General features: G+C 70.1%; 54 protein-coding genes and 1 pseudogene (2 of these 55 running past the window's edge). 34 read left to right on the plus strand and 21 right to left on the minus strand.

Going from position 1 to position 54,774, the window contains the following annotated elements:
- The 5 genes in view from ACQPYZ_RS07490 to ACQPYZ_RS07510 are tightly spaced (at most 28 nt apart) and all read left to right on the plus strand, a layout consistent with a single transcriptional unit that may run on beyond the window.
- A protein-coding gene (locus ACQPYZ_RS07490; protein ID WP_433166593.1) for an extracellular solute-binding protein crosses the window boundary here: on the plus strand, positions 1-795 show its 3' portion. The gene continues 492 nt to the left of window position 1, outside the view; only the last 795 of its 1,287 coding nucleotides appear in the window; the start codon falls outside the window, past its left edge; it ends in the stop codon at positions 793-795.
- Complete coding sequence (locus tag ACQPYZ_RS07495) at positions 792-1,715, plus strand: carbohydrate ABC transporter permease (protein ID WP_433166594.1); 924 nt, start codon at positions 792-794, stop codon at positions 1,713-1,715. Before ACQPYZ_RS07490 ends, ACQPYZ_RS07495 begins: the two co-directional genes overlap by 4 nt.
- A complete protein-coding gene (locus tag ACQPYZ_RS07500; RefSeq protein WP_433166595.1) occupies positions 1,715-2,533 on the plus strand; it encodes a carbohydrate ABC transporter permease in 819 nt (272 codons plus the stop codon). Before ACQPYZ_RS07495 ends, ACQPYZ_RS07500 begins: the two co-directional genes overlap by 1 nt.
- A 28-nt stretch (positions 2,534-2,561) precedes the next feature.
- Complete coding sequence (locus ACQPYZ_RS07505) at positions 2,562-3,620, plus strand: glycoside hydrolase family 130 protein (RefSeq protein WP_433166596.1); 1,059 nt, start codon at positions 2,562-2,564, stop codon at positions 3,618-3,620.
- Positions 3,617-5,512, plus strand: a complete 1,896-nt coding sequence (locus ACQPYZ_RS07510; RefSeq protein ID WP_433166597.1) for a hypothetical protein — start codon at positions 3,617-3,619, stop codon at positions 5,510-5,512. The genes ACQPYZ_RS07505 and ACQPYZ_RS07510 overlap by 4 nt, the downstream gene beginning before the upstream one ends.
- Here the strand turns inward: ACQPYZ_RS07510 and ACQPYZ_RS07515 are convergent.
- Positions 5,496-6,512, minus strand: coding sequence for an aminoglycoside phosphotransferase (locus tag ACQPYZ_RS07515; RefSeq protein ID WP_433166598.1), 1,017 nt, complete (start codon positions 6,510-6,512; stop codon positions 5,496-5,498). The genes ACQPYZ_RS07510 and ACQPYZ_RS07515 overlap by 17 nt on opposite strands.
- Before the next feature lie 63 nt (positions 6,513-6,575).
- Between ACQPYZ_RS07515 and ACQPYZ_RS07520 the strand changes: the two genes are divergently transcribed.
- Both ACQPYZ_RS07520 and ACQPYZ_RS07525 read left to right on the plus strand, forming a co-directional pair.
- Positions 6,576-7,277, plus strand: a complete 702-nt coding sequence (locus ACQPYZ_RS07520) for a helix-turn-helix domain-containing protein (protein ID WP_433166599.1) — start codon at positions 6,576-6,578, stop codon at positions 7,275-7,277.
- 232 nt (positions 7,278-7,509) lie between these two features.
- A complete protein-coding gene (locus ACQPYZ_RS07525; protein WP_433166600.1) occupies positions 7,510-7,866 on the plus strand; it encodes a YciI family protein in 357 nt (118 codons plus the stop codon).
- A gap of 311 nt (positions 7,867-8,177) precedes the next feature.
- Here ACQPYZ_RS07525 and ACQPYZ_RS07530 read toward each other — a convergent pair whose 3' ends face one another.
- Complete coding sequence (locus ACQPYZ_RS07530; RefSeq protein ID WP_433166601.1) at positions 8,178-8,471, minus strand: Rv3235 family protein; 294 nt, start codon at positions 8,469-8,471, stop codon at positions 8,178-8,180.
- Positions 8,472-9,060: 589 nt separating this feature from the next.
- Complete coding sequence (locus ACQPYZ_RS07535; protein WP_433166602.1) at positions 9,061-10,296, minus strand: LysM peptidoglycan-binding domain-containing protein; 1,236 nt, start codon at positions 10,294-10,296, stop codon at positions 9,061-9,063.
- A 157-nt stretch (positions 10,297-10,453) separates the two neighbouring features.
- Between ACQPYZ_RS07535 and ACQPYZ_RS07540 the strand changes: the two genes are divergently transcribed.
- Positions 10,454-10,999: a hypothetical protein gene (locus tag ACQPYZ_RS07540; RefSeq protein WP_433166603.1), complete on the plus strand. Its 546-nt coding sequence runs from the start codon at positions 10,454-10,456 to the stop codon at positions 10,997-10,999.
- 33 nt (positions 11,000-11,032) lie between these two features.
- On the opposite strand, the gene ACQPYZ_RS07545 is transcribed toward ACQPYZ_RS07540, so the two are convergent.
- Positions 11,033-11,281, minus strand: coding sequence for a helix-turn-helix domain-containing protein (locus ACQPYZ_RS07545; RefSeq protein ID WP_433166604.1), 249 nt, complete (start codon positions 11,279-11,281; stop codon positions 11,033-11,035).
- A gap of 168 nt (positions 11,282-11,449) precedes the next feature.
- Between ACQPYZ_RS07545 and ACQPYZ_RS07550 the strand changes: the two genes are divergently transcribed.
- The 5 genes from ACQPYZ_RS07550 to ACQPYZ_RS07570 all read left to right on the plus strand — a co-directional run bounded on the left by ACQPYZ_RS07550 (position 11,450) and on the right by ACQPYZ_RS07570 (position 16,370).
- Positions 11,450-12,112: an SAF domain-containing protein gene (locus ACQPYZ_RS07550; RefSeq protein ID WP_433166605.1), complete on the plus strand. Its 663-nt coding sequence runs from the start codon at positions 11,450-11,452 to the stop codon at positions 12,110-12,112.
- Complete coding sequence (locus ACQPYZ_RS07555) at positions 12,112-13,377, plus strand: AAA family ATPase (RefSeq protein ID WP_433166606.1); 1,266 nt, start codon at positions 12,112-12,114, stop codon at positions 13,375-13,377. Before ACQPYZ_RS07550 ends, ACQPYZ_RS07555 begins: the two co-directional genes overlap by 1 nt.
- 212 nt (positions 13,378-13,589) lie before the next feature.
- On the plus strand, positions 13,590-14,378 hold the full coding sequence (locus tag ACQPYZ_RS07560) for a DUF4097 family beta strand repeat-containing protein (protein WP_433166607.1): 789 nt from the start codon (positions 13,590-13,592) through the stop codon (positions 14,376-14,378).
- A 79-nt stretch (positions 14,379-14,457) separates the two neighbouring features.
- Complete coding sequence (locus tag ACQPYZ_RS07565; RefSeq protein WP_433166608.1) at positions 14,458-15,129, plus strand: HAD family hydrolase; 672 nt, start codon at positions 14,458-14,460, stop codon at positions 15,127-15,129.
- 5 nt (positions 15,130-15,134) lie between these two features.
- A complete protein-coding gene (locus ACQPYZ_RS07570; protein ID WP_433166609.1) occupies positions 15,135-16,370 on the plus strand; it encodes a glycosyltransferase 87 family protein in 1,236 nt (411 codons plus the stop codon).
- Here ACQPYZ_RS07570 and ACQPYZ_RS07575 read toward each other — a convergent pair.
- Together ACQPYZ_RS07575 and ACQPYZ_RS07580 are read right to left on the minus strand one after the other, a co-directional pair.
- Entirely contained in the window at positions 16,347-17,699 is a 1,353-nt protein-coding gene (locus tag ACQPYZ_RS07575) for a hypothetical protein (protein WP_433166610.1), read from the minus strand. The two genes, ACQPYZ_RS07570 and ACQPYZ_RS07575, sit on opposite strands and share 24 nt — an antisense overlap.
- Positions 17,696-18,196, minus strand: coding sequence for a cupredoxin domain-containing protein (locus ACQPYZ_RS07580; RefSeq protein WP_433166611.1), 501 nt, complete (start codon positions 18,194-18,196; stop codon positions 17,696-17,698). Before ACQPYZ_RS07580 ends, ACQPYZ_RS07575 begins: the two co-directional genes overlap by 4 nt.
- 171 nt (positions 18,197-18,367) lie before the next feature.
- Here ACQPYZ_RS07580 and ACQPYZ_RS07585 point away from each other — a divergent pair, with 171 nt between their 5' ends.
- The 6 genes from ACQPYZ_RS07585 (at position 18,368) to ACQPYZ_RS07610 (ending at position 24,877) form a co-directional block, all read left to right on the plus strand.
- Positions 18,368-19,870: a WS/DGAT/MGAT family O-acyltransferase gene (locus ACQPYZ_RS07585; protein ID WP_433166612.1), complete on the plus strand. Its 1,503-nt coding sequence runs from the start codon at positions 18,368-18,370 to the stop codon at positions 19,868-19,870.
- Positions 19,867-20,391, plus strand: a complete 525-nt coding sequence (locus tag ACQPYZ_RS07590) for a DUF6912 family protein (RefSeq protein WP_433166613.1) — start codon at positions 19,867-19,869, stop codon at positions 20,389-20,391. Before ACQPYZ_RS07585 ends, ACQPYZ_RS07590 begins: the two co-directional genes overlap by 4 nt.
- A gap of 22 nt (positions 20,392-20,413) precedes the next feature.
- On the plus strand, positions 20,414-21,340 hold the full coding sequence (locus ACQPYZ_RS07595) for a Ku protein (protein ID WP_433166614.1): 927 nt from the start codon (positions 20,414-20,416) through the stop codon (positions 21,338-21,340).
- A gap of 19 nt (positions 21,341-21,359) precedes the next feature.
- Positions 21,360-21,857 (plus strand): VOC family protein, encoded by a 498-nt coding sequence (locus ACQPYZ_RS07600; RefSeq protein ID WP_433166615.1) that lies wholly within the window; start codon positions 21,360-21,362, stop codon positions 21,855-21,857.
- Between the two features lie 235 nt (positions 21,858-22,092).
- Positions 22,093-23,721, plus strand: coding sequence for an L-glutamate gamma-semialdehyde dehydrogenase (gene pruA / locus ACQPYZ_RS07605; RefSeq protein WP_433166616.1), 1,629 nt, complete (start codon positions 22,093-22,095; stop codon positions 23,719-23,721).
- Between the two features lie 88 nt (positions 23,722-23,809).
- A complete protein-coding gene (locus ACQPYZ_RS07610) occupies positions 23,810-24,877 on the plus strand; it encodes a hypothetical protein (protein WP_433166617.1) in 1,068 nt (355 codons plus the stop codon).
- On the opposite strand, the gene ACQPYZ_RS07615 is transcribed toward ACQPYZ_RS07610, so the two are convergent.
- A complete protein-coding gene (locus ACQPYZ_RS07615; protein ID WP_433166618.1) occupies positions 24,874-25,518 on the minus strand; it encodes a TetR/AcrR family transcriptional regulator in 645 nt (214 codons plus the stop codon). The genes ACQPYZ_RS07610 and ACQPYZ_RS07615 overlap by 4 nt on opposite strands.
- 140 nt (positions 25,519-25,658) lie before the next feature.
- On the opposite strand from ACQPYZ_RS07615, the gene ACQPYZ_RS07620 reads away from it, so the two are divergent.
- Positions 25,659-26,522, plus strand: coding sequence for an esterase/lipase family protein (locus ACQPYZ_RS07620; protein ID WP_433166619.1), 864 nt, complete (start codon positions 25,659-25,661; stop codon positions 26,520-26,522).
- A 20-nt stretch (positions 26,523-26,542) separates the two neighbouring features.
- Here ACQPYZ_RS07620 and ACQPYZ_RS07625 read toward each other — a convergent pair whose 3' ends face one another.
- From ACQPYZ_RS07625 to ACQPYZ_RS07635, 3 genes are all read right to left on the minus strand, one after another.
- Positions 26,543-26,740 carry a hypothetical protein gene (locus tag ACQPYZ_RS07625; RefSeq protein ID WP_433166621.1) on the minus strand — a complete coding sequence of 66 codons (198 nt, stop codon included), beginning with the start codon at positions 26,738-26,740 and terminating at the stop codon, positions 26,543-26,545.
- A 72-nt stretch (positions 26,741-26,812) separates the two neighbouring features.
- Positions 26,813-27,301 carry a DUF2505 domain-containing protein gene (locus ACQPYZ_RS07630; RefSeq protein WP_433166623.1) on the minus strand — a complete coding sequence of 163 codons (489 nt, stop codon included), beginning with the start codon at positions 27,299-27,301 and terminating at the stop codon, positions 26,813-26,815.
- 42 nt (positions 27,302-27,343) lie between these two features.
- Entirely contained in the window at positions 27,344-27,781 is a 438-nt protein-coding gene (locus ACQPYZ_RS07635) for a PPOX class F420-dependent oxidoreductase (RefSeq protein ID WP_433166625.1), read from the minus strand.
- A gap of 114 nt (positions 27,782-27,895) precedes the next feature.
- Here ACQPYZ_RS07635 and ACQPYZ_RS07640 point away from each other — a divergent pair, with 114 nt between their 5' ends.
- Positions 27,896-28,549, plus strand: a complete 654-nt coding sequence (locus tag ACQPYZ_RS07640; protein ID WP_433166627.1) for a TetR/AcrR family transcriptional regulator — start codon at positions 27,896-27,898, stop codon at positions 28,547-28,549.
- 124 nt (positions 28,550-28,673) lie between these two features.
- Here the strand turns inward: ACQPYZ_RS07640 and ACQPYZ_RS07645 are convergent, their stop codons facing one another.
- Genes ACQPYZ_RS07645 through ACQPYZ_RS07655 form a run of 3 tightly spaced genes read right to left on the minus strand, consistent with a single transcriptional unit; the run spans position 28,674 to position 30,928 of the window.
- Positions 28,674-29,054: a hypothetical protein gene (locus ACQPYZ_RS07645; protein ID WP_433166629.1), complete on the minus strand. Its 381-nt coding sequence runs from the start codon at positions 29,052-29,054 to the stop codon at positions 28,674-28,676.
- 10 nt (positions 29,055-29,064) lie between these two features.
- Positions 29,065-30,441, minus strand: coding sequence for a glycoside hydrolase family 76 protein (locus ACQPYZ_RS07650; protein WP_433166631.1), 1,377 nt, complete (start codon positions 30,439-30,441; stop codon positions 29,065-29,067).
- Between the two features lie 37 nt (positions 30,442-30,478).
- Positions 30,479-30,928, minus strand: a complete 450-nt coding sequence (locus tag ACQPYZ_RS07655) for a hypothetical protein (protein WP_433166633.1) — start codon at positions 30,926-30,928, stop codon at positions 30,479-30,481.
- Positions 30,929-31,009: 81 nt separating this feature from the next.
- On the opposite strand from ACQPYZ_RS07655, the gene ACQPYZ_RS07660 reads away from it, so the two are divergent.
- From ACQPYZ_RS07660 to ACQPYZ_RS07670, 3 genes are all read left to right on the plus strand, one after another.
- Positions 31,010-31,831, plus strand: coding sequence for a tryptophan 2,3-dioxygenase (locus ACQPYZ_RS07660; RefSeq protein WP_433166635.1), 822 nt, complete (start codon positions 31,010-31,012; stop codon positions 31,829-31,831).
- A gap of 73 nt (positions 31,832-31,904) precedes the next feature.
- The gene (gene murJ / locus ACQPYZ_RS07665; RefSeq protein WP_433166637.1) at positions 31,905-33,461 is read left to right on the plus strand and encodes a murein biosynthesis integral membrane protein MurJ; all 1,557 of its coding nucleotides are present in this window, start codon (positions 31,905-31,907) and stop codon (positions 33,459-33,461) included.
- Positions 33,462-33,655: 194 nt separating this feature from the next.
- A complete protein-coding gene (locus tag ACQPYZ_RS07670; RefSeq protein ID WP_433166639.1) occupies positions 33,656-34,396 on the plus strand; it encodes a hypothetical protein in 741 nt (246 codons plus the stop codon).
- Between the two features lie 105 nt (positions 34,397-34,501).
- On the opposite strand, the gene ACQPYZ_RS07675 is transcribed toward ACQPYZ_RS07670, so the two are convergent.
- From ACQPYZ_RS07675 to ACQPYZ_RS07685, 3 genes are read right to left on the minus strand one after another with little or no spacing between them, the layout of a single operon-like run.
- Positions 34,502-35,197 carry a response regulator transcription factor gene (locus tag ACQPYZ_RS07675; RefSeq protein ID WP_433166641.1) on the minus strand — a complete coding sequence of 232 codons (696 nt, stop codon included), beginning with the start codon at positions 35,195-35,197 and terminating at the stop codon, positions 34,502-34,504.
- Positions 35,194-36,795: an ATP-binding protein gene (locus tag ACQPYZ_RS07680; RefSeq protein ID WP_433166643.1), complete on the minus strand. Its 1,602-nt coding sequence runs from the start codon at positions 36,793-36,795 to the stop codon at positions 35,194-35,196. The genes ACQPYZ_RS07675 and ACQPYZ_RS07680 overlap by 4 nt, the downstream gene beginning before the upstream one ends.
- Positions 36,770-37,429, minus strand: coding sequence for a hypothetical protein (locus ACQPYZ_RS07685; protein ID WP_433166645.1), 660 nt, complete (start codon positions 37,427-37,429; stop codon positions 36,770-36,772). Before ACQPYZ_RS07685 ends, ACQPYZ_RS07680 begins: the two co-directional genes overlap by 26 nt.
- 90 nt (positions 37,430-37,519) lie before the next feature.
- On the opposite strand from ACQPYZ_RS07685, the gene ACQPYZ_RS07690 reads away from it, so the two are divergent.
- The 3 genes from ACQPYZ_RS07690 (at position 37,520) to ACQPYZ_RS07700 (ending at position 39,860) form a co-directional block, all read left to right on the plus strand.
- Positions 37,520-38,125, plus strand: a complete 606-nt coding sequence (locus ACQPYZ_RS07690) for a hypothetical protein (RefSeq protein WP_433166647.1) — start codon at positions 37,520-37,522, stop codon at positions 38,123-38,125.
- 129 nt (positions 38,126-38,254) lie between these two features.
- Complete coding sequence (locus tag ACQPYZ_RS07695) at positions 38,255-38,653, plus strand: hypothetical protein (RefSeq protein ID WP_433166649.1); 399 nt, start codon at positions 38,255-38,257, stop codon at positions 38,651-38,653.
- Between the two features lies 1 nt (position 38,654).
- Entirely contained in the window at positions 38,655-39,860 is a 1,206-nt protein-coding gene (locus tag ACQPYZ_RS07700; protein ID WP_433166651.1) for a hypothetical protein, read from the plus strand.
- 2 nt (positions 39,861-39,862) lie between these two features.
- Here ACQPYZ_RS07700 and ACQPYZ_RS07705 read toward each other — a convergent pair whose 3' ends face one another.
- The 4 genes from ACQPYZ_RS07705 to ACQPYZ_RS07720 all read right to left on the minus strand — a co-directional run bounded on the left by ACQPYZ_RS07705 (position 39,863) and on the right by ACQPYZ_RS07720 (position 43,405).
- The gene (locus ACQPYZ_RS07705) at positions 39,863-40,525 is read right to left on the minus strand and encodes a Bax inhibitor-1/YccA family protein (RefSeq protein WP_433166653.1); all 663 of its coding nucleotides are present in this window, start codon (positions 40,523-40,525) and stop codon (positions 39,863-39,865) included.
- Positions 40,526-40,633: 108 nt separating this feature from the next.
- Positions 40,634-41,488 carry a phosphotransferase family protein gene (locus tag ACQPYZ_RS07710; RefSeq protein WP_433166655.1) on the minus strand — a complete coding sequence of 285 codons (855 nt, stop codon included), beginning with the start codon at positions 41,486-41,488 and terminating at the stop codon, positions 40,634-40,636.
- A gap of 27 nt (positions 41,489-41,515) precedes the next feature.
- The gene (locus ACQPYZ_RS07715; RefSeq protein ID WP_433166657.1) at positions 41,516-42,361 is read right to left on the minus strand and encodes an endonuclease/exonuclease/phosphatase family protein; all 846 of its coding nucleotides are present in this window, start codon (positions 42,359-42,361) and stop codon (positions 41,516-41,518) included.
- A gap of 75 nt (positions 42,362-42,436) precedes the next feature.
- Complete coding sequence (locus ACQPYZ_RS07720; protein WP_433166659.1) at positions 42,437-43,405, minus strand: NmrA/HSCARG family protein; 969 nt, start codon at positions 43,403-43,405, stop codon at positions 42,437-42,439.
- Between the two features lie 81 nt (positions 43,406-43,486).
- On the opposite strand from ACQPYZ_RS07720, the gene ACQPYZ_RS07725 reads away from it, so the two are divergent.
- Both ACQPYZ_RS07725 and ACQPYZ_RS07730 read left to right on the plus strand, forming a co-directional pair.
- Positions 43,487-43,987, plus strand: coding sequence for a MarR family winged helix-turn-helix transcriptional regulator (locus ACQPYZ_RS07725; protein WP_433166661.1), 501 nt, complete (start codon positions 43,487-43,489; stop codon positions 43,985-43,987).
- A gap of 261 nt (positions 43,988-44,248) precedes the next feature.
- Positions 44,249-49,111, plus strand: coding sequence for an NAD-glutamate dehydrogenase (locus ACQPYZ_RS07730; RefSeq protein ID WP_433166663.1), 4,863 nt, complete (start codon positions 44,249-44,251; stop codon positions 49,109-49,111).
- A gap of 39 nt (positions 49,112-49,150) precedes the next feature.
- Here ACQPYZ_RS07730 and ACQPYZ_RS07735 read toward each other — a convergent pair whose 3' ends face one another.
- Positions 49,151-49,891, minus strand: a complete 741-nt coding sequence (locus ACQPYZ_RS07735; protein WP_433166665.1) for a GntR family transcriptional regulator — start codon at positions 49,889-49,891, stop codon at positions 49,151-49,153.
- Between the two features lie 161 nt (positions 49,892-50,052).
- Here ACQPYZ_RS07735 and ACQPYZ_RS07740 point away from each other — a divergent pair, with 161 nt between their 5' ends.
- The 5 genes and pseudogenes from ACQPYZ_RS07740 to iolB form a co-directional block, all read left to right on the plus strand.
- Positions 50,053-51,039, plus strand: coding sequence for a Gfo/Idh/MocA family protein (locus ACQPYZ_RS07740; protein WP_433166667.1), 987 nt, complete (start codon positions 50,053-50,055; stop codon positions 51,037-51,039).
- A gap of 29 nt (positions 51,040-51,068) precedes the next feature.
- Positions 51,069-51,953: a sugar phosphate isomerase/epimerase family protein gene (locus tag ACQPYZ_RS07745; RefSeq protein WP_433166669.1), complete on the plus strand. Its 885-nt coding sequence runs from the start codon at positions 51,069-51,071 to the stop codon at positions 51,951-51,953.
- A gap of 152 nt (positions 51,954-52,105) precedes the next feature.
- Positions 52,106-53,026: pseudogene (gene iolC, locus ACQPYZ_RS07750) on the plus strand (5-dehydro-2-deoxygluconokinase); the annotation flags it as partial.
- A 290-nt stretch (positions 53,027-53,316) separates the two neighbouring features.
- The gene (locus ACQPYZ_RS07755) at positions 53,317-54,195 is read left to right on the plus strand and encodes a Cgl0159 family (beta/alpha)8-fold protein (protein ID WP_433166671.1); all 879 of its coding nucleotides are present in this window, start codon (positions 53,317-53,319) and stop codon (positions 54,193-54,195) included.
- A 76-nt stretch (positions 54,196-54,271) separates the two neighbouring features.
- Positions 54,272-54,774: the 5' portion of a 5-deoxy-glucuronate isomerase gene (gene iolB / locus ACQPYZ_RS07760; protein ID WP_433166673.1), read on the plus strand. The gene runs 391 nt beyond the window's last position; 503 of the gene's 894 nt are visible here — the first part of the coding sequence; its start codon is at positions 54,272-54,274; its stop codon lies beyond the right edge, outside the window.

Genomic DNA, 54,774 nt, shown 5'->3' on the forward strand with positions numbered 1-54,774 from the left:
AAGGCGGGGCTGGATCCGGAGAAGCCGGCGTTGGCGACGTACGACGAGTTCCTCGCGACCTCGCGGAAGCTGGTCTCCTCGAAGGCGGCCAGGTTCGCCATCTACCCGGCGCCGAGCAACGAGTTCTTCCAGTCGTGGTTCGACTTCTATCCGTTGTATGCGGCCGAGACCGGCGGGAAGCAGCTGGTCGAGGACGGCAAGGCGACGTTCGCGTCCGACGAGGGCAAGAAGGTCGCGCAGTTCTGGCGGACGATGTACGCGGACAAGCTCGCGTCGCAGGAGAAGTACACCGGTGACGCCTTCGTGGACGGGACCGCGGCGATGGCCGTGGTGGGTCCGTGGGCGATCGCGACGTACAAGGGCAAGGTGGACTGGGGTGTCGTGCCGGTGCCGACCTCGTCGGGGAAGCCGGCGAACGAGATCCACACGTTCTCGGATGCGAAGAACGTGGCGATGTACTCGGCGTGCAAGAACCGTGGCACCGCGTGGGAGGTGCTGAAGTTCGCGACCAGCCAGGAGCAGGACGGCAAGTTCCTGGAGACGACCGGGCAGATGCCGTTGCGCAAGGACGTCGCGTCGACGTACGCCGACTACTTCACCAAGAACGCGGACTACAAGACCTTCGCCGATCAGGCCGCGCGGACGGTGGAGGTGCCGAACGTGCCGAACTCGATCACGATCTGGCAGACGTTCCGGGACGCCTACTCCAAGTCGGTGATCTTCGGCCAGGAGGACCCGGGAGCGGCCCTGGACGGCGCGGCACAGAAGGTCGATCAGCTCGCCGCAGGGTCATGAGCCGACTGGCCTCGACGGGATCGGGCCGGCGAACGGGCTTCGCCGGCCGGATCCTGGGGGAGCACCCGGCGGGGACGGCGTTCGTCACGCCGTACGTCGTGTTCCTGGTGCTCGTGTTCGCGTATCCGCTCGGGTTCGCGGTCTACATGTCGTTCCACGACTACTTCTTCACCGCGCCGGGCGCGATCGTGGAGCGGCCGTTCGTCGGGCTCGACAACTACGTGACCGTGCTGTCCGATCCCGCCGTACGACGTGCCTTCGGCAACGTGCTCGTGTTCCTGGTGATCAACGTGCCGCTGACCGTCGTGTTGTCGCTCGGTCTGGCGACGGCGTTGAACGCGGCGATCCGGTGGCGGACGTTCTTCCGGGTGTCGTACTACGTCCCGTACGTGACCGCGAGTGTTGCGGTGGTGGGGGTGTGGCTGTTCCTGTTCAACGCGAACGGTCTGGTCAACTCGGTGCTGGGTCCGTTGGCGCCGGATCCGTCGTGGCTGGTGAACTCGACGCTCGCGATGCCGACCGTGGCGATCTACGTGACCTGGAAGCAGTTGGGGTTCTTCATCCTGCTCTATCTGGCGGCGCTTCAGAACGTGTCGAAGGATCTGTACGAGGCAGCGTCGATGGACGGGGCCGGGCGGTGGAAGTCGTTCCTGAACGTGACGGTGCCGGGCGTGCGGCCGGCGACGACGCTCGTCGTCCTGCTGGCGACGGTGACCGGGGCGAACCTGTTCACCGAGCCGTACCTGCTCACCGGTGGTGGCGGTCCGGACGGGGCGTCGGCATCGCCGGTGCTGGTGATGTACCAGAAGGGCATCGAGCAGGGGAACCCGGACATCGGGTCGGCGATCGGGGTGCTGCTGGTGATCGGTGTCCTGATTCTGGCGCTGGTCGAACGGCGTTTCGTGGGGAGGGAGGACTGATGCGGTGGCGTTTCGTCGCGTTGCTCGTCGGCGCGTTCGTGTTCCTGTTTCCCTTCTACTACATGCTGATCGGCTCGTTGCAGGCCGAGCCGGATCCGTCGGTGGGCGGGGCGTTCCCGTCACCGGGGAATCTGACCGGGCAGAACTATGTCGAGATCAACACCGCGATCAACCTCGGGCGGTCGTTGATCAACTCCGGCGTCTTCACCGGCGGGGTCATTCTGGGGACGCTCGTGTTCGGCGTGCTGGCCGGTTATGCGCTGGCCCGGTTGCACTTCCGTGGCCGCGGGCTGGTGTTCAACCTGATGCTGCTGGTCCAGGTCGTGCCGTTCCAATTGTTGACAATCCCCTTGTATGTGCTGATTGTGCGCAGTTACGGGTTGGCCGACTCCTATCTCGGGATGATCCTGCCGTTCGCGATCAACTCGACGGCGGTGTTCGTGTTCCGGCAGTACTTCCTGCAGCTCCCGGCCGAGTTGTTCGACGCGGCCCGGATCGACGGCGCGGGTGAGCTGAGCATCCTGTGGCGGATCGCGGTGCCGCTGGTGAAGCCGGCCCTGCTGACGGGGGTGCTGCTGACGTTCATCGGGCCGTGGAACGAGTTCCTCTGGCCGTTCCTGATCACCAAGCAGCAGGATCTCCAGCCACTCGCGGTCTCGCTGTCGAACTACTTGACGACCGTGTCGGCCCGGGCGGCGAACCCGTTCGGTGCCGTCCTCGCCGGGGCGTGCGTGCTGGCCGCGCCCGCGGTGACGCTGTTCCTGATCTTCCAGCGCCGTTTCATCGCCACGAACCTCGAGTCCGGGGTCAAGGGCTGACTCGTACTTCTCGGAAAGGCTGTTTGCTGTGACTGTTCCTTACACCCTGACGCGTGTCGGTGTGCTGATGACGCCGGAGCCGGGCAACGAGCTGGAGGCCGAGGGCGTGCTGAACCCGGCCACCGGGCACACCCCGGACGGCACGCTGTATCTGCTGCCGCGGCTGGTCGCGGCCGGTAACGTCTCCCGCGTCGGCCTGGCCGAGGTGGAACTCAAGGACGGGGTGCCGGTCGGTGTCCGCCGCGACGGGGTCGTGCTCGCCCCCGACGAGGGCTGGGAACGCGGCCTGAACAACGCCGGCGTCGAAGACCCCCGGGTCACCTGGATCCCCGCGCTCGACACCCACGTGATGACCTATGTCGCCTACGGGCCACTCGGCCCGAAACCGGCGCTGGCGGTGTCGCGGGACCTGCGCGAGTGGCGGCGGCTGGGGCCGTTGCACTTCGAGTACCAGCCCGACCTGGACACCGACCTGAACCTGTTCCCGAACAAGGACACCGTGTTCTTCCCCGAACCGGTCACCGGCCCCGACGGCCAACCGGCCTACGCGATGCTGCACCGGCCGATGTGGGACCTGGGCTGGTTCCGCGACGGCGAAGGCGTCCACCTGCCCGCCGGGGTCACCGACGACCGGCCCGGCATCTGGGTGTCGTTCGTGCCGGTGGCCGAGGTCGACAAGGACGTGCGGAATCTGGTGCATCTGCGTCACCACCGGCTGGTGGCGATGTCGGAGCACCCGTTCGAGGAGTTGAAGATCGGCGCCGGGCCCGCGCCGCTGCGGGTGCCGGAGGGGTGGCTGGTGATCCACCACGGCGTCACCGGTGAGCAGCCGAAGGGGTTCGACCCGACCACCCAGAAGGTCAGCTACACCGCCGGTGCGCTGCTGCTGGACGCGGCCGATGTCACCAAGGTGATCGACCGCACCACCGAGCCGCTGCTCGTCCCCGAAACCGAACAGGAACGCGTCGGCACGGTCGGCAACGTCGTGTTCCCCACCGCGATCGAGGAGGTCGACGGCGTGCGATACGTCTTCTACGGCATGGCCGACGCGGCCATCGGCGTCGCCCGATTGGACAGGCTGCCATGACCGTCACCCGCCGGACCGTCCTCGGCGGAGCACTCGCTGTCGGCGCGGTCTCGACCGTCACCCTGCCCGCGTCGGCCGGCGGTCGGCTGACCAACCTCGCCCACCTCGACTACCTGCGGACGACAGTCACGCCACCGGCACAGGCAGGGCACAGCACCTACGGCTCCGGCCCGCTGGGCGTGCTCTGGACGTACGCCGACCGTCAGCCGGACGGCTCGTACAAGCGCATCGGCGGCGGCACGTACGACCCGGCCACGGACACCTACGGCCAAGGCGCGTTCAACGCGGACGACATCTCGCGGGCTTCGGTCGTCTACCTCCGGGCCGGCAGGCTGTCGGTCGCACGGGACCTCCTGCGCGGCCTGACGTATCTCCAGTCGCCGAACGGCAATGTGGTGCTGTGGATGCAGCCGGACGGCACCCTCAACCCGAGTGCCGAGCCGGTCGAGCTCCCGGATCCGTCCGACTCCGGGCCGTCGTACTGGCTCGCCCGTACGGTGTGGGCGCTGGGGGAGGGCTATGAGGCCTTCCGCCGGGTCGACCGCCGGTTCGCCGAGTTCCTGCGGGATCGGCTCGAGTTGACGCTGGCTGCGCTCGAGCGGCAGGTGCTGGTGCGCTATGGCGAGTGGAACGTCGTGGACGGCCGCCGGCTGCCCGCATGGCTGATCGTGAACGGCGCTGACGCGACCTCCGAGGCAGTGCTCGGGTTGACGGCGTACGTCCGCGCCGGCGGGTCGGCCCGGGCTCGGCGTGCGCTCGCGCAGTTCGCCGAGGGGATCGCGGCCATGAGCGCGGGGACGAGTCGGTCGTGGCCGTTCCGGGCTTTGCTGCCCTGGGCGGAGTCGATCGCGGTCTGGCACGCGTGGGGTGCGCAGATGCCGTCCGCCCTCGCCGCTGCGTCCTCGGTCCTGCGCACGCCGCTCGGACCGGCCATCGGCGACACCGCCGGCTTCACGCCGCTGCTGATGACCGCGGGCGGCCCGGACAACGGCTGGCTGCCAGCGCCGATCGACCGTACCCAGATCGCGTACGGCGTCGACGCCCGCCTGCAAGGACTCCTGGCCGTCGGACTGCCCGGCCTGAAGCAGTTGGCCGCTTTCGTCGCCGCCTGGTACTTCGGTGCCAACCGGGCCGGGGAGCCGATGTACGACGCCACGACCGGCCGCACGTACGACGGCATCTCCGGCGACGGCGTGATCAACCGCAACTCCGGCGCCGAGTCGACGATCCACGGACTGCTCTCGATGCTCGCTCTCGACGCTCGGCCCGGGCTTGCCCGGCTGGCGCAGGACTTGGGCTCGGCGACCCACTCCGGCCTGCAGGTGGTGGAAGGCGAGGCCGCAGTCGGCGGACAGGTGGTGACGCCGCCGTCAGCCTGGACGGGTGAGTCGCAGTGGAGCAACGGCTCGTACGTCGCGCTGTCCGCGGGGTCGAGGGCGGAGTGGACCGTGCCCGCATCGGCTCAGCCCAGACTGGTTCTTCCGGTCGTCAACCTGCTCGATCCGGGCCGGACGGTCTGGACTGGTGGCGGCCGCACCCTGGGGTCGATCAACCACGCAGCCCCTGGTCCACAAGGGATTTCGGCGGCTCCGGGCGTGCTGCAGCCGATCACGCTCGGCACACCGCTTCCGCCGTACGCGACTCGGGTGAGTGCTACGACGACCGCGGGTACGGCGCAGATCGACGCCCTACTGCTCCTGCCGATGGTCAGCACGATGACGGCAGGTGACGCAGTACTGCTTGCGAGCGTGGACACGCGTCCGAGGACGCATCCGGTGACGACCGGGACGACGGCGTACAGCTACACGGCGAACGGGCAGCTGCACTCGCGGCGGCGCGTTGCGGCCTCCCGGGTCGTGGTCCAGCCCGGAGGTTTCACGATAGTGCTCTGAGCGCCCGGTCGGCGACGAACCTCAGCGCCTGGCCGCGCTGGTGGAAGAGGTGATGGCTGTCGGCCTGCTGGTGGTAGGCGTGGTGGGAGATGTCGGACGCCTGGGCGAGCAGGCCGGGCAGCAGCCAGGCGTACTTGACGCCGGACGCCATCACGGCGAAGCGTACGTCGTCGGGATCGCCTCGCCACCCGGCCTCCCGCAAGCCGTCAAGGTAGTTGTCGACACATGTCTCGGCCAGCTCGGGCAGTCGTTCCGCCGGCCAGAAGAGGTCGAACACGGCATCCGGGATGTGGTTGCCGAGGTCCTCGCCGAGCGAGCCGTCACCGGTGAAAGCCCAGTCCAGCAGGGCGAGCTCGCCGGTCGGTCGCTGGATCACGTTCGAGACCCAGAGGTCGAGGTGGCACCTCGCCCGCGGCAGCCGGCCCACCAGGTCGAGCAGGTCATTGCGATGGGCAACTAGCTGGGTCCAGGCCGCCCGCAGTCCCGGCGGCCAGGTTTCCGCGACCAGCGGCTGCTGCCAGGCGGCGTCGTCGTCGACCAGCTCCCACGGCACCTCCCGGGTGGTCGAGTAGTCGCGCAGGAACCCGGTCGACGTCCACCACCGTTCGCCGGCCGGTCGTGCCTGCCAACGTCCACAGGCCCGCGCCAGCCCCGCGTGCTCGGCCAGGGAGAACCGGGTGCCGGGCGTTCCCTGGATGTCCTCCATCGTGATCGTCGCGCCGTCCGCGTGTTCGGTGACGTCCGCGGCCGGGAGCACCAGGCCCGCGTCCGCGAGCTGCTTGCGCAGTTCGTCGTCGCGGTACACCTCGAGCTCGCGGCGCCAGTAGTTCCAGTGCCGCGGGTCCTCCGAGGCGGCCCACGGCCCGGTCGACGCGACCGGCCTCCGCAGTACCTTTCGTACGAGCGTGCGGCCGTCGGCGTACGTCACCCGCTCGACGGTCGCCGTCACCGCGTTGAGGGGGTTGTGCCGCAGGGTCGTCGTACCGGTCTCGGCACTCACAAACAGTCATGGTCGCAGGCGGCTGGATCGCAGACTGTCGGTGGTGGGTTGGAGACTGGTCACGTGAGTGAGTTCGAGCCGTATCGGGAGCGGCCGGCGCGGGTGCCGGGCGCCGTACTGTGGACCCGGACCGCGGAGGGCGGCGACTACCGGGTCCTCCCGGACGGCTGCATGGATCTGCTGCTGGTGGACGACCAGTTGGTCATCGCCGGTCCGGACAGTCGCGCGTGGATCGGCTCGGCCGACGCGGGGACGCGGTACGCCGGGATCCGGTTCGCGCCCGGGACGGCGCCGCGCTTCCTCGGCGTACCGGCTCACGAGCTCCTCAACGAGCGCGTCCCGCTGAGCGACCTCTGGTCGCCGACGCGCAGCCGGCGCCTGGCTGACCGGGTCCGCACGGCTCGCGTCCCGGCGCTGGCACTCGAGCAGGTGGTCGCCGAGCTGACCGAGGAGCCGGACCGCTGGATCACCCAGGTACTGCGTGCTGTGCGCAGCGGGATGCTGCGCGGCGAGGCCGGCGTACTCTCGCTGGCGAGCAGCGTCGGGCTGAGCGAGCGGCAACTGCACCGCCGGTGCCTGAGCGCCTTCGGGTACGGCCCGAAGATGCTCGATCGGGTGCTGACGATGAACACAGCGCTCGACCAGGCCCGCACCGGCCTCTCCCTGGCAGACGTGGCGGCGCTGACCGGGTACGCCGACCAGGCTCACCTGACCCGCGACATCAAGGCGTTGACCGGCCTCCCACCCCGGCTGCTGCTGAGCTGACCCCGCAATCCGATCGTGCGACTGCTGACACCTGGTTGGTGGTCGGCTCGGCGTACGGTGACCGAGTCGGTCCCGTCCTCCGAGAGACGATCTGCTCGTTGTTCGGTACTTGGTTGCTCGGTGGGCCGATCACGCCCGCGCCTGCCGGTCGGGCCTGCGACCACTGGGGCGTCGCCGGCCACGGCCGCGTCGTCGGGTGGGTAACCGGTGGAGCCAGGAGTAGTTTCAGGGAATGAAGTTCGATCGGTACACGGTGATCCTGCTGACCCTGCGGGACGACGCACCGGTCCTCGACGAGGCTGAGGCAGCAGCCCTGCAGGACCGCCACCTGGCCCACGGCGCGAACATGCAGGAGCGCGGCCTCGTCCTCGCCCGCGGGCCACTCCTGGACCAGGACGACGAACGATTCCGGGGCTTCTCGGTGTGGTCAGTAGACCCGGAGACCGCCCGCCAACACGCCGAAGCCGACCCGGCAGTCCAAATCGGCCGCCTGGCAGTCAACGTCATGACCTGGATGATGCCCGCCGGCAACCTCACCTTCACCAAAGTCCACCCCCCACGCTCCACCTCCGAAGCAACCGACGACTGACCCCCACCCCAGGCCCCGCGCCCCCGCGATCCACCGTCCCGCCCCGTCCGTCGTACGCCGCGCGTCGCACCCCACGTCGCCCCGGCTGACCGACGTACCACCCGCCACCACGCCGCAAGCCGTCCCTCCGACACCCGCTGCCACTGCAGCCCACAGCACCCCGGCCGTAAGACGCTACCGGAGTGCACGACCGACGGACGGGGCGTCGTGCGCCTGCTGGCGGCGCAGACGTCGTACGCGGTCGTTGCCGGAGTCAACGGTCTTGGGTGAGCCGCCGCGCCGCCTGGGAAGTGTGAGGCGGCGGCGTGTGGTCAGCCGAGTTCCAGGGCTGTGCAGACCCAGCGGTTGCGGCGGATCTCGAGGCGGAAGGCGATGGCGCGGGAGCGGTCGCCGTGGCGAACGTGGGCGGCGACCTCAACGATCTCCTTGGCCGGCGTACAGATGCGGATCGAGCGGACGGCGCTGCGCTCCTTGGCGCCGCGAGTGGTCGCCGTAGTGCTCATCCCGAGCACGCGAACCCGGCGGTTGAGGTCCGCAAACACTGCCTCGTCCGTGAACCGCACCAACTGCGAGATCGGCCGATCACCAGCCAGCACCTCCGTCACCGCCTGCGCCAGCCGCCGACCCCACGCCCGCGCATCCGGCAACCCAGGCCCGACGCTCGCAACCCGAGCCGATGCACCATCCGCGGCGCCATCGGTCGCCGGGTCCGCAGGAGCCTCCGGTACGACGGAGAGGCCCCGACGCGAACCTGCCGACTCTCCGGCCTGCGTAGACGCTGCAGCGGTGGCAGCCGGTGCACCCGACACAACCTCAGCGGAGGCCGGGGCGGATGCGTCATCGCGGGTGATGACGAGGGCGGGCGTCGAGGCCTGAAGGGTGGGCGTGGGAGTGATGCCGAGGTAGGGCAATGCCTGGTGGCGGAGGGAGAGCGCGGTCGCGGTCATCGTGCCGGCGTGGCGGACCGTGGGTGGGATGGCGTGGTGCGCGGGTGACGTGACCGCTCGGAGGCGCGGGGTGGTGACGTCGGTCTGGTCGGCTCGGGTCTGTGCGGGGTCAGCGTGTTCGGGCATGGTGTGTGTGATTTCGGAGAGTGGGTGGGCCGGGACGGGGCGGCTCGGGGTTGTGAGGCTCGGGATCGGGCGGCGCGGGGTGGGGTGCTGGGAGGGGACCGCGGGCAGGTTCTGGCTCATGTCACTTCTCCTGGTGGGTGGGCGGCACGGGGTGACCGGTCGCGGATGCCGGGATGCGCAGCACCTGGCCGGGAAGAATCAGGTCGGGGTCGGGCCCGATCAGCTCGCGGTTGGCGGCGTACCAGGCCGGCCAACGTTCGGCGACGGCCTCTGCGGTGGCGTGCGGGCCGAGCTCGGTCGCGGCGATGCTCCAGAGCGTGTCGCCGGGCTTGACAACGACGCGCGCCGGCACGCGGATCGGCTGGCCGGACTTCAGGTCCGTGTACCGAGTGGCCGCGCCCGACGTCGGGCGATCCGGTACACCAACCCGCACGCGCTCCCCACCCGGCGTGCTGGCAGGCGCGGGAGCAGTCGACCGTCCGGCTGACCCGGGCCGACCGGCTGCCGTGGTCGGCCGCGAGTCCGCCGGTGAGTCGTTCGCTCGTGGCGGCGTCGCCGGTACGGCGTCCTGCCGCTGAGCACTCGGGCTGTCCGCAGGCTGACCACTCTGCACGTCCTGCGTCCGACCACCCGACAGGTTCTCCGGCCGAGCACTCGGCGCGTCCTGCGGCCGAGCACTGGGGAGGTCCTGCGAGTCGCGCGTTGAGGGAGCGGGGCCGGTTAGGCGGACGGTGGAGGGCGGTTCGGTGGTGCGCCATGCGGCGGGGTCCGGTGTCCGGGAGGTCTGGCTGGTCGAGCTGGGGTCGGAGCCGGTGAGGCGGACTGAGGACGGTGGCTCGTTGGTGCGCCAGTGCGTGGAGTCCGGCGTCCTGGAGGAGGCCTGGGTTCGCGCCGCGGGGGCGGGGTCGGTCAGGCGGACTGAGGACGGTCGTTCGGACGCACGCCAGGAGGTGCCGTCGGCCGCGACCTGAGGGGCGGGCTCCGGCTGGGTCCAGGGCTGGGTTTGGGCTTGGTGGGGCGCGGTTGCGTGGGCGGCGCTGACTGTCAGTGGGGTTATCGCCGCCACGCCGAGCGCCGAGCGGAGGAGGGCTCGGGAGGTCGCGGGCGTGATTCGGCGGGCGATGGCGGTGGCGACCGCGCCGATCGCGCCGGGAAGTTGCTCGAGCACCGTGGCGATGACGGCCAGGACGAGCCATCCGTAGGCGATCCACGCGACGGTGCCGACCGCGAGGACGGTCAGGGAGTCGAGGTCGTGGCTGTTCGCTGCGGCGATCGAGCCGGCCGTCGTCCAGCGCAGTACGACGCCCACAGCGGCGAGCGCCACCAGCGCGAGCGTGCCCTTCAATCCCCGGATCATCGCGTTCTCCCCACTTCGCCTCTGATCTATGAGTTTGCTTGAGTTTGCTTTGGCTTGACCACTATAGACCGGTACTACGGTCAGTTCGCAAGTGGAAATGTCACGCAGCGTCGGCTTGGCGTACGCAAGGTGAGCGCGATCGGGTAGGTTCGCGGCCATGCGGTGGGATGCGTTGTTCGCGGATCTGGAGTCGCAGTTCGACGCGCTCCAGGAGGGAGATCTGTACGGCGAGGTCGCGGACCGGATCCGGGCCGAGGTCGGCAAGATCACCGTGCTCGACCGGCTGCGCGGGGCCGTCGACACCGTCGTCCGGGTCGAACTGACGAACGCCGAGCCCGTACAGGGTCAGCTCACCCGGGTCGGGAACGACTGCCTGCTGATCGAGGCGGAGCGGTTCGAGGAGTGGCTGATCCCGGTGCACGCGCTGGTCGCCGTACATCGCCTGGGGCCGTGGGCCGAGCCGGCGGTCGGAGCGGTGGCGGGGAAGCTGGGGCTGGCGCACCTGCTGCGCGGGATCGCGCGTGACCGCTCACCGGTGACGCTGTTCTGCGGCGGGGTCCCGGTGACCGGGACGATCGATCGGGTCGGGGCGGACTTCCTGGAGTTGGCGGAGCATCCGCTGGACGCACCGCGGCGGCGGACCGAGGTCTACAACGTGCGCCTGGTGCCGACCCAGGCCCTCTGCGCCCTACGCCGCCGCTGACGAACCTCGAGAACGCTGCAGCGCCGGAGCAACCTAGTGGTGCACGTCCTCCGACTGCTCCGCTTCCTCGCCGAACGGGTGGGCGTCGATGAACTCGCGCGTCTCCGTGTAGAGCCGCTCGATGTACTTCTCCAGCTCGGTCGCCTCGACCCGCCACTGACCGCGCCCGCCGATCTTGACCGCGGGGATGTCGCCGCGGCGAACCAGGGCGTACACCTGGTTCGCGGAGATGTTGAGCACCTCGGCGACGTCGGCGAGCTGGAGGAATCGCGGAGCCGGCATCCGGTCTGCTCCTTCAGGTAGTGGCTGGTTCCTTCAGTTTGCCACGGTTCGCGATTGGACGAGGTCGTTTGTCCCCAGGCTGACGGCCTGTGGACAGCCGTGCACACGCAGGCACCTGGACAGGGCAGAATGTCGGCTCCGAGCGATCGATTGACTGGGGAGTTCGACGTGGTCGACACAGCAGTACGCGGTAGCGGGTTCGCGGCCCCGTCCGTCCCGGCCCAGCGCAACCGGCGGGCCCGCTGGAAGGACGGCCGGCTGGTGCTCGGCGTGCTGCTGGTCGCGATCACTGCCTTGGCCGGTGCCAAGCTGCTCTCGTCGGCCGACGACACCACCACGATCTGGGCGGCCAAACGCGACATCCCGGCCGGGCAGACGCTGACGTCCGACGACCTGACGACCGCGCGGGTGCGCTTCACCAACACCGAGGACGCGGGGCGGTACGTCGCCGCCGACGCCGAGCTGAACGGTTTGGTGCTGACCCGAGCCGTCGACGCGGGCGAGTTCGTGCCGCGGGACGCCGCCGTGTCCGAGGCGGACAACGACCGTACCGAGCTGCCGCTGTCGGTCGCGACCGGGCGGCTGCCGTCCGACACCGCGGCCGGTGACGAGGTCGACGTCTGGGTGGTGCCGAAGGACGCCGACCAGCCGGCCAAGCCGCTCTGGCTGAAGGTGCGGGTGCTTCAGATCGACGCGGTCAAAGGCGTTGCGGGTGGTTCGGCGCGCAGACAGGTTCTGATCGGGCTGGCGGAGTCGGATCTAAAGCGCCTGCCTGCCGGCCTGTCCGCGATGAGCTCGGGTGAGCCGGTGCTCGTCAGGCAGGGCAGCTGATGTCGACACCGGTCCTGCTGGCGGTGACCGGGGCGCCGTGGGAGGCGGACGTCGTACGGCGGGCCGAGCGCGCTCCCGGGATCCGGGTGGTACGGCGCTGTGTCGACATCGCCGACGTGATGGCGGCGGCCGCGAGCGGGCAGGCGCGGGCGGTGCTGCTCGCGGACGATCTGCCGAGGCTGACGTCCGACGCGGTGGCGGCGTTGCACGCGCGGGGGATCGCGGTGGTCGCGCTGGTCGATCCGTCCGAGAGCGGCGAACCGTTCGGGACCGAGGACCGGCTGAGCCGGATGGGCATCGAGCGAATCCTCCCGGCCGACGTCAGCCCGGAGGATCTCGGCCGGGCCGTCACCGACGCGGTCGAGGCGGGTCCACCCATGTCGGCCTCGCACTTCGCCGGCGGGTTCGTGCCGGTCGCCGCGGACACGGCCGGCCAACCACCGCCGGTTTACAGCCAGGGCAGCGGCCGGATGATCGCGGTCTGGGGCCCGACGGGCGCTCCGGGGCGTACGACGGTCGCCGTCGGGCTCGCCTGTGAGCTCGCGGTGAAGGGCGTGCCCACGCTGCTGGCGGACGCCGACGTGTACGGCGGGACGGTCGCGCAACAGCTCGGGATGCTCGACGAAACGTCCGGGCTGGCGGCCGCGGCGCGGTCGGCGGGGAGTGGCGGGCTCGACATGGCGACGCTCGCGAAGCACGCGCGGCAGGTGGAGCCGCGGCTGCTCGTGCTGACCGGGCTCAGCCGCGCCGACCGCTGGACGGAGCTCCGGCCGGCCGCGGTCGAGTCGATCTGGTCGACGGCGCGGATGCTGGCGCCGATGACCGTGGTCGATGTGGGCTTCTGCATCGAGACCGACGAGGAGATCTCCTTCGACTCGCTGGCGCCCCGGCGGAACGGCGCGACCGTCGCGACACTCGAGGAGGCCGACGAGGTCATCGTCGTGGGTACGGCGGATCCGGTCGGGCTGACTCGATTGATCCGCGCGATCCACGAGCTGCGCGCGGTAGTGCCGTCGGTGAGCACCAGGGTCGTGGTCAACCGGGTGCGCTCGGGCTCACTCGGCAGCTCGCCGGCCGACGCGGTCTCGGAGGCGCTCGGGCGGTACGCCGGGGTCGAGGCCGCTGCGCTGCTGCCGTTCGACCAAGGCGCGGTCGACGCCGCCATGGCGCGCGGCCGCAGCCTCGCCGAGACGGCGAAGTCGAGCAAGCTCCGCAAGTCCCTCCAGCAGTTCGCCACGACCCTCACGAAGGAACTGGCGACCTGACCAAGCGGCTGCCCCTGACCAAGCCCCGTGACCAAGCCCCGTGACGAAGCGCCCTGACCAGGAAGCCGCCGACGCGAGGCAGCTGAGGAGTTCAGGGTCGAATCGCGAGATCAGGGTCGAGGTCGGTGGGAAACGGGGGAAAACCCCACCGACACCGGGCCGGGTGATGTGCCAGGGTTGGGAAGGTAGTCACCGCACTCCGAGGGGAAAGCATGTCCGAGGTCCAGCGCCGGCCGGCGAGCACGATGAGCACCGAGCGGCGGTACGGCATCGCGATCTCGGTCGCGCTCATCCTCGGCGGCGTGTACTGGGCGCTGACCGGGCTCACCGAGGACACCAGGATCAGCCAGGACAGCTATCCGGTGCAGGGCGACGCGCTCGCGATCGACGTGCGCTCGGCGGATGTCGAAGTACGGTCCGGGGACGGGTCGGACGTGAAGATCGAGCGGCGGTTCGAGCGGAACGTGTTCGGGTCGGACCCGAAGGAGAGCTACGAGGACGGCAAGCTGGAGCTGCGGGACACCGGCTGCGGGTTCCTGTCGTTCGGGTGCGACACGCACTACGTGCTGACCGTGCCGAAGGACGTGAAGGTGACGCTCGAGAGCAGCAGCGGGGACCTGAAGGTGTCCGACCTCCCGGCGGGCGCGGACCTGAAGTCGAGCTCCGGCAAGATCGAGGTGCACAACGTCGGCGGGGCGCTGCAAATGGAGTCCAGCTCGGGTGATCTCGAGGCACAGGGGCTGACGGCAACGACCGTGAGTACGCAGAGCAGCTCCGGCAGCGTGGACCTCGACTTCGCCACCGCGCCGCAGTCGGTGGAGTCCGAGTCGAGCTCGGGCGACGTGACGATCCGGGTCCCGTCCGGGACCGAGGCGTACAAGGTGGAGAGCGACACCTCGTCGGGCGACGAGACCGCCAACGTCAAGAGCGACCCGTCCGCCACCCGCACCATCAAGGCCGACACCTCCTCCGGCGACGTCACCATCGAGTACGGCCGCTGACCAGTCCCAGCCGTTCACACGCAGTGACAGGCAGGACCGTGAGGGTGAGAGCCGACGCGTGCTGAGTAGGCTTGCGCGCATGTCTTCGGAGTCGGGCGTGCCGCGTGGGTTGCTGGTGGACTGGGGCGGTGTGCTGACCTCCGGCCTGGAGGATGCGCTGCGGCGGTGGGCCGAGCTGGACGGATTCGACTTCGACTCCTACGTCCAGGCGGTGATGGCCTGGCTGCCGGCCGAGACTCCTGAGGACGCGGTCGCGGAGGCCGAGCTCAACCCGGTGCACGCCCTCGAACGCGGCCAGATCGCCGTCCCCGACTTCGAGCGCAAGCTCGCCTCGATCCTGGTCCGCCGCGACGGTACGCCGGTGCCCGCCGAGGGACTGATCGAGCGGATGTTCGCCCACTTCGAGCACCAGCCGGCCATGAACGCCCTGGTCCGGAGGGCCCGTCAGCACGGCATCCGGACCGCGCTGCTGTCCAACTCCTGGGGCAACACCTATCCGCGGCACACCTGGGACGGCATGTTCGACGACATCGTCATCTCCGGCGAGGTCGGGCTGCGCAAGCCGGAGCCGGAGATCTTCCTGCTGGCCGCCCGCCGGCTGAACCTGAAACCCGAGGACTGTGTGTTCGTCGACGACCTCGAGCTGAACGTCGAGGCCGCGAAGGCGCTCGGCATGAGCGGCATCCTGCACACCTCGTACGACGAGACCCGGCGCGCGCTGGAAACCCTGTTCGGAGTCGACCTGACGTGACCGTGATGACCTCCACCTCCCCTGCTCCCCGCCCGGTCGTCTCCCGCCGGATCGTCGTCTGGATCGCCGTCTGCGCCGCGCTGGTCGCGCTCGGCGCCTGGGCGTACGGGCTGTTCGACGGCATGATCGACCTGCGCGTCTACCGGATGGGCGGGTCGGTGCTGCTCGACGGCGATTCGCTGTACGACGCGAAGCTGCCGGGATCCGGGCTGCCGTTCACCTACCCGCCGTTCGCCGCGATCGCGATGGTGCCGCTGGCCGCCGTACCGTGGGGTGTCGCGCTGGTCGTGTGGACCACGATCTCGGTGCTGTGCATCGCGGCGTTGTGGCGGACCAGCCTGCCGAAGACGGCGTGGTCGTTCTTCACCCAGCGCAAGCGGACCGCCCTGCTGGTCGCGCTCACCGCGCTGTCGCTGCTGCTCGAGCCGGTCTGGCAGACGATCCAGTTCGGCCAGATCAACCTGTTGCTGACCGCAATGATCCTGCTGGACCTGGTGCGGCCTCAGGATGCCCGGCTGCGCGGGTTCTGGCTCGGGGTGACGATCGGCGTCAAGCTGACGCCGCTGCCGATCCTCGCGCTGCTCGTGGTGACGAAGCAGTGGCGGGCGCTGCGGAACGCCGTACTCGGTCTGCTGGCGACGGTGGCGGTCGGGTTCGCGATCGTGCCGAACCAGTCGTGGCGGTACTGGACCGACGTGGTCATGGACGCGAACCGGGTCGGCGGGCTCGCGTACACGGGCAACCAGTCCTTCAACGGCTTCCTGCACCGGATCGGCGACGAGGCGAGCTGGGTGCAGCCGACGTGGTTCGTGCTCTCGGCCGTCTTCGGCCTGCTGGTGCTGTGGATGGCCCGGCGCTACTGGCTGGCGGACGAGCGGGTCACGGCGATCTCGGTGATGGCGCTGGCAATCCTGTACGCGTCGCCGGTCACCTGGAGCCACCACTGGGTGTGGATCATCCCGCTCGGCGTCAGCCTGATCCGCGCGGTCAACCGCGTCTGGGGCCTCAACCCGGCGGTGGCGACCGGCGTGCTCTTCTACGGTCTGTTCGTCCTGCGCTCCATCTGGTGGGTCCCGTTCCGCGACGACCGCGAGCTGGACTGGACCTTCTGGCAGTCCATCCCCGGCAACTCCCACCTCATCCTCGGCATGATCGCCTTCGTCGTCCTGGCGATCACCAGCCGAACCCTCCCGAAGCCGGACGCCGCGACGTCTGTTTCACGAAGAGAACAGCAGGAGTAGGCCGCCGGTGGTGTAGCCGACCATGACGACCAGGAGGGGGAGTTGGCCGGCCAGGGCCTTGTGGCGGGGGAAGAGGGCGACGGCTCGGTCGTGGGCGGAGATGACGCCGAGCAGGTGGCCGCCGACGACCGCGAGCACCTGGAGGACGGCGATCGTGCCGCTGTGGTTGGTGATACCGGTATTCACCGCGAGCAGCCCGGTGCCGAACACGTTGGCGCCGTTGCTGAGCGGATCACTCAGGTAGATGAGGGTCCGCTGGCCCTCGAGGATGAACAGGGTCAGGTAGTGCGCGACGACGTACCCGAGGACGATCGGTACGACGGAGTGCGCGAACAGCCCGGGGAGTGCGCGGCGCGTCGTGTGCGACAGCCGCCCGGCGAGCAGGGTGGCGCCCGAGTACGTGACCAGCACGAACAGGATGAACAGGATCAGCGCGCACGTGCCGAGCAAGGTCATCGAGTAGTCGGTGTTCTGCGCCCAGCCGATCCAGGCCGACGAGTTCGAGAACCCGTCGTACGCCGTCGAGCCGAGCAGCGCCGCCACCATGCCGACCAGCCCTGGTCGCGGCTTCAGGCCGTCCAGGTTCTCCAGTGGTCGGCGGACCACGAGCGCACCATCGGTACGGCGACCCCACGGTGACAGTCGCGCCATCAGGGACGCGTAGACCTCGAAGGGGTCAGCGGTCGAGAACCACCGGTCGCCGAACAGGACCGCGCCGAACAGGACGATCACGACGTACAGGGCGATCCAGCCCTGCAGCACCGGGATCGTGGCCCGGTCGGGGGCGACCAGCTCGAGCCAGGTGAAGGCGAAGATGCCGAGCGCCGCCGGCCAGAGGCCGACCCAGGCCGGGAGCTCCAGCAGGCCCTTCGACGGCGGTTGGCGGATCGCCTTGCAGAGCAGCAGGTGGACGGTGCGCAGCGGGTTCAGGGCCCGCCAGACCGGTCCGAGCGCGAGCGAGATCGGCACCAGCCCGACCCAGACCAGGATGTAGATGAAGCCGAAGATCGGGTTGGTCAGCCGGTCGACACCGAAGACCAGCGAGACCATCGCGTAGAGGAAGACCGCCAGCCCGAACAGCCGGACGAGCCAGCGGAACCAGTCCGCGTCGACCGTCCGGGTGATTGCGGCCGGCAACGGCTTGCCGGAGGCGTCGCCGCGGTACTTCGGGTTCCGCCAGGCCAGCCCGAGCACGACGAACGACAACGCGATCGCCACCGCGGCACCACCGACGGCCAGCCCGAACGGGATCGGCAGGTCCTGCCGCCCACCGATCCCGTGCAGCGGGAGCAACTGCGGGACGAGCGTTCCGGTGCCGAGCGCCGTCACGAGACGACGAGCTTCGCGACCAGCTTGCCGCTCTCGTGCGTCTCGATCTCGAAGGTGCCCTTCATGTCGGCGGTGAAGGTGATCGAAGCGGTCTTGCCCGGGGTGAGCGCGAGCGTCTTGTCGTAGCCGTGGATGTGCAGCTCGTCCGGCGTGTCGCTGATACCGGTGACCAGCACCTTCTGCCCGGCCTTCACCTTGATGCTCGAGCCGCTCGGGTTGACCTTGCCGTTGGCAACGGTGACGTTGACGGTCACGTCGGCCTGCTCACCGGACGGGTCGGCGGTGTTCGACGGGCTGGTGGTGTTCGGCTTGCCCGGGGTCGGGGTCGTCGTCGGCAGGTCGCTCGGCGTGGTCGCCGGGGTCGAGGGCGCGGTCGCCGACGGGGACGTGCTCGGACTCGCGCCGCTGTCGGACTCGTTCCCGCAGCCGGCCAGCACGAGCATGGCGAGGGCGGGGAGCAGTGCGGTGGCGGTGCCGCGGGTGAGCGTCGTACGCATCGGTCGAGGGGCCTTTCGAGGGTCTGCGGAGGTCGAGGGTGCGCCGGACGCACCCTCTTGCCTGACGAACACGAATACCTCAGTGTTCCCGTTAACCCAGTGTCGCAGCCCACTGTCCGTGGACCCGGCTAGGGTGACCAGACAAGCTTCGAGAGAGAGGAAGGTGACGGGATGCCGGACCGGTTGACGTCGCTCGACCTCACCTTCCTCAAGGCCGAGTCGCCGGCCACCCCGATGCACGTCGGGACGGTCGATATCTTCGAGCCGCCGGTGCACGGTGACGACGGGTTCGACTACGAGAGCCTGGTCGCCCTGATCCGGGACCGGATCGCCTTCGTGCCGCGGTACCGCCAGCGCGTCCAGCACGTGCCCGGCCGGTTCGCCGGGCCGGTCTGGGTGGACGACGAGGAGTTCGACATCACCTTCCACGTCCGGCGCTCGGCGCTGCCCCGCCCGGGGACGCACGCCCAGCTGCTGGAGCTGGTCGCCCGGATCATGTCCCGGCGGCTGGACCGGGCCCGCCCGCTGTGGGAGATGTACCTGGTCGAGGGCCTGCAGGGCGACCGGTTCGCGATCATCTCCAAGTCCCACCAGGCGCTTGTCGACGGCAACAGTACGGTCGACATCGGCCAGGTCGTGATGGACGCGACCGCGCACCCGCGCGAGACCCCGACCGACACCTGGCAGCCGGCCCACCCGCCGTCCGCCCTGGAGCTGCTGGCCGGCGTGTTCGCGGACGCCACCCGGCATCCGACCGCCGTGCTCGAGCTCGCCCGGGCCGAGATGGCCAGCCTGACCGGCTCCACCTCGGTCCGCGAGGTGCTCGGCGGCGTCGTCGGCTCGCTGGCGGCGCAGCGGCACGCGCAGGAGAGCACGCTGCACGTGAAGACCTCCGGCCAGCGCCGGTTCACCACCGTGCAGACCGACCTGGAGGACTACCGGACCGTCCGCGCCCTGCACGGCGGCACCGTGAACGACGTGATCCTGGCGGCCGTCGCGGGTGCGTTCCGGGCCTGGATGATGACCCGCGGTGAAGGCGTCGGGCCGACCCAGAGCGTGCGGGCGGTGGTCCCGGTCAGCATCCGCGACGATGACGACGAGGAGCCGACCTCGCTCGGGTCCCGGGTGATCGCCTCCACCGTGAACCTGCCGGTGGGGGAGAACTCCCCGGTCATGCGGCTGCACCAGATCTCGTACCAGACGAAGGTCCACAAGGACACCGGCCGCGCGGTCAGCGCCCGCTCGCTGGTCGGGATCGCGGGGTTCGCGCCGACCACGCTGCACGCACTGGCCGCGCGGGTGGCGACGACCACGGTCCGGCCGATCGACGACGTGGTGATCACGAACGTCCCCGGCCCACAGTTCCCGCTGTACGCGCAGGGTGCGCCGATGCTCGCGTCGTACCCGGTGGTCCCGCTGATGCCGGGACAGGGGTTGTCGGTCGGCGTCACGTCGTACGACGGGAAGGTGTTCTTCGGGCTGAACGCGGACCGCACCGCGATGCCCGACCTCGCGGTGTTCGCCCAATGCCTGACCGATGCCCTGGACGAGTTGCTCGAGACCACCAGGGGCAGCCGGAACCGGGCGTCCCGGGGCCGGAAGAAGACCCGCGGCCAGACCGGGGCGGACGGGCGCGCACGCAAGAGCGGTACGACCAAGAAGGCAGGCTCATGAGGGTCTACATCCCATCCACGCTGCGGCTGCTGGACGAGGCGTGCCACGCCGGCGAGTTCGGCCCGCCCCCGCTGACGGCGTACGCGGTGACCCCGGCGCTGCGGGAGTGGTACGCCGAGGGCGACGACGAGGAGCTCGAGTACGCCGCGATGGCACAGGCGGCGCGGGCCTCGGTCGGGCTGCTCGCCGCGGATCCGGGGACGGCGCGCAGACGGGTGGTCGTGGCCTGTGAGGTGGGCGCGGTCCCGCCGGCGAACGGCTCGGTCGAGCTGGGCGACGCGCGGCTGGAGCTGCGGGTCGTGGTGCCGTGGTCGACCGTGGCCGCCGTTCACATGGACGCCGCCGAGGCGGCGACGGTGGTCGGGAAGGCCGCCGAGCTGTGGGACGCGGCCCAGAACGGTGACGACGACGCACTTTTCGCCCTGGATTCGTGCGAGGGTGAAGACCTGATGTGGTACGCGACGCAGGAGATTCCCGATCTGCTGGCGGCGGAGGGGCCGCGCGGCGGGCTGAACGGCTAGGGCTGACAGGGAGCTGGTGGCGATGCAGGCGATCTGGAAGGGTGCCATCTCGTTCGGGATGGTGACGATCCCCATCAAGGTGTTCTCGGCGACCGAGGAGAAGGACATCTCCTTCCGCCAGGTCCACGTCGCCGACGGCGGCCGGATCCGGTACAAGCGGGTCTGTTCCGAGTGCGGCGAGGAGGTGCCGTACTCCGACATCGGCAAGGGCTACGAGATGGCCGACGGCCGGATGATCGTGCTCGAGCCCGACGACTTCGCCGACCTGCCGCTGTCCAGCAAGAAGGTCATCGACGTGCTGGAGTTCGTGCCCGCCGACCAGGTCGACCCGCTGTACCTGGGCAAGTCGTACTACCTGCAGGCCGACGGCGGGCCGGGCGCGAAGCCGTACGTGCTGCTCCGCGACGCCCTTGACGGCTCCGAGCTGTACGCGCTGGTCAAGGTCGCGCTGCGGTCGCGGGAGAGCCTCGGGCTGCTGCGGACGTTCGAGGACGTGCTCGTGCTGCAGGTGATGATGTGGCCGGACGAGGTCCGGGACGCGTCGTTCGCGGCGCCGGCCGAGGACGTGGAGATCCGGTCCCAGGAGAAGGCGATGGCGGCGTCGTACATCGACACGCTGCGGGGTGAGTTCGACCCGGACCAGTACCACGACGAGTACCGGCACGCCCTCGAGCAGGTGGTGGAGGCGAAGGCGGCCGGCGTACCGCTGCCGGAGGCCGAGGAGGAGGAGCCGGAGGGCGCCGAGGTCGTCGACCTGGTCGCCGCGCTACGGGCCTCGGTCGAGGCCGCCAAGGCGCGCAGGGCCGGCGGTGGTGAGGCGCCGGCCGAGAAGAAGGCGCCGGCGAAGAAGGCCGCGGCCGCGAAGAAGGCGCCGGCCAAGAAGGCGGCCGCCGCCAAGAAGACTGCGGCGAAGAAGACCGCCAAGAAGGCCACGAAGAAGTCCGCCTGAGCGCCGGGGGTCGTCGGACATGAGTGAGCAGACTGGGGACGGGGCGTCGGACGTGCCGGCACCCCCGCCGACGCAGACCGAGATTCCGAAGGACGCTTCGGAGATTCCGGCGGATCCGACCGCGGTGCCGGTCCGGCCGGGGGCTTTCCTGCTGGAGCTGATCCCGGTGCCGGTGTCGGATCTCGACCGGGCGAAGCGGTTCTACTCCGAGCAGTGCGGCTTCCACGTGGACGTCGACGTCTCGCCGGCGGACGGCGTACGCGTCGTCCAGCTGACGCCGCCCGGCTCGCACTGCTCGATCAGCCTGCTCCAGGGCATCCCGACGGCGGACATGGAGCCGGGCTCGCTGCGCGCCCTCCACCTGGTGGTGAAGGACATCGAGGCGGCCCGGCAGGAGTTGATCGGGCGCGGCGTCGACGTCGGCGAGACCGAGGATCTCGGCGGGGTCTACTACGCGTGGTTCAAGGACCCGGACGGCAACACCTGGACGCTGCAGCACATGCCGTGGCGGCCCTAGGGCGTGTCTGACACGCCCTGGCTCCGGCCTGGTGAAGAACCTGCTCGAGTGACGTGTGCCATCCCGGGGTGCAGGTCCCGTCGACCGGACCAGTTGACCGGGTGGTCAGGTCGGGGTCAGGTTCGTTTCCGTTGGTGAGTCATGGCACCATGCTCGTATCACCACCGCGTCGCGCCGGCCACCCACACCGGCGTACCCCCGCTTGATCCACCCCCCGATCGAGGAGCACCGCAGCATGGATGCCGTCACCGCCGTCCCCACGCCCGCCAACGAACCCGTCAAGGGGTACGCGCCCGGATCGTCGGAGCGAGCGAGCCTGGAGGCGAAGCTCAAGGAGTTCACCGCGGCCGGCGGCATCGACCTGACCTGCACGATCGGTGGCGAGCAGCGACTCGGTGGCGGTGCCCCGATCCAGGTGGTCCAGCCGCACAAGCACGCGCACGTGCTCGGCACACTGGGCAACGCGACCGAGGCGGACGGCAAGGCCGCCGTGGACGCCGCGCTCGCGGCCGCTCCGGCCTGGCGGTCGCTGTCGTTCGACGACCGCGCGGCGATCTTCCTGAAGGCGGCCGACCTGCTGGCCGGCCCGTGGCGCGACATCCTGAACGCGGCCACCATGCTCGGGCAGTCGAAGACCGTGCAGCAGGCCGAGATCGACTCCGCCTGTGAGCTGATCGACTTCCTCCGGTTCAACGTGGCGTTCGCGCGGCAGATCGTCAGCGACCAGCCGATCTCGTCCCCGGGCGTGTGGAACCGCGTCGACTACCGGCCGCTGGAGGGCTTCGTCTACGCGATCACGCCGTTCAACTTCACCGCGATCGCCGGCAACCTGCCGACCGCGCCGGCGCTGATGGGCAACACGGTGGTGTGGAAGCCGTCGCCGACGCAGCAATTCGCGGCGCACTGGACGATGCGGCTGTTCGAGGCCGCGGGCCTGCCGGCCGGCGTGATCAACCTGGTCACCGGTGACGGCATCGACGTGTCCAAGTCCGCGCTCACCCACCCGGACCTGGCCGGCATCCACTTCACCGGCTCCACGAAGACGTTCCAGTCGCTGTGGTCCACGGTCGGCGCGAACATCGCGTCGTACCGGACCTACCCGCGGCTCATCGGCGAGACCGGCGGCAAGGACTTCATCCTCGCGCACCCGTCGGCCGACCCGGCCGTGCTGAAGACCGCGATGGTGCGCGGCGCGTTCGAGTACCAGGGTCAGAAGTGCTCGGCCGCCTCGCGCGCGTACGTCGCCCGCTCGGTGTGGGACCGGGTCCGCGACGACCTGATCGCCGAGACCGAGTCGCTCGCCATGGGCGATGTCACCGACCTGTCGAACTTCATCGGCGCGGTGATCGACGACCGCGCGTTCGCCAAGCACAAGGCCGCGATCGACCGGGCCCGGCAGACCGACGCGCTCGACGTCGTGGCCGGCGGCACCTACGACGACAGCGAGGGGTACTTCGTCCGGCCGACGCTGGTGGTCTCCGACGACCCGACCGACGAGGTCTTCACCACCGAGTACTTCGGCCCGATCCTCGGCGTGCACGTGTACGACGACGCCGACTACGACACCGTCCTGCGGCAGATGGAGAACGCGGCGCCGTACGGGCTGACCGGCGCGGTCATCGCCCAGGACCGGCACGCGATCGCCGAGGCGGCCGACTACCTGCGGTTCGCGGCCGGAAACTTCTACGTCAACGACAAGCCGACCGGCGCGGTCGTCGGGCAGCAGCCGTTCGGTGGGTCGCGGGCGTCCGGGACCAACGACAAGGCCGGCTCGATGTGGAACCTGATCCGCTGGGCCAGCCCCCGCTCGATGAAGGAAACCTTCGCCCCACCCCTCGACTACCGCTACCCCCACCAGGGCTGAGGTTCGGCAAGGGTCAGGGGTGGTCGGGGATTTCCCGGGGATTGGGGTGGATCGGGAGTAGGTGAGCCAGTTGCGGCGTTTTCCGGGTATGCACGAAACCGATCTGCACCTGGAGCCCAACGAAGCCTCCGACCTGTGCCGCGTGTTCGGCCCGGACCTCCTTACCCGTCATGGCTGGGACCGGGCGTTCGCCACGGTGCTCGACGAGGCGACGGCCGAGGACGCACTCGCCCTGCTCGTCCACCCCGCCGGCGCGCCGCTCGACGAGGACTGGGCGGCCATGCGCGTCCTCACCGACGCCGGGCCGAACGCGGGCAGGACCGAGGACGCCGAGGCCTGCGCGTCCCGGGACGGGTACGTGTACCTGGTCGGCTCGCAGTTCGGGAAGAAGGCCGGCCCGCTCGCGGCCAAGCGATCCTGGATCGCCCGCGTGAGCGAGCAGTCCATCGCGGACGCCCTCGAGCACGGCGGCCGCCCGGCCCTCGAGGTCGTCCGGCTGCGCTTCGGCCTGCACCGCGCGATCAACGACGCCCTGGCCGACGTCAAGCTTCTGCCCCTGGGCCCGTTGGGACGCCAGGTGTACGTCGACGCGACGATCACGATCGGTGAGCGGAAAGCCAAGCGCTGGAGCGGGACCGTGCTTCCCACGGATCACCCGGTCAACATCGAGGCGGCCGAGTTCCGCCCGGACGGACGGCTGCTGCTCGGCCTGCGGTACCCGGTGACCGCCGACGGCCACCCCGTGCTGGTCGAGCTCGAGAACGTCGACGAGCTGTTCGCCGACCCGGACGCCGTACCGCGGTGTGGCAACGTCTGGGTGCTCGGTGACGTCGGCAGCGTCGAGGCACCGGCCGGGTTCCGTGCGCTGGACACCCGCGGCGGTGACAGCTTCGACGCGATCATCGGCGACCTCGACGCGTCCGGGAAGTCGGCCACCGTGCTCGCCGACCACCCGGAAGGCGCCCGCGCCGACTCCGAACACGTCCGCTTCCAGCTCCCGCCGGACACCAACGGTGGCATCGTGAGCGCCGACGTCGTGCACCACTTCGGCGACATTCGCCGGATCGAAGGCGTCGCGGTCGACCACGAGGGCCACGCCCACTACGTCATCGACGAAGAGGGCCACGTCGCCTTGCGCACCTTGGTGTTCGACTAAGCGGTCAGGCCCCGGCGGACCACGATGTAGTAGGTGGTCATGTCGTCGATCAGGGCTTCGATCTGGTCGGGTTTGGGCGGGTCGGCGTCCAGGAACCAGTCGGAGATCAGGTCGAACAGGCCGCCGACGAGCCCGATGGCGACGCTGTGCCGGACCGCGCGCTGGTCGTCGGCGTCGGGTCCGGTGGGCGGGCCGTCGTACCGGTCCCACAACTGCTCGAGGAAGCCCGCGGCCCAGCGGCGGTTGGTCCGGCGCTGGCGCTCGACCACCGGTGAGATGCCGGCCGCCATCCCGAACGTCACCTTCGTGACTCGCGGATCGTCGAGCAGTGCGTGCGCGAACGCCTGGATCAGCTTCGGTGCCACCTCGCGCTCGTTGCCCGTCGCCTGCGCGGCCAAGCCGGCGACCTGTGCCTGCAGGCGCTCCGAGGTCCGCTGCAGCAGCGCGACGTAGCAGTCCTCGCGGTTGGTGAAGACCTCGTAGAAGCTCTTCGTGCCGATGTACGCCGTACTGCAGATCTGCTCGATCGACGTGTTGATGTACCCGTTGGCGGCGAAGAGTTTGAGGGCCGCGTCCAGCAACTGCTCGCGGCGCTCGGCCCGGCGTTGCTCGGCGTCCAGTCCCCGAATGGTCCGTCCCATGCGCTGCACGTTACCCCCGGTGCCGACGCGGTAACCAAGTGAACCGGTTTTGAACACGAGCTCTTGTTCACAACCCGACTTTCATGCTCCACTGTCGGTGATCCGCTCGTCACAGCAAGATACCGTCACGGGGAGTCGCCATGCCACCTCTCGTCCGCCGAGCCTTCGCCGCGCTCCTCGCCGGCGTACTGCTCACCGCAGCCACCACCGCGACCCCAGCGGCCGCCGCGCCGTCGTCGGGCTTCGACAACTGGGCCTGCAAGCCGTCGGCCGCGCACCCGAATCCGGTCGTCCTGCTGCACGGTCTCGGCGGCAACGGGCCGGGCAACTACTCGTACCTCGGCCCGTTCCTCGCCGCGAAGGGGTACTGCGCCTTCACCCTGACCTACGGCCAGGCGTCGCCGGCGATCCCGGTCGGCGGGACCGTCTCGATCGCCGAGTCGTCCGTCGAGATCGCGGCGTTCGTCCAGCAGGTCCGGCAGGCGACCGGCGCGGCGAAGGTCGACCTCGTCGGGCACTCGGAGGGCGGGTTCCAGAGCATCTACGGCCCGAAGCTCCGCGGGTACGCCGGCCACGTGGGCAAGGTGGTCGCGCTGGCGCCGCCGACCCACGGGACGACGTTCGGCGGTCTGGTCAGCGTGGGCGACTACCTCGGGCTGCGGCCGCTGGTGGATCAGGTACTGCGGGAGTTCGGCTGCCCGGCATGTGACGAGTTGATCGTGGGAGGTGCGGCCGTGGAGCAGCTGACCGCCGGGCCGATCGCGCAGCCGGGGATCAGGTACACGGTGATCGCGTCGCGGTTCGACGCGCTGGTGACGCCACAGTCGACGTCGTTCATCCGCGAGCCGGGCGTGACGAACCGGTTCGTCCAGGACGTGTGCCCGCTCGACCCGGTCGGCCATGTCGGGCTGGCGTTCGATCCGACCGTCGCCCAGCTGGTCGCGAACGCACTCGATCCCGCGCACGCCAAGCGAGTGGTGTGCGCCTTCGGCCCGCCGCTCTAGCCAGGCGCGTGTGGCCGGCGTCAGGCGGTGCGGTGGAGTTGCTGGAGTGGTGGGTCGACCAGGAGCGCGGATCCGCACTTCACGCAGATCCACTCGTCCGGCTCGTCGACCAGGTGATCGGCGGCCTCGATCCGTTCGAACGGCATCACGGTGGCGCAGAAGACGCAGTACTGCGAGTCCTCGCCGGCCTGCTCGGCCCGCCGGCCTTTCTTTCGCACGACTGGCTCACCTCCGGGGCAGCTGTTCGTTTCAGACTGCCACCGGAGGCGAGCCGGTCAGGGTAGCGACACTCAGTGGGTCCATTCCCGGCCGAGCTCGTGCTCCTTCTGCAGACCCGAGCGGATCGCGTCCACCACGAACGGCTCGATCTTCTTGCCGATCAGCGGGACCGCGACCTTCACGTCCAGCTCGATCGCCTGCACCGTCGTCGATCCGTTGCCGGTGATCTCGGCGGTGCCCTTGAGCGTGACCGGGGTGTTGCTGATCTCGCCGCGGATGTCCGCGTGCCGGGATCCGTCCGGTCTGGCCGCGTGCCAGGTCTCGGTCTGCACCACGGTCAGCGTCTCGCCGACGAACTTCCGCGCGATGTCCGGTACGTCGTGCGACGGCATCTCCCGCTGGACCCGGACGACGGTGTCACCGCCGGACTCGGTCACCTCCACGGCGTACGACAGCGCCTTCGTCTTCTCGCACGCCTGCTCGCGGAAGGTGGCGTCCGTGACGATCGCGAACACTTCCTCGGGTGTGGCGTCGTACGACGCCGACAACTTCAGCTCCATGCCGCACATCATGGCACTGCCGGGTGATCACGCGAGTGTGTGTCAGGCGGCCGTCCCGGTTCCGACGTGGTGAACCGTGCGCCTCGGTTCGAACGTGCGGTCGTTGGAGCCGTCGAACGGCAGCGCCTCGAGGTTCCAGCTCCACGACACCGTTGGGGTGACCCGCAGGTACAGGCCGGGTCCGAACATGCCGGTGTGCTCGACGAAGTCGCCGGTGCCGTAGACGCGCAGGAAGCGTGGCGTCCACGGATCGGTGGTGATCACGTCGTCCCACAGCAGCACGACCTTGGTGTTGCCGGCCGCGACGTTCAGGTGCTTGCGGGTCCGCTCCGGTTCGTGCCCGCCGCCGAGGTAGAAGTAGGTGCCGTCGTACTCGATGCCGACCGGGACGGCGTCCGGCTGTCCGTCGGAGGAGACGGTGCCGATCCGGCCGACCGGTTGGGTGTTCAGGTAGTCGATCTCGTTCTCGGTGAAGGACATCGTGCCTCTCCTTTGCGTGCAGGGTGTCCGATGCCGAGTGCACTCTCGGCTAGAGTACTACGCAGATGGCAATTAGTAAAACGATGGTTGTACTTCGGCGGAGAGGAGCCGGTCGTGGTCGGCAGGTCGGACAAGCGGCGAGCGATCATCGACGGGGCGCTCGCCGAGTTCGGGCGGGACGGGTACGCGCGGGCGAGCATGGACGCGATCGCCGCCGGCGCGGGGGTCTCCACCCGGACGATCTACGCCCACTTCGGCAACAAGGCCGGGCTGTTCGAGGCCGTGATCCAGGACAGCGCGACCCGGGTCGCGGACGCCCAGATCGCGATCATCGAGCGGCACCTCGGCAAGATCGTCGACCTGCGGACCGACCTGGAAGCGTTCGGCCTGGAGTTGACAGCGCCGATGACCGGCTTCACCGACCACTTCGCGCTGGTGCGGCACGTCGACGCGGACCTCGACCACATCCCGCCGGCCGCGATCGAAGCGTGGCAACTCGCCGGCCCTAGGCGGGTCGTCGGCACCCTCGCCACCCACCTGCGCCGAATCGCCAACCACGGCCTCCTAACACTCGGCGTACCCGGCGAAGACGCCGACCCCACCGCCGCCGCCGAGCTCGCCGCGACCCATCTCATGCTGCTGGTGCAGGGCGCGGTCCCGTTCCACCACGGCATAGGCGCCCGCGACGAAGCCGACCGCGACCGCATCGTCCGCGCCGGCGTACACACCTTCCTCCACGGCCACACCCCCCAGCCGCCCAAGAGGTGAGGTTCGGCGTGGCCCGCTCTCCGCCGAACCTTTCCCGCTCAGATCACAGCTTCATTCGCTGAGCTACAGCGTCATCCGTTCACGGGAGGATCCGGCCGATCACAGTTCCTGCGAGGCGGTGTCCTTAGTCGTTGATCCAGCTCCAGACGCTGGTGGTGGCTGGTACTCCGGCTGCTTCGAAGCCTTCGAGCACCCGGTGCTGGTTGCCTTTCAGCGTCAAGCGGTCGCCGTCGTGCAGGGCGGTGCGGAGCGCCGCGACCAACCGGTCCTCAGCGGGGCCGGCGGCGTCCGGCGCGTAGTGGTCGGCGAGGACGTCCAGTGCGTCGTACGGCGCGTGCACGCTGTAGCCGTACTCGCGCCCCGGATCGTCGCCGCGCGGGCCGTAGTCGTAGAACTCGGTGAACGTGATGCCGCGGTCGCCGCCGCTGGGGTCGAGGATCAGCGTCAGCGTGAAGATGCAGCCGTTCTCCCGATGGACACGCAGCAGCGTCTCCCGTCGCGTCATGTCCTGCAAGTTACCCCGAGTAGGGAGTTCCATTCAGGAGGTCGAGCGCGGACTGCTGCCGGGCGGCGTCGAGCATGTCGATCGGTCCTTCCCAGCGCAGTCCGTACTGGTCCATCGCCGTACGGTTCGCGGCGAACGCCCGGTCGGCCTGTCGCCGCAGGTACGCTGTGTACGGACGATCCGGCAGCGCCTCATTGAGCTTCGCCAGACCGCGGACGTGCGCACCCTTGAACGACGGCGCGTCGTCCCCGCAGTCGTCGGACTCGCACGGCTCGCGCAGGATGCCGTCCTCGGTGTGTAGCTCCGGTGCGGTCGTGGACGCGTCGGCGAGCTGACGGGCCGTGCTCAGGTACGCCGAGTTGTTCGTTGCCCTGGACAACTCGGTGAGTGCGCCGAGCAGCACTCCCTGGTTGTACGTCCACGCCGTCTGCCCGTTGTTCCGGCCGGTCGACAGCTCGATCCCGTCATTGACGAGGTGCGAATCGTTGATCATCTCCGTCTGCAGGAACCAGGACCACCCGCTCTCCGCCCGCTGCAGGTACGCCGCGTCGCCGGGCATCCGGAGGTGCAGCGCCGCGTTCAGGTGGATGTAGAGCGAGTTGGAGATGGCGTTCTTGTACGTCTTCGCCTCGCTCCACCACACCCCGCCGCCGCACGTGTCGTCCCAGTACGCCGCCATGTGGTCGGCGTCGGCGCGAGCCGTCTGCAGATAGCGGGCATCACCAGTCAGGTCGTACGCCGCGATCCACGCGAGCCCCCACCACCCGGTGTCGTCGATGTAGTCGTTGCGGAACTGTCCCTCCGCCGCGTCGAGATTGAGCTCGTACGTCCGCGCGATCGCGTACTGATAGCGGTCCATTCCGGTCACCCGGATGTTGTCGATCAGCGCAGTCAACGCGTTGGCCGAGTTCCACCAGCCGGTCGTGTCGAACAGGCCGGTCCCGTAGTTGTAGAACTGCATCTGCGCGGTCGCGGCCGCCGTACGGCGATCGCCCGCGTTCCACGTGGTCCGGGCCCACGGCGTACGGGCGATGCCGGGACCGTCGACGGCTCTGCCGCAGGCGCGGAGGGCGCCGACGCCGTGGTTGTTCCAGTCGTCCACGTTGTACATCTGCGTACGTCGATCGTGTCGACCGGACGGGATCGCGGCGTTCCCGAGGCGGTCGTCGGTCCAGGTCCGGCCGCCGTCCATCGAGCGTTCCAGCCAGACCTCGTCGCCCGGACGGCCGTGCTCGATCGAGGCCCAGCCCATCCCGTCGGCGTCGTCGAGGTGCAGCGCGATCGTCCGGCCGAGCAGCGTCGTGGACACCGGAGCACGGTTGCCCGACGAGAGCGCGGGGTCGCGGGCGTCGCAGTACTTGTTGCAGATCGTCGCTCGAGTCGACATGGTGACCGCCGGAGTCGAGGGTGACCGCTTCGAACCGTCAGGACGTTAGCAGTGCCGCGAGCACTCCGGCCGTGGTCAGCACGGTGACGACGATCGCGAACAGGCTTCCCCGCCGGCCGCGCTCCCGGATGGTGGTCGCGTCGAGCTCCCGCGCGCACGGCTCGAAGGTGGGCTCGTCGGCCGGCGCGAACAACGTGCTCAACCGGCCCAGCGCCGTACGCCGGCAGGCCTGCTGGGCCGCCTCCCGGACGACGTCCCGCCGCACGAGCTCGCGCGGACGCGACCCGCTCGCGGGCAGAACCCGCTGGACGACGGCATGCGCCGCGGCCACTCGCCGTTGCCGGCTGATCGCCGGCGGGAGGATCAGATAGGCCAGGTGAACCAGCGAGGCGTAGTCGTCGGGCAGCAACGCCTCGATCTGCGGTTCCTCACGCGTGGGTCCCTGGATGGGACCCGGGACGAGCGGGGTCTGGACCGTGGCGGACATGCAACTCCTCGATTTGACGTACCTCACTCCCAACGAGCGAATCGCTGACCGGTCACGAAGCGGTCGGCTACCCTCGGCCCCATGAGTACTGGTGACGGGGTGGCCGGACGGTGGGGCGGAGTCGACATCCACTTCGGCGAGGAGGGCGGCCGGCTCACGTACGGCAGTTATCTCCGGCTGGAGCAGCTGCTCGACCAGCAGCGGCTGGAGTCGGACCCGCCGGCCCACGACGAGCTGCTGTTCATCACCATCCACCAGGTGTACGAGCTGTGGTTCAAACAGGTGCTTCACGAGCTGACCGCCTCCCGGGACGCCATGCTGTCCGGTGAGCTCTGGCTGGCCGAGCACCTGCTCCGCCGGGTGCACACGATTGAGCGGACGCTGACGCAGCAGATCGACATCCTGGAGACGATGACCCCGCAGGACTTCGGCGAGTTCCGGCACCGGTTGTCGCCGGCGAGCGGCTTCCAGTCGGTGCAGTACCGCGAGATCGAGTTCCTGTCCGGGGCGAAGGACCCGTCGTTCGTGAAGCGGTTCCGTGGCCTGAGCGACGCCGAGAAGGACCGCCTCGGGCAGCGGCTGGCCGACCCCACGCTCTGGGACGCGTTCCTCGCCGTCCTCGAGAAGGCCGGGTTCGCCACCGACTCCGAGGACGCCGTCCGCGACGCCCTCCGCAAGGTCGCCGGCGACCGCGCCCACTACGCCGCCGTCTGGGAGCTGGCCGAGGCCCTGCTCCAGCACGACGAGCTCGCCGCCGCCTGGCGCGCCCGGCACGTCGTCATGGTCGAACGGATGATCGGCACCAAGCCAGGCACCGGCGGCTCCTCCGGCGCCGGCTACCTCCGCAGCCGCCTCGACCTGCGCTACTACCCCCTCCTGTGGGACCTCCGCTCCAGCCTGTGATCTGACCCCGGGCGGGGATGAGAGTTCTCCAATGCGGGCGGTCATGTCGACTTGGCGTCTTTAGACTGCGCGCATGTGGAGCGTGACCCGCGCCGCGGCTGTGGTCACGGTTCTCACTGCGGGGTCGACCCTGCTCGGCTTCGGCCGGGATGTGGTGATCGCCGCGACGTTCGGCGCCGGGGCCGCCCTGGATGCGTACTTCGTCGCGCAGGGGCTGATGAACGTCGTACTCGGACTCATCGCCGGCGCAATGGCGAAGGCCGCCGTACCCGTCACCGCACGGGAAGCCGGCAGCGAGGACGGTCGTTGCCAGCAGCATCGTGGGTTCAACGTGGCGCTGTCGGTCACGTTGATCGTGCTCGGCCTCGGTTCGCTGGTCATGTGGATCGCGGTCACGCCCGTGGTCGCCGCGCTGGCGCCCGGCTTCGCCGGGGCTCAGGCGCATCTCGCCCAGCAGTTGACCCGCGTCGTCCTGGTGGCGACCGTGCTGATCGCCGGCACCAACCTCCTCGCGGGCCTCGTCCAAGCGCACGGCCGCTTCGGCTGGTCCGGCCTGCAGGGTGTCCCCTTCAACCTGGTGATGATCGCGGCGGCCGTCCTCTTCGGTCCTCAGTACGGCGTGATCGCCCTGGCCTGGGGTTTCGTCGCAGGGTCCGCCACCCGCCTGCTCCTGCAACTCATCCCTACGCACCAGCTCGGCACGCGGATCAGCTTCTCGCTCCGCCTCGACGACCCGGCTTTCCGCGAGATCGCACGACTCGTCCCGGCCTTGCTGGTCGGCAGCGCGATCGGCAACGTGAACACTCTGGTCGACCGGGCTGTCGGTTCGACCCTGGCAGAGGGAACGATCTCCGCCCTCGGCTATGCCTGGCGCTTGGTCAGTCTCGGCGAGACCCTGCTGATCGCTTCGTTGCTTACGGCCCTCTATCCGGCGCTCGGCGCCTACGCGACCGACCGGGCCCGGATGCGCGGCCTGGTGGACCGAGGCGTCGCCGTGACCGCCGTCAGCCTGACGCCGATCTGCGTGATCCTCGCCTGCGCCGCGGAGCCACTGGTGTTCACGGTCTTCGGCCACGGCGGCTTCTCCGATGCCGACGCCGCGGTGACCGCGAAGGCGATGGTCTTCTACGCGCCGGCGTTGCTCGCTCTCGGCTGGCGTGAGCTCGTCGTCCGAGCGTCGTACGCCGTGGGCGATTCCAGTCGCCCGGTCGGGGTCGCGGTGGCCGCGATGGTGGTCAACGTCGTCGGCGATCTCACCCTCGGTCTGCGCTACGGGATCACCGGTCTGGCCGCCTCGACGACGCTGTCGCTCGTACTCGCGGCCGGGGCGAACACCTGGCTGCTGCGTCGCCGGCACCGCGCCATCAGCCTCCGTCCGGCGGTGACGCTGCTGCTCCGATCGGCGATCCTCGCGACCGCAGCGGCCTGCGCCGGGCTCGTGACCCGAGCGCTCGTGCCGTTCGACCCGACCGCGGGTGTGCTGCACGCGTTCGCCGAGGCGGCCTGCATCGCGGCGGCCGTCCTCGTGGTCTACGCGGCCGGACTGCTGATCACCAAGGCCCCCGAGGGAGGGCTGCTCCTCAGGGCCCTCAACGACGCCAGGCCCGGCCGCATCCGCCAGCCCTCCTGACGCGAGGCGCGCACGCGTCGGTCAGCCCTCACGCGAGGCGCGTCCGCCAGCCGTCCTGACGCGAGGCGCGCACGCCGGCCGTCGACCCGGCCCAGTCCGCCGGCGGTACATGAAAGGACTCTCATCGCCGATTCATCCACGGCGGCGGGTTCGGCTGCGAGGCTGCGGATGACCCTGCGAAAGGACTTCGAGGCATGTCCGCTTGGACCACGATCGCCGTACCGACGCGCTGGCTGGAACCGTCCGACGACCTCACCCTGGCCCTGGCCGAACACCTGCCCGCAGTGACGCCCGACGACACCATCGTCATCAGCGAGAAGGTCGCCGTACTCCTGTCCGGTGGTGCTGTCCCGATCACCTCGCTGGACGTCAGCCCGCTCGCCCGGTTCCTCGCCGCCCGGGTGCGGCCACGGTCCGGATCGCGCGGGCTGTCGGTGCCCGAGAAGATGCAGTACGTCATCCAGCAGCAGGGCCGGGCTCGCGTCACGGCCGCCGTACTGTGCGCGGGCTTCACCCGGCCGCTCGGCCACAAGGGCGCGTTCTACCGGGTCGCGGGCAGCGTGGCGCGTGATCTCGACGGCGCGCGACCGCCGTACGACGATGTGCTCATCCCGCCGATGCCGGCCGGGCGGGCCATGGAGTTGTGCCGGACGCTGCAGACCCGGTTCCGGGCCGGGGTGGCGATTGTCGACATCAACGACTTCGGCGGGACGATCCGGGCGACGTCGTCCCGGTCGCTGCCGCCGGCCGACCTGTTGCGGATCCTCGGCGGGAACCCGCTCGGGCAGCGCCGGACCGGGACCCCGTTCGGCGTCGTCCGGCGGCTGCCGGTGGGTGCCGACGTGGTCGACCAAGTAGTTGCTGGGAGCAATGAAAGGACGTTCGAGTGGAGCCTCGGTGGGAGCGGCCCGAGCGGCCGTCCCTCCTCCTGCTGACGAGGCTCGGAACGGGCCGCCCGGGTTACCCCCGCGCCGGGCGGCCCTTCCCTTGCGCCGATCGGGCCGCGGCTCAGCGGCCGGACCGCGGAGCCGGCCCAGGGCTCAGTGCGGGCCGTCGGCCGCTGGTACGTCGGCCGGGCCGGACGCCAGCCGGTAGCCCATGCCGCGGACGGTCTCGATCCGTTCCGCACCGAGCTTCTTGCGCAGGTAGCGGATGTACACGTCGACGATGTTCGAGCCAGGGTCGAAGTCGTATCCCCAGATATGACTGAGCAACTGCTGCCGTGACAGCACCAGACCGGGATTGCGCAGGAACATCTCCACCAGCAGGAACTCCCGGGCCGTCAGCTCGACCGCCCGTCCGCCCGCCGAGGCCCGTCGGCTGCGCAGGTCGAGCGTCAGGTCGCCGCAGCGCAGCACAGTAGGTCCCGCTCCACGCTCGTCGCGCAGCCGCAGCCGGATCCGGGCCAGCAACTCCTCGAACCGGAACGGCTTGGGAATGTAGTCGTCCGCCCCGCCCTCGAGCCCGGCGACCGTGTCGTCGACCGAGTCGCGGGCGGTCAGGATCACCACCGGAAGCGTGCTGCCCGCCGCCCGCAGCCGGCCGAGCACCGTGAACCCGTCGAGGTCCGGCAGGCCGAGGTCCAGCACGAGCAGGTCGAACTCACCGGTGAGTGCACGGTCCAGCGCGTCCTGTCCGCCGGCCACGGTGGTCGGGGTGAATCCGTTCGACCGCAGGCCTTTGGCCACGAACGACGCGATCAGCTCCTCGTCCTCCGCGATCAGGATCCGGTTCACGACTTGTCCCCCTGAACACCGCGAACCTCGAGCGGGCCGGTGCGGGGGATCTCCAGCCGGAATATCGCCCCGGACCCCGGCGGGGACTCGACCCACGCACGGCCGCCGTGGGCCTCCGCGATCGCCTGCACGATCGCGAGCCCGAGCCCGGACCCCTCCGCCCGCTGGGATCCGCGCCCGCGCCGGAACCGCTCGAAGATCCGCTCGGCGTCGCCCGCGGCGACCCCCAGCCCGCTGTCCCGCACCCAGAAGCGGACGGTACGGGCGTTCGCGGACGAGCCGATCGCGATCACGTCGTCCGGGCCGGTGAACTTCACCGCGTTCTCGGCCAGTTGGACGAGGGCCTGGGTCAGCCGTTGCGCGTCGGCCGAGATGGTGGCCCGGCCCCGTTGGTCGATCCGCCACTGCCGTCGGCCGAGGGCACGGGCCTTGTCGAACACCTCGTCGGTCAGCATCTCCACGTCGACGGTCGCCGTACGGAGGAAGTCCGGGCGCTGGGCTCGGGCGAGCAGCACGAGGTCCTCGACCAACCGGCTCATCCGGTCGAGTTCGCCGACCAGGAGGGTTCGGGTCTCGGCGACGTCGCGCGGGTCGGACTCGTCCAGCAGTTCGAGGTGGCCGCGGACGATCGTGATCGGCGTCCGCAGTTCGTGCCCGGCGTCGTTGAGGAACTCCCGCTGGGTGGCGAACGCGTCCTCCAGCCGGTCGAGCATCGAGTTGAAGGTCCGGGCCAGCTCGGACACGTCGTCGTGACCGGTGACGTCGATCCGGCGGGTCAGGTCGGTGTCGCTGATCGCCAGCGCGGTCCGGCGTACGTCGCGGATCGGCCGGAGCAACCGTCCCGCGGTCAACCAGGCGGCGAGCGCGACCACGGCCAGCGCGACGATCGCGACCAGGCTGTACGTCCGGATGACATCGGCGAAGTCGCCGTGCTCGGAGGCGGTGAAGTACGCGACCACGAAGGTGCCCTGGCGCTCGGCCTGGCTGACCGGCATGGTCGCGTACCGGACCGGGCCGTCGGGTGTCTGGTAGCTGCCGAAGACCGGTACGGCGGCCGCGGTCGCCTCGTCCCGGAAGGCCGGGTCGGTGTGCAGCGGCAGCGCGTCGCGTGGGGTGAAGCTGCGGTCCGGGAGGAACGCGACGATCGTCTGGTGCTCGTCGGGCACGTTGCGGCTCATCGCCACCTCGAGCAGCCGGTCGACGCTGGTGAACGGCCGCCCGGTGCCGGGGTCGATCCCGGTCCGGTGGAACTCGGCGAACTCCGCGATCTCCTGCTGCAACGAGCGGTCGATCCGGGCGTCGATCCGCTGCGACTCCAGCAGGTACGCCGTACCCGCCGCGCCGGCCATGCCCAGCGCGGTCAACACGATCACCCAGGCCAGGATCCGGGCCCGGACAGACCGGACCACCTCGGACCCGGCCCCGACCAACCACCCCGCGCCCGCAACCCCGCGCAATCCACGACCCTTGGGACGGCCGGTGCCGACCGAGTCGTCGTCGAGCGCCGGGCTGCTCTGGAGCCGGTCAGGTCTGGTGGATGTCTCGGGGCGTCGGTTCGCGCCGAGCGCCCGGTCAGTCGTCCCCGTCTCCTGCACCATCGTCGTCGTCCCCGGCGCCGTCGTCGTCCCCGGCACGGTCGTCGTCCCCGGCGCCATCGTCGTTGCCGGCACTGTCGTCGTTAGTGCCGTTGTCGTCAGCATCGTCGTCGGTGCCGTCTCCGCTGTCGGTCCGAGTGCCGGCCCGACTGTCGTCGTCCCGCTCACCGGTTCCGGTGTCGTCGCGACTGGCCCCGTCGTCGTCCCCGTCGTCGGCCCCGTCGTCGTCGGCCCCGTCGTCACCGGCCTCGTCGTCCGCGGCTCCGTCGTCGGCGTCGGTCGGGTTGTGGTCATCGTCGTCCCCACCATCGTCGTCGGCGGCGGTGGTACGCCGTACCGGGGTAGCGTCGTCGTCATCGCGCCGGTCCGCGGTGCCCGGCGGCTTGACCGGCTGGGCCGGTCCGGCGGTCCGCCGCGGCGCGGGTGCGGGCGCGGCCTGTGTCGGCGGGACCGTCGTCGCCGTGACCGTCGGCGTGGCCGCCCGGGGTGCGGGGGTCGGCGTACTCGGGCCGGGCACGACCAGTGGGTCGCCGAGATCCGGCGGCGCGGCCCTCGCGCCGAACAGGGCAGCCGCCGCGATTCCGAAGCCGGCTGCTCCGGTCAGCACCAACGTCACGAGCCTGGGAGACAAGAGCATGGTCAGACTATGGCGCGCCTGGGAAACGTAGCGATGAGAACTGGATGAGAATCCCCTCATCAGCCGAGCCGCAGTGAGGAGAACTGTTTCGTGAAGCTCTATTCGGACGTCGGCGGGCAGCGGTTCGGGCAGGTGATCGGCGATCTGCTGCTGGTCGGCTGGATCTGGCTGTGCGTGGAGCTCGGGCGGTTGGTGTTCCGGATCACGAACGCGCTCGGTACGCCGGGACGCAAGACGGCCGAGGCGGGTGACGGGCTCGCGAGCGACCTGCGGAAGCTGTCCGAGCCGATCGGGAAGGTGCCCGCGGTCGGCGACGAGTTGCGGACGCCCGTCGACGGAGCCGCGGCCGCGGCCGCCCGGATGGCGCAGGCCGGCCGGGACCAGGCCAACGCGGTGGAGCAACTGGCGTACGTGCTGGCCGGTGTGACGATCGGCCTGCCGGTGCTGTTCGCGCTGCTGATCTGGCTGCCGCGGCGGATCCGGTTCTCCCGGCGGGCGACGGCGGCGCAGAAGTTCATCGACAGCGACGCGGACCTGGACCTGTTCGCGCTCCGGGCGATGGCGAACCAGCCGATGCACCGGCTGGCGAAGATCTCCGACGACCCGGTCGGTGCCTGGCGGGACGGCGACACCGAGGTGATCTCCCGGCTCGCCGACCTGGAACTGCGCAGCACCGGGCTGCGCGCACCGTCCTGAGCACGGCGCGGCCCCTGAACCACCTGGTTCGGGGAGGTTCGTGGCGCGTAGCGGGTGCAGGAATCTCCCCGAATACGAGGTTGTCGGCGGGGGAGGGGTGTGGGACTGTGCGGAGGGGAGGGGACGGCGATGGACGACGAGCTTCAGGTGCAGGTGCTGGTCCCACGCGAGGCGGTCCAGGAGTTGCAGCAGGCCGGCGACGTACGGGTGGGAGAGCCCACCGCGGTGCAACCCGATCGGGCTCTCGCGGACGGCGGCTTCGTCGAGTTCGTCGTCATCGGGCTGGTGGGCCTGGCCGGGGCGGTGATCTCGCGGCTGGTCCGGCTGCACGAACGCAACACCGAGTCGGGCGTCATCCTCGACCTGGGCACGGATCCGCCGTCGATCAGCTACGTCGCCCGGGTTCCGCACGGCACGCTGGTCGTGCGGGAGCCGGACCGGCCGGCGCAGGTCCACAGCCTGCAGGGCAAGGACCCGGTCGAGATCCAGGCACTGTTCGACGTGCTGGTGGCGGCTGCCGGACGCTGACGTGAACAGCCGGTTCGACTTCCTCACCGGGATCGTGTACGTCGACGCCGACGCTCCCGAGGACTGGGCCGAGGATCCCGTCCTTCCCGTTTGGGCGAGCCCGAACGACCCGGAGTGGGGCGACCGCCTGCCGCGGCTGCTGATCCACGAGACCGTGCACTTCTGGCAGCTGCTCGGATCCGGCTACCTGACCCGGCTCGTCGCCGACGAGTGGCAGCGGCTGCTCGCCCTCGAGGCGGACGGCACGTTGCTGGCCGAGTCGGCGCGAGTCGCCGCGTACCGCGATCGGAGCGCCGTACCGTTCGCGGCGGACGAGCTGGCCGAGGCCTGGTGCCGCTACTGGGACGTCCACATCCGGGGCCCGGTGCGCGTGCTGGCGGAGGAACACCTCGAGCGGCCCGAAGGGCCCGCTCGCCGGGACCTGTACTCCCACACCGACTACGACTACGTGATGACGCACGGCCCGTTGGAGCAGTTGCACGCCCGGCCGTACCGCTGGCTGCTCGACCGGACCGACGGCGACTCGCTGATCTGCAACGCGATCTTCCCGTTCGTGGTCTTCACGGCGTTCGCGTCCGACGAGCCGGTGACGTTCGTGCGCGAGGCGATGACCAGGCTGCTGACCGACGACCTGATCTCGTTCGTCCGGCGATGCGCGGCCGAGCAGCGGTACCTGATCAACCAGGTCTGGCTCGCGATCGCGGAGACCGTGCTCCAACGTCACCTCGGACCACTGCTGGTCGAGTTGAGCGGGCCGACGGTGCGCGTGGGTGCCGAACTCGTCTGCGAGCCGCCGCTGTCCGGCCATCCCCTCCTCAGTCCGTACGCTGTCAAGGCGGCGAAATCGAACTTCGGGGTGTGGGCCGCCTACTTCTACCCGGCCGACGCCGGCGACAGCCCGGCGTACGCGTCGGAGTTGAGCAGGCTCGCCCGGGAGGGGCCGGTGGTCTCCCAGCTCTGCATGCCTGGGCAGCCCTGGTACCGGCTGACGCTCGGCGCGCTCGTGCCGCCGCCGGTCATCCGGTTCCGCAACCTGACGTGGTCGGCGCCGGTCGAGCTGGAGGTCGGGATCCCGCGCGGCTACCGGGCGAAGGACGGCGAGACCTTCGCCCCGGCCGTCGAGGCCCTGGAACGCCGCGCACGGTACTTCCGCTACGCCCAGGAGGAGGCCGCCCTCGGCCTGCCCATCGGCACCTTCCCCCGCTGAGGTCAGCCGTCGCTGCGGCCGGAGAAGAGTTGCAGGAAGAACAGGAACACGTTCAGCACGTCCAGGAAGATCGAGGCGGCCAGCAGCGGCGCCGAGTCGGTGTCCGAGGACCCCCGCAGCCGCTGGAAGTCGTACGCCGTCAGGCCGGCGTAGATCACCAGGCCGAGGATCGCGTAGACCAGCGCGCCGTTCGGGATCTGCACGAAGATCAGTACGACACCGAAGCCGAGCAGACCGATGAGCGCCCAGGTGCCGACCCGGCCGAGCACCGACAGATCCCGTTTGGTGGCGTAACCGGCGGCCCCGAAGCCGGCGATGAACAGGGCGGTCGCGCCACCCGCCTGCCACAACGCCTGCGGATCGGCGTTCGCGTATCGCACGAGCGTCGGCGCCACGGCCAGCCCGATCAGCAGGCCGAAGCCGCCGAGCAGGCCGACGGTCGCCTCGGTGGACCTGCGGGCCGCGAACCCCATCCCGATCAGGCACGCGAAGGCGGCCAGGAACGCGAGCAGGCCGAGGACCCCCGGCAGCCCGCGGCCCAGGTATGCGCCGATCGCGAACAGGCCGGCGGTCCCGGCGACGTACTGCATGGTCTGCGCGAACAGGGTGCGCGTCCGGTCGCGGTCGGTCACCCCGGACGGTGAGTATCTGACTGACTCGCTCATGAGCGGTCTCCTCTCGGTGGCTTGCCCCCAGCGTCGCCGGGCCGACCGTCCCTCGCGCCAGGGACAGTCCCTGGTCCGCGGGTGCCGGGGACAACCCCGGGCGGTGACTCACCTCAGGGGGAACAACCACCGCAGGGCGGCGAGTGATTTGTCGACGTACGTCGTACGGCCGGTTTCGTGGCCGAAGTGGAGGTCCTCGAGTAGGGAGCAGCGGGCGTAGAAGAGGGCGCGGTCGCAGATGAGGTCGCCACGCGGGTGGTCGCGGAGCGCCGCGTCGAGGGCGGCCGGGCCGAGGTCGCGGAGGATCAGCCCGAGGTCGCGGGCCGGGTCGCACAGGGCGGCGTCCGACCAGTCGATGATCCCGGTGATCGTGTCGGTGCCCTCGGCAACGAGAACGTGCTCGATGCCGAGGTCGTTGTGCGAGAAGACGAGCGCCTGCGCCGGCTCCGGAATCGGCGCTCGCAGGAAGGCCTCGACCTCACGGCGCTGATCGGACGACAACTGCCCGGCGAGGTCCTCGAAGAGCTCGGCCGTCTCGTCCCGCCAGGCAGCCAACGGCTCGTCGTCGCGGTCGACCAGGCCGGCCCAACCACCAGGCTCCGACGAGTGCAGTACGGCGAGGAACGCGCCGAGTGTCGCACCGATCGCGACGGCGTACGTCGCCCGCTCGGCGATCGGGACGTCGATGAGCGGCGTACCCGTGAGCTTCCAATAGGCCAGGCAGTGCTCGTCCACCACGAAGACGGGCTGCGGAACCGGCAGCGGGCTGACCGCGCCGACCCGGGCCAGCAGCTCGGCCTCCCGACCGACCGAGCCCGGCTCGCGCGCGATCCGGACGACGAGCTCGTCGTTCACCTCGTACGCCGCGTTGTCGAGTCCTGCTCCGAGCGGCACGACCCGCCGAACGTCGTACCCCGGCAGCCCGATCGCCACCAATCGCGCGATCTCCGCCTCGGTCGTCACACCACTGGAGCTTAGGGCGTCACCCCATTACCCCCGCGAACTCGCCGCGAGAGTGTAGGTCGCGGCCACCGGGAGGTGGTCGGACGCCAGGGTGGACCGGACCGAGGCGGACTTCGGAGTCAGCCCCGCGCTGTGCAGTTGGTAGTCGATCCGGCGGACCGGGAGCAGCGCCGGGCTGGTGAAACCGAGTCCGGCCCCGACCTTCCGCCAGGTGTCGGTCCAGTGCGTCGTCAGCGTCTTCACCTCGGTCGACGTCGGGATCGCGTTCAGGTCACCGACCAGCATGGTCGGCTCGGCGGCGTCCTTCAGCAGGTCGACGATCGCGTTGACCTGGAGCTGCCGCTCGCCGTCGTTGTACGTCGTCAGGTGGGTGTTGGCGAACCGCAACGGCGTACCGTCGACGTCGATCACCGCCTCCTGCAGACCGCGCTGTTCACGTCCGGGGGTCAGCGGCAGCAGCGTGTTGCGGGAGTCGACGATCGGGTACTTCGACAGCACGAGCGTGCCGTACTGCCGCCGAGGCTTGCCCGGCTCCAGCGGATCCCAGTCCAGGTTGGCGGCGAACACGTAGTGCATCTGCAGCCGCGCCGCCAGCCAGGCCGGCTGGTCCACCCAGTTGCTGCGCGCGTCGAAGTACTTGTCGACCTCCTGCAGCCCGACCACCGACGCGCCGGACGCCTCGATCACCTTCGCGACCCGCTCCAGGTCGAGGCGGCCGTCGCTGCCCTGGCCGTGGTGGATGTTGAAGGTCAGCGTCTTGACGTCGGTCGCGCGCACGGCGGCCTGCGCGGTCAGCGGCGACAGCACGAGCAGCAGACAACCGGCCAGCGCAGTCAAGATCAGCGAACGTCGGCTCCGCGGGTACCGAGTCATGGCCATCCTCACCTAGGGAAGTGTGGACGCCATGACATCGGAACGCGCTTTCAATTCGCTTTCACCCCCGCCGGACTACGGGACCTTGATCTCGTCCTTGTGCTTCGCCAGCCAGTCCGCGAACGACTGCAGCTCGGGGTTGAGCTCGCGCACCCGGTCCAGGTCCCGGTCGCCGGTGAAGGTCCGGTGGTTCTCGGCGTAGTACTGGAACATGTTGCTGACCTCGACGGCGTACGGGAAGCCGAGCGTGCGGTACTGCTCCCACGGAAGCGGGCGGTAGGCAACCTTCTCGCCGAGCGCCTCGGTGAGCGCGGCGGCGTACTCGTCGCCGGTCAGGTGGTCGCCGGCGATGCTGACGGTCGCGCCGATCAGGTCGGGGCGCTTGAACACCGCGAGGGCGGCCTTGCCGATGTCCTCCGAGGCGATCCCAGCCAGCGGCTTGTCGGCCATCGGCATCGAGATGATGAGCGTGCCGTCCTCGCCGCGGACCGGCTCCATCCCGCTGACGAAGGCGTCGAAGTAGAACGTCGTCCGCAGGTTCGTCGTCGGTACGCCGTACTTCGTGAACAGCTCGTCCGCCTCGGCCTTGGCGTCGAAGTGCGGGACGGTGTAGCGCCCGTCGTCCAGCCGCGGTACGTCGTCCCGGCCGTCGAAGTGCGGGCGGGTGTCGTCGAGGGTCGACCACACCAGGTGCGTGACCCCGGCGTCGCGCGCGGCCTCGGCGGCGATCCCGGCCTGGGCCAGCTCCATCTCCGCGGCGGTCCGCCCGGCCTCTTCCTCGGGGCTCCGCGGAGCCCAGTAGTTCGTCACCACGAACGCGCCGTACGCGCCGTCGAATGCGGCCCGCATGCTCGGCGCGTCGTCCAGGTCGGCGGCGACGACCTCGGCCCCGGCTGCGGCGAGGTCCTTCGCCTTGGCGGACTCCGGGTCCCGGGTCAGCGCCCGGACGGCGAACTCACCCGAGGGATCGGCCAGGATCGCGCGGACGAGGCCGCCGCCCTGGGCTCCGGTGGCGCCGACGACCGCGATCAGTTTCCTGCTCATATCGGTGAACTCCTTCGAGTTGATGTGTCAACTCACGTCAGCATAGCGCGCTAGGTTGATGCGTCAACCCGACCCGGTAGGATGGACGACGTGGGTAAGGGACCGTGGCTCGACGACGACGAGCAGACCGCATGGCGCAGCTATCTGCTGATGAACAAGACGCTGACGACGCACCTGGAGCGTCACCTCCAGCGTGAGTTCGGCCTGTCCAGCTCGGACTTCGAGATCCTGGTGAACCTGTCCGAGGCCGAGCACGGCCGGATGCGCGCCTTCGAGCTCGGCCGGGCGACGCAGTGGGAGAAGAGCCGGATGTCGCACCACCTGAGCCGGATGGAGAAGCGCGGCCTGATCCGCAAGGAGTCCTGCGACTCGCGGTACCCGGAGATCGTCATCACCGAGGAGGGCCTGGCCGCGATCAAGGCCTGCGCGCCGGTGCACGCCGCCCGGGTCCGGCAGTTCTTCGTCGACGTTCTCGGGCCCGACCGGATGATCGCGCTCGGCGAGGCGTCGGACGAGATCGTCGCCACCATCGACAAGCACTGCGAGACCGACTGCCCGCCGGAGGTCCGTGGTCCGTGCTGACCCTCGACGAGGGGTTCCCGGTCCTCCGGAACGCGGCTGAAATCACCCCCGGTGAGCTCTCGCATGCGCGCCGCGCAGTACTGGCCTGCCCGGCCCTGACACTGCGGCCGGAAGCGGCTGTCAACGGTGAATGGTGACGCGTCCGACAGGCTCGTCCCGACATCACACCAGTGACAAAGGTGGACTAGTCTCTGAGTGACGGCACAGAGTCGTGCCGTCCGGTGCGGACGGCGCCGGTGGCACGCGTGGAGACGGTGGGGAATGCAGAGCAAGCTGGACGTCCAGAAGGCGGAAGTGCTCGCCAAGGCGGTAGCTGCGGGAACGCAAGGGCACGACAAGGCGATCGATCCGGCCAGGCTCAAGACCTTCCTCGAGCGGTACTACCGCCACGTCGCCGCGGAGGACGTCGCCGAGCGCGAGCCGACCGACTGCCTGGGCGCCGCGAAGCATCACTACAAGTCCGCGATGTCGCGGCCGCAGGGGACCGCGAAGGTCCACGTGTTCACCCCGACCCCGGAGGACCACGGCTGGTCCGCCAACGGCCGGACCGTGGTGGAGATCGTCGTCGACGACATGCCGTTCCTGGTCGACAGCGCGTCGATGGTGATCAACGAGCACAACCTCGAGCTGCAGCTGCTGGTGCACCCCCAGTTCGTCGTCCGGCGGGACATGGCCGGCACGCTGCAGGAGGTGCTGGACGACAACGCAACCTCGGACGAGCACGACCTGGTCCGGGAGAGCTGGATGCACCTGGAGATCGAGCGGATCCCCGACGTCGCCGAGCAGCGCGCGCTCGAGCAGACGGTGCAGCGGGTGCTCCAGGACGTCCGGGTCGCGGTCGAGGACTGGCCGAAGATGCACGAGAAGGCCGTCACCATCGCCGAGGGTCTGGACGCGTCCAGGCTGCCGGTCGGCGAGAACGAGGTGGAGGAGGCCCGCGAGCTGCTCGAGTGGCTCGCCGACGAGCACTTCACCTTCCTCGGCTATCGCGAGTACGACTTCACCATGGAGGGCGAGCAGGGCATCCTGCGCGGCCGGCCGGGCTCCGGCCTGGGCATCCTCCGCGCCGACCCGAAGCCGAACTCCGGCAAGCTCCCGCCCGAGGTGAGCGCGAAGGCGCAGGAGCGCAAGCTGCTCATACTGACCAAGGCCAACTCCCGGTCCACCGTGCACCGGTCGGCGTACCTGGACTACGTCGGCATCAAGCAGTTCGACGAGACCGGCGAGCCGGTCGCCGAGTGCCGGTTCATCGGGCTGCTCTCGTCGACGGCGTACACCGAGAGCGTCATGCAGGTGCCGGTGCTGCGGCGCAAGGCGCTGGAGCTGTTCCGGCTGACCGGCTTCGACCCGAACAGCCACAGTGGGAAGGGTCTGCTCGACGTACTGGAGACCTACCCGCGCGACGAGCTGCTGCAGGCGCCGGTGGAGGACCTGCTGCCGATCGTGCAGTCGGTGCTGCACATGCAGGAGCGGCGCGCGGTCAAGCTGTTCGTCCGCCGGGACGTCTACAACCGCTACCTCTCCTGCCTCGTGTACCTGCCGCGTGACCGCTACACCACCGCGGTCCGGCTGAAGATGCAGCAAATCCTCAAGGACGCGATCGGCGCCGAGACCGTCACGTACGCCGCGTACGTGACCGAGTCCGTGCTGGCGCGCGTGCACTTCGTCGTCCGGATGAAGCAGGGCGAGACGGTCGGTGAGTACGACGCCGAGCTGCTCGAGCAGAAGGTGGTCGAGGCGACCCGGGCCTGGGCCGACGACTTCACCGCCGCGCTGCACGCCAAGGGCGGCGACGGCGCGGTCACCCAGCTGGCCCGCAAGTACGCCGACGCCTTCCCGGAGGCGTACAAGGAGGACTTCGACGCCCGCGTCGCGGTCAACGACGTCAACGTGCTCGAGAGCCTGCCGGCCGAGAACGGGCTGGCCATGTCGCTCTACAGCCCGATCGACGAGGAGTGGGTGGGCGAGCGGCGGTTCAAGGTCTACCGGACCGGCTCCTCGCTGTCGCTGTCGCAGGTGCTGCCGCACCTGACCCACATGGGTGTCGAGGTGATCGACGAGCGGCCGTACGAGATCCGCCCGGCCGGCACCACGGCGTACATCTACGACTTCGGGCTCAAGGTGCCGACCGACATCGAGGAGCGGCCGGAGCTGCGCACGCTGTTCTCCGACACCTTCCAGGCGGTGTGGGAAGGCCGCGCCGAGTCGGACAAGCTGAACGCGCTGGTGCTGAAGGGCAGCCTGAGCTGGCGGCAGGTGTCCATCCTGCGGGCCTACCAGAAGTACATCCGGCAGGGCGGTACGCCGTTCAGCCAGGACTACATCGAGAACACCTTCTTGAACCACGTGGACGTGGCCAGCCTGCTCGTCCAGCTGTTCGAGACCAGCTTCGACCCGGCCCGCGGTGCCGCCGACGACCCGGACCGGCGGTCGCTCGCCGGCCAGCTGGAGAAGGAGATCCTGGCCGCGCTGGACACGGTGAAGAGCCTGGACGAGGACCGGATCCTGCGGTCCTACCTGACCGTGATCAAGGCGACCCTGCGGACGAACTACTACCAGCCCAACGTCGCCGACGGCTCGCCGCGGCCGTACATCTCGCTGAAGCTGGAGCCGAAGGCGATCCCCGAGCTGCCGCAGCCGCGGCCGGCGTACGAGATCTTCGTGTACTCACCGCAGGTCGAGGGTGTGCACCTGCGCTTCGGCGCGGTCGCCCGCGGCGGTCTGCGCTGGTCGGACCGGCGGGAGGACTTCCGGACCGAGGTGCTCGGCCTGGTGAAGGCGCAGATGGTGAAGAACTCGGTGATCGTGCCGGTCGGTGCGAAGGGCGGCTTCTACGCCAAGCAGCTGCCGGACCCGGCCGTCGACCGGGACGCCTGGCTGGCCGAGGGCATCGCGTCGTACAAGACGTTCATCTCCGGACTGCTCGACATCACCGACAACATCGTTGCCGGTAGCATCGTGCCGCCCCGGGACGTGGTCCGGTACGACGGCGACGACGCGTACCTCGTGGTCGCGGCGGACAAGGGCACGGCGACGTTCTCCGACCTCGCGAACGGGGTCGCCAAGGAGTACGGCTTCTGGCTGGGCGACGCGTTCGCCTCCGGCGGCTCGGTCGGCTACGACCACAAGGCGATGGGGATCACCGCGCGCGGCGCGTGGGAGTCGGTCAAGCGGCACTTCCGCGAGCTCGGCCACGACTGCCAGAGCCAGGACTTCACCGTCGTCGGGGTCGGCGACATGTCCGGCGACGTGTTCGGCAACGGCATGCTGCTGTCGGAGCACATCCGGCTGGTGGCCGCGTTCGACCACCGGCACATCTTCCTCGACCCGTCGCCGGACGCGGCCAAGAGCTTCGCCGAACGGCGCCGGCTGTTCGAGCTGCCGCGGTCGTCGTGGGCCGACTACGACCCCGCGCTGATCTCGGCCGGCGGTGGGGTGTTCCCGCGCACGGACAAGGCGATCCCGATCTCGGCCGAGGTGCGCGCGGTGCTCGGGATCGAGGGCGCCCCGGCGACGCTGACGCCGAACGAGCTGATGAACGCGATCCTGCGGGCGCCGGTCGACCTGTTCTGGAACGGCGGCATCGGCACCTACGTGAAGTCGTCCGCGGAGACGAACGGCGACGTCGGCGACAAGGCGAACGACGCGATCCGGATCAACGGCGCGGACCTGCGCGCCCGCGCGGTCGGCGAGGGCGGCAACCTCGGCTTCACCCAGCTCGGCCGGATCGAGTACGCCATGCACGGCGGCCGGATCAACACCGACTTCATCGACAACGTGGCCGGCGTGGACACCTCCGACCACGAGGTGAACATCAAGATCCTGCTCGACAAGGTGGTCGCCGACGGCGACCTGACCGAGAAGCAGCGTAACGACATCATCGCGTCGATGACCGACGAGGTGGCCGGCCTGGTGCTGAAGAGCAACTACCGGCAGAACATCGCGCTGGCGAACGCGACCGCCCAGGCCCCGGCCCTGATGCACGTCCACCAGGACTGGGTACGCCGGCTGGAGAAGCAAGGACTCCTGGACCGCGAGCTGGAGTTCCTGCCGAGCGTGGCCGAGTTCAAGCGACGCAAGGCCGAGGGCCGTGGGCTGACGTCACCGGAGCTGTCGGTGCTGATCGCCTACACCAAGATCGTGCTCGCGTCGGACCTGCTGAAGACGTCGCTGCCGGACGACCCGTTCCTGGCGCACAAGCTGTCCAGCTACTTCCCGAAGCCGATCCAGCAGCGGTTCGCCGACCAGATCCAGCAGCACCAGCTGCGGCGCGAGATCATCACCACCCAGGTGGTGAACGAGTTCGTGAACACGTCCGGCGTCACGGCGTACCACCGGCTCTCGCTGGAGACCGGCGGGACGGTCGAGGACGTCGTCCGGGCGAACCTTGCCGCCTCCCGGATCTTCGCCCAGCCCGAGCTGCTGGCCCGCAACGCCGAGCTGGACAACGTGGTCGACGCCTCGACCCAGACGCACATGCGGCTGGAGACCCGGACGCTGGTCGAGCGGGCGACGCGGTGGCTGGTCAGCAATCGGCGCCCACCGGTCGACATCGAGGACCTGATCGAGTTCTTCGCCCCGGGGATCGCCAAGCTCACCGCCGCGCTGCCCGACGTGCTGCGCGGCCGCGAGCTGGCGCTGTTCGAGCAGCGCCGGGAAGCCCTGGTGAGCAAGGGGGTCTCGGCCGACTTCGCCACCCGGATCGCGGTGCTGCCGCCGGCGTACGCGGGTCTCGGTATCGTCGAGACCGCGTCCCACGACGACCTCGACATCATGGAGGTCGCCAAGGTCCACTTCGCCCTCGGCGAGCGGCTGCAGCTCGGCGCATTCCTGGAGCGGATCATCGGCCTGCCGCGGACCGACCGCTGGCAGACGATGGCCCGGGCGGCGCTGCGCGACGACCTGCACTCGGTGCACGCCCGCCTGACCGCGCAGGTCCTGGAGACCACCGACGCCTCGGTCGAGCCGGAGCAGCGAGTCATCAACTGGCAGGACCAGAACGAGACCGCGCTGTCCCGGGCCGCGAGCATGCTCGAGGAGATCGTCGAGACCGAGGGGCCGGAGCTGGCCCACCTGTCCGTCGGTCTGCGACTCGTCCGCACCCTGCTGGCCAATCAGGCCTGACGGCCCCGGTCTGCGCTCTGAGGGTGCAGGCTGTCGGGGTCAGCGTTCGGAGACGATGACGTCGACGGAGTACTGGTCGGCGCGGTAGCAGTGATCGCCGAACTCGACCGGTGAGCCGTCGGCGGCGTACGCGGACCGGGTCATGGTGACCAGTGGCTCCGCCTTGGACATGTGCAGGGTACGGCGTTCGTCGGCGGTCGCGTTCCGGGCGCCGATCCGCTGCCGGGCGACCGTGGGGCGGATCCCGCGCGCCCGCAGGACGGCGTACAGGCCGGTGCTGGTCAGCTCCGCCAGGCTGAGCTCGTTGAGGGCCGGAGGCAACCAGTTTCGCATGATCGCGAGCGGGACGCCGTCGGCGTACCGGAGCCGGACGATCGACACCAGCGGGGTGCCGGCGGGCAGCTCGAGAACGGTCGCGGCGCGGTCGTCCTGGGCGTCGCAGTCGAGCGAGAGCACCTCGGTCCGCGGCGTCCGGCCTTCGCGTTCGAGGTCGTCGTACAGGCTGGTGAGCTCGGCCTTGCGGTGGACCATCTGGTTCGCGACGGTGGTGCCGATCCCGCGCCGGCGGACCAGCAGGCCCTGGTTGACCAGCTCGGAGATGGCGCGGCGGACCGTCGGCCGGGACAGGTTCAGCCGGTCGGACATGCCGATCTCGTTCTCGAACGGGTCGCCCGGACGCAGCCGGCCCTCGGTGATGGCAGCGGTCAGCTGCTCGGCGAGCTGGTGGTACAGCGGCACCGGACTCGACCGATCGAGCTGAATCGGCAACGCAGCGGTCATGAGCCGGATGTTACAACCGCGCAGGTATGTATGTCTCTACGTGAAAATGTGTTAACAAACTATTGACACGTTCTGCTGCGGCCGGAAAGCTGACGGACAACCAGCGCGCCGCCCTTCGGGTTCCGGCGCGCCTGCCGGGCTGGTCGAGGAGAGGGCTGCGGATGCGGATCGGGTTGGTCGGGGTCGGGCGGATCGGGGTGTTCCACGCCGCGACCTTGAAGGGGTTGCCGGCGGTGGACCAGGTGGTGGTCGCGGATGCCGACGCGACCCGCGCCGAGCTGGTCGCCAAGGACCTCGGCCTGGAGTACGCGCCGGACGTGGACGCGCTGCTGGCCGCCGGGCTGGACGGGTTCGTGATCGCGGCCGCGACGTCGGCGCACGCGGACCTGATCGCGGCCGGGGTCGCTGCCCGGATCCCGACGTTCTGCGAGAAGCCGGTCGCGATCGACCTGGCCGACACCCTGCGCGTGGTCGAGCTGGTCGAGGCCTCCGACGTACCCGTGCACATCGGCTTCCAGCGCCGCTTCGACGCCGGGTACCAGGCGGCCGCGGCGGCCGTCCGCTCCGGCGAGCTCGGCTACGTCCACCACATCCGGGCGAACACGAACGACGCGTTCCCGCCGCCGCACCAGTACATCCCGACCAGCGGCGGCTTCTTCCGCGACTGCACGGTCCACGACTTCGACATCATCCGGTACGTCACCGGCCGCGAGGTGGTCAGCGTCTTCGCCACCGGCGCGAACCGCGGCGAGGCCTTCTTCGGCGAGTACGGCGACGTCGACGCGGCGGCCGCACTGCTCACCCTCGACGACAACACGTTCGTCTCGGTCAGCGGAACGCGGTACAACGCGGCCGGCCACGACGTACGGATGGAGGTGCTCGGCAGCCTCGGCTCGATCGCGATCGGCCTGGACGAGCACACCGCGCTGCGGTCGGTCGAACCCGGAGTCACCTTCCCCGGCGGGCAGCCGCACGCCACCTTCATGGACCGCTTCCGGCCGGCGTACGTCGCCGAGCTGACCGCGTTCACCGAGGTCGTCGCCGGGACCCGGGAGGTCCCGTGCACGGTCCGGGACGCGTATCAGGCCTTCCGGATCGCGGATGCCTGCGAGCAGTCCCGCCACGAGAGCCGGCTCGTCCACCTGTGACCCCCACGCCTACAGAGGAGCTCAGCCCGATGTCTGACCTTGCAATCCGGATCGCCGGCGCCCCGATCTCCTGGGGTGTGTCGGAGGTCCCCGGCTGGGGTTGGCAGTACGACCCGGAGACAGTGCTCGCCGAGATGCGCGACGCCGGTCTGGCGGCGACCGAGTTCGGTCCGGACGGTTTCCTGCCCGACGATCCGGCCGACAAGGCGAAGACGCTCGCTGACCTCGGCCTGCGGGCGGTCGGTGGCTTCGTTCCCGTCGTGCTGCACGATCCCGCGCACGACCCGTCGGCCGAGGTCGCCGCGGCGCTCGAGGGCTTCGTCGCCGCGGGCGCGACCACGCTGGTGCTCGCCGCGGCGACCGGCCAGGACGGGTACGACGACCGCCCGGTGCTCGACGACGCCGGGTGGACCACGCTGCTCGGCAACCTGGACAAGCTGTCCGGTCTGGCTGCTGAGCGTGGGGTGCTGGCCACGATCCACCCGCACGTGGGCACCATGGTCGAGAACGCCGACGACGTCGACCGTGTACTGCGGGGGTCGTCGATCGGACTCACCCTCGACACCGGCCACCTGCTGATCGGCGGGGTGGACCCGGTCGCACTCACGGTCGACCACGCGGCGCGGATCAAGCACACGCACCTGAAGGACGTGGACGCGGCGTGGGCGGCGAAGGTCCAGTCCGGCGAGGTGTCCTACACGGACGCCGTACGCCAGGGCATGTACCGCCCGTTGGGAGCCGGCGACATCGACCTCACCACGATCGTCGCGACCCTGGAGTCGTCGGGCTACCGAGGCTGGTACGTCCTCGAGCAAGACACCATCCTGCAGTCCCGTCCCACCGGCGACGGTCCGCTCGCGGACGTGCGCGCGAGCATCGCACAGCTCCGGTCGATCGCGGAGACCATCCGATGACCCCGGAAGAGCTGACACCGTCGACACCGGTCGCGCAGCCGGCGCACGTTGCGCAGCCGGCACCCGTTGCGCAGCCGGGGTCGGATGCGCTTTCGGAGTCCGGATCCGAGTCGGCGCCGGCTCCGGGTGCTGGGGACGCGCGGCCGGACGAGGTGCTGACCATCGGGCGGATCGGGGTGGATCTGTATCCGTTGCAGGTGGGAGCGCACCTGGAGGACGTGGACAGCTTCGGGAAGTTCCTGGGCGGAAGCGCCACGAACGTCGCCGTCGCGGCGGCTCGGCACGGGCGCCGGTCGGCGGTGATCAGCCGGACCGGGAACGACCCGTTCGGCACGTTCATCCACCGCACCCTCCGCGAACTCGGCGTCGACGACCGCTACGTGGCGCCCGTCGACAAGCTGCCCACGCCGATCACGTTCTGCGAGATCTTCCCGCCGGACAACTTCCCGCTGTACTTCTACCGGTTCCCGAAGGCGCCGGACCTGGAGATCTACCCGTCCGAGCTCGACCTGACCGCGATCCGGGACGCCGGCATCTACTGGTCCACCGTCACCGGCCTGTCCGCCGAGCCCAGCCGCTCGGCGCACTTCGTCGCGTGGGAAGCCCGCGAACGGCGCCCGTTCACCATCCTCGACCTCGACTACCGGCCGATGTTCTGGGCCGACCCGAGCGAGGCGCACGACCAGGTCAGCCGGGCGCTCGAGTTCTGCACCGTTGCTGTGGGCAACCGTGAGGAGTGTGAGGTCGCCGTCGGCGAGACCGATCCGGACAAGGCGGCCCAGGCTCTGCTGGACCGCGGTCTCGATCTGGCGATCGTCAAGCAGGGCCCGAAGGGAACGCTGGCCCGCACGCGCGACGAACGGGTCGAGGTCCCGCCGTTCCCGGTCGACGTGGTGAACGGCCTCGGCGCCGGCGACGGCTTCGGCGGAGCCCTCTGCCACGGCCTGCTCGCCGGCTGGCCCCTCGAGAAGGTGATCCGCTTCGCCAACACAGCCGGCGCCATCGTCGCCTCCCGCCTCGAATGCTCAACCGCCATGCCCACCGAATCCGAGGTCCTGGAGCTCCTAGGCGAGCAGCAGCCGGGTGGATGGCAACAGCACGCCCCGGCGAGCGGACAAGCAGAGCCGGGTGTGCAGCAGCACACAGCCGGGAGCGGGCACGTGGAGCCGGTCGAGCAGCACGCCGCCGCGAGCGAGCAAGCAGTGGAGCCGGGTGGGCGGGGGCGTGCTGGTCGGAGTGGGCGGGTGGGGGAGCCGGGTGAGGGCGTATGAGTGACGCTGGGACTCGGCAGGTTGCCAGGGAGCTGGGGGTGACGGGCCCGATGCCGCCTGAGATGGTTGAGGCGGTTGAGCGGCGGGCTCGGATGCTTGACGGGCTGACCGATCTTCGGGTGCGGCACCCCGAGCGGATCACCGAGGCCTGGCAGCAACGGCGCCGCCGCGAACTCGTCGGACCCGACGGGCGCCTGCTGATCGTCGCGGCCGACCACCCCGCCCGCGGTGCCCTCGGCGTCCGCGGTGACCGGATGGCGATGGCCAGCCGCCCGGCACTGATCGATCGACTGATCACCGCCCTGGAACGCCCCGGCGTCGACGGTGTGCTCGCGACGCCCGACGTACTCGAAGATCTGCTGCTGCTCGGAGCGCTCGAGGGCAAGGTCGTCATCGGCTCGATGAACCGCGGCGGCCTGCAGGGTGCGGAATTCGAGCTGGACGACCGCTTCACGGCGTACCGCACGGCCGACGAGATCGCGACCCGCCGGCTCGACGGCGGAAAGATGCTGACCAGGATCGACCTCGGCGACCCCGGGACGGTGGCGACGCTGGAGAGCAGCGCCGCCGCGGTGACCGGATTGGCCGAGCACAAGCTGATGGCGATGGTCGAGCCGTTCTGGTCGACGCGCCAGGACGGACGGGTGACGAATTTGCTCGACCCCGACTCGGTGATCAGGTCGATCCACATCGCCAGCGGTCTGGGCGCTACCAGCGCGTACACCTGGCTCAAGCTTCCGGTCGTGGACGACCTCGAACGGGTGATGGAAGCGACCACGCTGCCCACACTCCTGCTCGGCGGCGACCCGACCGTCTCACCCGAGGAAACTTACGCCTCATGGGGCAAGGCCCTCACCCTCCCTTCCGTTCGTGGTCTCGTCGTCGGCCGCGCCCTCCTCTTCCCACCCGACGGGAACGTCGCCGCCGCCGTAGACCAGGCCGCCGCCCTCGTCCACGGAGGCACCGCATGAACGCTACGTGCTGCCCAACACGTCCCGTCCCGAGCCGTCGGCAACCCGCTCGCGTCCTTGTTCGTGGAGGCTTGGGATGACTCAGTGGTTCAGGCCGGCGGGTACGACGGCGCGCGACGGGTTCGAGTTGATGGTCAGCCCGGGAGAGCAGGACTGGCATCACACCGGGCTGGCGATCCGCACGCTGCGCCCGGGCCAATCGGTCCAGATCGAAACCGGCGACTGTGAGTACCTCGTCCTGCCGTTGAGCGGCTCGGCCGAGGTGATCGTGGACGGCGAGATGGTCCCGCTCGGCGGTCGCGCCGACGTCTTCGCCGGCCCGACCGACCTTGCCTACGTTCCCCGCGGTACGACGTTCGCGGTCGTCAGCGCCGGTGGTGCCCGGATCGCGTTCCCGCACGCCCGAGCGGCCGGCGACTTCCCGTTCCGGCGGATCGGCGTCGAGCAGGTCGAGACCGAGCTCCGAGGTGCCGGCGTCGCGTCCCGCCAGGTGCGCAACTTCGGTACGCCGGCCGTGCTCGAGGCCGACTCGATCATCGCCTGTGAGGTGCTCACACCGGCCGGCAACTGGTCGTCGTA

Origin of the sequence: Kribbella sp. CA-247076 (assembly GCF_050942445.1) — a bacterium.
Lineage (GTDB): Bacteria > Actinomycetota > Actinomycetes > Propionibacteriales > Kribbellaceae > Kribbella.

What these genes read in the sequence shown, in the direction of transcription:
- ACQPYZ_RS07495 (WP_433166594.1), top strand. Translation starts at nt 792, where the DNA reads ATGAGCCGACTGGCCTCGACGGGATCGGGCCGGCGAACGGGCTTCGCC.
- ACQPYZ_RS07500 (WP_433166595.1), top strand. Translation starts at nt 1,715, where the DNA reads ATGCGGTGGCGTTTCGTCGCGTTGCTCGTCGGCGCGTTCGTGTTCCTG.
- ACQPYZ_RS07510 (WP_433166597.1), top strand. Translation starts at nt 3,617, where the DNA reads ATGACCGTCACCCGCCGGACCGTCCTCGGCGGAGCACTCGCTGTCGGC.
- ACQPYZ_RS07525 (WP_433166600.1), top strand. Translation starts at nt 7,510, where the DNA reads ATGAAGTTCGATCGGTACACGGTGATCCTGCTGACCCTGCGGGACGAC.
- ACQPYZ_RS07535 (WP_433166602.1), bottom strand. Translation starts at nt 10,296, where the DNA reads ATGATCCGGGGATTGAAGGGCACGCTCGCGCTGGTGGCGCTCGCCGCT.
- ACQPYZ_RS07540 (WP_433166603.1), top strand. Translation starts at nt 10,454, where the DNA reads ATGCGGTGGGATGCGTTGTTCGCGGATCTGGAGTCGCAGTTCGACGCG.
- ACQPYZ_RS07545 (WP_433166604.1), bottom strand. Translation starts at nt 11,281, where the DNA reads ATGCCGGCTCCGCGATTCCTCCAGCTCGCCGACGTCGCCGAGGTGCTC.
- ACQPYZ_RS07555 (WP_433166606.1), top strand. Translation starts at nt 12,112, where the DNA reads ATGTCGACACCGGTCCTGCTGGCGGTGACCGGGGCGCCGTGGGAGGCG.
- ACQPYZ_RS07560 (WP_433166607.1), top strand. Translation starts at nt 13,590, where the DNA reads ATGTCCGAGGTCCAGCGCCGGCCGGCGAGCACGATGAGCACCGAGCGG.
- ACQPYZ_RS07565 (WP_433166608.1), top strand. Translation starts at nt 14,458, where the DNA reads ATGTCTTCGGAGTCGGGCGTGCCGCGTGGGTTGCTGGTGGACTGGGGC.
- ACQPYZ_RS07570 (WP_433166609.1), top strand. Translation starts at nt 15,135, where the DNA reads ATGACCTCCACCTCCCCTGCTCCCCGCCCGGTCGTCTCCCGCCGGATC.
- ACQPYZ_RS07580 (WP_433166611.1), bottom strand. Translation starts at nt 18,196, where the DNA reads ATGCGTACGACGCTCACCCGCGGCACCGCCACCGCACTGCTCCCCGCC.
- ACQPYZ_RS07585 (WP_433166612.1), top strand. Translation starts at nt 18,368, where the DNA reads ATGCCGGACCGGTTGACGTCGCTCGACCTCACCTTCCTCAAGGCCGAG.
- ACQPYZ_RS07590 (WP_433166613.1), top strand. Translation starts at nt 19,867, where the DNA reads ATGAGGGTCTACATCCCATCCACGCTGCGGCTGCTGGACGAGGCGTGC.
- ACQPYZ_RS07595 (WP_433166614.1), top strand. Translation starts at nt 20,414, where the DNA reads ATGCAGGCGATCTGGAAGGGTGCCATCTCGTTCGGGATGGTGACGATC.
- ACQPYZ_RS07600 (WP_433166615.1), top strand. Translation starts at nt 21,360, where the DNA reads ATGAGTGAGCAGACTGGGGACGGGGCGTCGGACGTGCCGGCACCCCCG.
- pruA (WP_433166616.1), top strand. Translation starts at nt 22,093, where the DNA reads ATGGATGCCGTCACCGCCGTCCCCACGCCCGCCAACGAACCCGTCAAG.
- ACQPYZ_RS07610 (WP_433166617.1), top strand. Translation starts at nt 23,810, where the DNA reads ATGCACGAAACCGATCTGCACCTGGAGCCCAACGAAGCCTCCGACCTG.
- ACQPYZ_RS07615 (WP_433166618.1), bottom strand. Translation starts at nt 25,518, where the DNA reads ATGGGACGGACCATTCGGGGACTGGACGCCGAGCAACGCCGGGCCGAG.
- ACQPYZ_RS07620 (WP_433166619.1), top strand. Translation starts at nt 25,659, where the DNA reads ATGCCACCTCTCGTCCGCCGAGCCTTCGCCGCGCTCCTCGCCGGCGTA.
- ACQPYZ_RS07630 (WP_433166623.1), bottom strand. Translation starts at nt 27,301, where the DNA reads ATGGAGCTGAAGTTGTCGGCGTCGTACGACGCCACACCCGAGGAAGTG.
- ACQPYZ_RS07635 (WP_433166625.1), bottom strand. Translation starts at nt 27,781, where the DNA reads ATGTCCTTCACCGAGAACGAGATCGACTACCTGAACACCCAACCGGTC.
- ACQPYZ_RS07645 (WP_433166629.1), bottom strand. Translation starts at nt 29,054, where the DNA reads ATGACGCGACGGGAGACGCTGCTGCGTGTCCATCGGGAGAACGGCTGC.
- ACQPYZ_RS07650 (WP_433166631.1), bottom strand. Translation starts at nt 30,441, where the DNA reads ATGTCGACTCGAGCGACGATCTGCAACAAGTACTGCGACGCCCGCGAC.
- ACQPYZ_RS07655 (WP_433166633.1), bottom strand. Translation starts at nt 30,928, where the DNA reads ATGTCCGCCACGGTCCAGACCCCGCTCGTCCCGGGTCCCATCCAGGGA.
- ACQPYZ_RS07660 (WP_433166635.1), top strand. Translation starts at nt 31,010, where the DNA reads ATGAGTACTGGTGACGGGGTGGCCGGACGGTGGGGCGGAGTCGACATC.
- murJ (WP_433166637.1), top strand. Translation starts at nt 31,905, where the DNA reads ATGTGGAGCGTGACCCGCGCCGCGGCTGTGGTCACGGTTCTCACTGCG.
- ACQPYZ_RS07670 (WP_433166639.1), top strand. Translation starts at nt 33,656, where the DNA reads ATGTCCGCTTGGACCACGATCGCCGTACCGACGCGCTGGCTGGAACCG.
- ACQPYZ_RS07680 (WP_433166643.1), bottom strand. Translation starts at nt 36,795, where the DNA reads ATGGTGCAGGAGACGGGGACGACTGACCGGGCGCTCGGCGCGAACCGA.
- ACQPYZ_RS07685 (WP_433166645.1), bottom strand. Translation starts at nt 37,429, where the DNA reads ATGCTCTTGTCTCCCAGGCTCGTGACGTTGGTGCTGACCGGAGCAGCC.
- ACQPYZ_RS07695 (WP_433166649.1), top strand. Translation starts at nt 38,255, where the DNA reads ATGGACGACGAGCTTCAGGTGCAGGTGCTGGTCCCACGCGAGGCGGTC.
- ACQPYZ_RS07705 (WP_433166653.1), bottom strand. Translation starts at nt 40,525, where the DNA reads ATGAGCGAGTCAGTCAGATACTCACCGTCCGGGGTGACCGACCGCGAC.
- ACQPYZ_RS07715 (WP_433166657.1), bottom strand. Translation starts at nt 42,361, where the DNA reads ATGACTCGGTACCCGCGGAGCCGACGTTCGCTGATCTTGACTGCGCTG.
- ACQPYZ_RS07720 (WP_433166659.1), bottom strand. Translation starts at nt 43,405, where the DNA reads ATGAGCAGGAAACTGATCGCGGTCGTCGGCGCCACCGGAGCCCAGGGC.
- ACQPYZ_RS07725 (WP_433166661.1), top strand. Translation starts at nt 43,487, where the DNA reads ATGGACGACGTGGGTAAGGGACCGTGGCTCGACGACGACGAGCAGACC.
- ACQPYZ_RS07730 (WP_433166663.1), top strand. Translation starts at nt 44,249, where the DNA reads ATGCAGAGCAAGCTGGACGTCCAGAAGGCGGAAGTGCTCGCCAAGGCG.
- ACQPYZ_RS07735 (WP_433166665.1), bottom strand. Translation starts at nt 49,891, where the DNA reads ATGACCGCTGCGTTGCCGATTCAGCTCGATCGGTCGAGTCCGGTGCCG.
- ACQPYZ_RS07740 (WP_433166667.1), top strand. Translation starts at nt 50,053, where the DNA reads ATGCGGATCGGGTTGGTCGGGGTCGGGCGGATCGGGGTGTTCCACGCC.
- ACQPYZ_RS07745 (WP_433166669.1), top strand. Translation starts at nt 51,069, where the DNA reads ATGTCTGACCTTGCAATCCGGATCGCCGGCGCCCCGATCTCCTGGGGT.
- ACQPYZ_RS07755 (WP_433166671.1), top strand. Translation starts at nt 53,317, where the DNA reads ATGCTTGACGGGCTGACCGATCTTCGGGTGCGGCACCCCGAGCGGATC.